The organism is Cloacibacterium normanense (assembly GCF_002943105.1).
In the GTDB taxonomy this organism is placed as follows: Bacteria; Bacteroidota; Bacteroidia; order Flavobacteriales; family Weeksellaceae; genus Cloacibacterium.
Genome location: NZ_PTPZ01000010.1, coordinates 1 through 57671, shown reverse-complemented (window position 1 = coordinate 57671; position 57671 = coordinate 1). Strand labels below are relative to the sequence as shown.

The window sequence follows — 57671 nt, the reverse complement described above, 5'->3', positions numbered from 1 at the left end:
AGATAAAAAAAGAAGTCATCGTTTACAGTACTACAGAATATGTAGGAGATAGACTGTTGGTTTTTGAAAATAAATAAGAGATTCTGGTTTTTTCAATGTTCTGAAAAATAGCTATTGAAAATTACTCATACCGAGGTGAACTCATTTTAAATGGGACTCACAGGGCGAAGCCATAAAAAAGGAGTAAAGAAGGCCTGTTAAAAAATTCTAAATTCAAACAAGATTAACAACAAATAAAATACAAATGAACAAGATTGCCATCATCGGACTAGGCTATGTTGGGCTTCCTTTAGCAAGATTATTTGCAACCAAATTTCCAGTAGTAGGTTTTGATATTAACCAAAAGCGAATAGAAGAATTAAATGAAGGTAGAGATGTAACCCTAGAAGTAGAAGATGTTCTATTAAAACAGGTATTAGTAGATTCTAATCCTTTTAAAGGTCACACAAGCGGTTTATTTTGTACAGCATATCTGGAAGAAATTAGAGAAGCCAACTATTACATTGTAACCGTTCCTACGCCTGTGGATAAGCATAATAAGCCAGATTTAACTCCTTTATATAAAGCTTCAGAAACGGTAGGTAGAGTTCTGAAAAAAGGCGATGTGGTAATTTATGAATCTACAGTATATCCTGGAGCTACAGAGGAAGAGTGTATTCCTGTTTTGGAAAAAGTATCGGGATTGAAATTTAACGTAGATTTTTTTGCAGGTTATTCTCCAGAGCGCATTAATCCAGGTGATAAAGAGCATACTGTGGAGAAAATTTTAAAAGTTACCTCGGGTTCCACGCCAGAAATTGGTCAAAAAGTAGATGCTTTGTATAAAAGTGTGATTACCGCCGGAACACACTTAGCACCTACCATTAAAGTGGCAGAAGCGGCAAAAGTAATTGAAAATTCCCAACGAGATATTAATATTGCTTTTGTAAATGAGTTGGCTAAAATTTTTAATATTTTAGATATAGACACTCACGCTGTTTTGGAAGCGGCGGGTACAAAATGGAACTTTTTACCTTTTAGACCAGGTTTGGTTGGCGGACACTGTATTGGTGTAGATCCTTATTACTTAGCCCAAAAAGCACAAGAGCATGGTTACCATCCAGAAATTATTTTGGCAGGAAGAAGACTGAATGATTCTATGGGAGAATATGTAGCTGCTCAAGTAGTAAAACTAATGATTAAAAAAGGGATTACCGTAAAAGGAGCTCAATTATTATTATTGGGAATTACTTTCAAAGAAAATTGCCCAGATGTAAGAAATACCAAAATAGTAGATGTGGTAAAAGCATTAGAAGATTACGGCATTCAAGTTACAATTTATGACCCATGGGCAAATCCTGACGAAGTGATGCATGAATATAACCTCGTTTGTCATTCCGAACTTGTTTCGGAATCTCTTGTTTCAGCATCTCACCCATCACCCATCACCCATCACGATTCTTATCATCCTGAACTTAATACTGAGCGAAGTCGAAGTACAGCATCTCACCCATCACCCATCACCCATCACCCATCACCCAACAAATACAACGCCATCGTCCTAGGTGTAGCCCACAAAGAATTCTTAAACTTAGATCTAGAACTGCTAAAAAGAGAAAATACAGTGGTGTATGATGTGAAAGGGATATTAAAAGAAAGTAACGCAAGGTTATAAACAAAAAAATTTATGAAAGACAAGATTTTATTAATTACCGGAGGAACCGGTTCTTTCGGCAGCGCTGTTTTACGCAGGTTTCTACATACCGACCATTTTAAAGAAATACGAATCTTTAGTCGTGATGAAAAAAAGCAGGATGATTTGCGTAAGGAGCTCAACAACGATAAAGTGAAATTTTATATTGGCGATGTAAGAGATCCTTTGAGCGTGGAAAATGCGGTAAAAGGCGTCGATTATATTTTTCATGCAGCAGCTTTAAAGCAAGTGCCATCTTGTGAGTTCTTCCCAATGGAAGCAGTTAAAACCAATGTGATTGGAACTGAGAACGTGCTTAACGCAGCTGAAAAATATGAAGTAAAACGTGTAGTAGTGCTGAGTACAGATAAAGCAGCTTATCCTATAAATGCAATGGGGATTTCTAAGGCTATGATGGAAAAAGTAGCAATAGCTAAATCTAGAAATTTAGATGATAACAAAACTATTGTATGTGTAACTCGTTATGGCAATGTTATGGCATCGCGCGGTTCTGTAATACCTTTATTCGTTGAACAAATTAAATCAGGAAAACCAATAACTATTACAGATCCAAACATGACTAGATTCATGATGAGTTTAGATGATGCTGTTGATCTGGTGTGGTATGCATTCGAGCATGGCAAACAAGGTGATTTATTTGTTCAAAAGTCACCAGCTGCTACCATTGAAGTACTAGCTAAGGCAATTTTAGAACTCAAGGGTGCAAAGAATAAGATTAGAATCATTGGAACACGACATGGAGAAAAGTTGTATGAAACTCTAGTGAATAAAGAGGATATGACTAAAGCAGAGGATTTAGGAAGTTATTACAGAATACCAGCTGACAACAGGGATTTAAATTATGAAAAGTATTTTACAGAGGGTGATAATGAAATATTCAATTATGATGAGTATCATTCTCACAACACAAAAAGATTAGATGTTGAAGAGATGAAAAGTCTTTTACTTAGTATTAATGATTTTTCAATTGTATGATATTAATGAGGTTTTCAACAAAAAAATTATTACTTAACAGCTTTGTATTATATACTATTACTGAATTATTATCTAAAGCTCTGCCTTTTCTTGTTTTTCCATTAGTAATCACTTATTTACAGCCTGATGACTTCGGTTTTGTAACTAATTTTAATGTATTAATTCAAATTTTTGGTGCTTTTGTAGGTTTACATCTTGGAACATATATTACGGCAACATATTATAAGTCAAGTGAAGAAGAATTTAAAAATATAATTTCCTCAACTTTAATAATAAATTTTATTATTTCGTGTTTTGTGGTTCTTGTAATTATTTTTTCTTATAATTTAATATTTAAATTAACAGCTATCCCTCTAAAATATCAAATTTATTCAATTATTACTGTTTTGTCAACATCAATTTTTAGTCTTTTCACCACCTTGTTGAGATTAAAAGAAAACCCAAAGTTTTTTTCATTATTTGTATTGTTAAACGTATTTTTTTCAACAGCATTAACTTTTATTTTATTGCATTTTTTTAAATTAGGATTAGAAGGTAGAATTCTCTCTATATTTATGCCAGCTTTATTTTTTGGGTTTATAAGTTTGTATTACTTTATTTCAAACAAAATTCTTGTATTGAATTTTAATAAAGTTGAATTTTATAATCAATTGCGATTCGGAATACCAATGCTTCCCCATTCATTGTCATTTTGGCTAAAAACAGGATTTGATAGACTTATTATTACAAACTGCATTGGTTTGACTGCAAATGGAATTTTCTCAATTGGGGCGACATTTGGATCAATTTTTTTTATTTTAAATACAGCTTTCAATAATGCTTATGTACCATATTTGTATAAAAAATTGTCAGATGAAAACTTGGACTCAAATGATAAAATTAAAATTGTTAAAGAATTATATATTTATGTCTTTGTATATTTAATAATAATTTTATTGGGATATTTTGTTATAAGTTTGATAATAACGAATTACTTTAAAAACTACATGGAATCACTTTTATACTTGCCTTATTTTTTAATATTCAATGTGTTTAATGTTCTTTATCAGATAGCTGTGAATTTTATTTTCTTTAAAAAGAAAACTAAATTTTTGGGATTAATAACATTTTCTATAACCTTACTTCAAGGTGTACTTGCTTTGATTTTAGTAAAGAACTATAGTTTGCATGGTGTTGGATTTTCAATGGTTTTTGCTTCTTTTGTATTATTTTGCATCGTTTTTTTTTACAGTAACAGAATATATAAAATGCCATGGTTACTTAATTAATTATGATAGCATTTTCATTAATAATTTAAAAAAAATCTTATGATAAAAATATTAGACTGCACCTTACGAGATGGTGGCTATTACACAAACTGGGATTTCGATAGAAAACTAGTGGATACTTACATACATGCGTGCAATAATTTACCAGTTGATTACTTAGAAGTGGGCTATCGTTCTGTTCCACTTGAGGGTTATTTGGGTGAATATTTCTATCTGCCTCTATATGTTATGGAAAGATTAAAAGAACAAACCAATAAAAAACTCGTCATTATTCTCAATGAAAAAGATATACGTCCAGAGCATGTTGATTCATTGTTAGGGCCTTGCAAAGGCTTGATCGACATGGTGCGTTTGGCAATTGACCCAAATCAATTTGGTAGAGCAATTGCTTTGGCAGAAGCGGTTAAAAATATGGGATTTGAAGTTGGTTTCAATGTGATGTACATGTCTAAATGGAAGGGACAGAAAGCTTTTTTGGAGTTGTTACCAAAAGTTAAAGGCGTAGCAGATTACTTTTATATGGTCGATTCTTATGGCGGAGTGTATCCTCAAGATGTAAAAGAGACGATACAGTTAGTAAAAAGTTATATCCCAGAGGTGCCACTTGGTTTCCATGGACATAACAATATGGAATTAGCATTAATAAATACATTAACCGCTATCGAAGAAGGTTGTGAAATTGTAGACGCAACGATTACAGGAATGGGAAGAGGCGCAGGAAATGTAAAAACGGAATTACTCCTAACAGCCTTAAATGCACAAGGCAAATTAGAGGTAGATTTTAATCCACTTTCCAAAATAGTGGACGGTTTTGCAGAGCTTCAAAAATCTTATGAATGGGGAACCAACTTACCGTACATGGTTTCAGGTGCACACTCACTCCCGCAAAAAGATGTAATGGATTGGGTAGGTAAAAGGTACTACTCTTTTAATTCAATCATCAGAGCGTTGCAGAATCAAGCAAAGGGAGTGGCTGATAATGAAAATATGCTCATTTGGAATGATGAAAGTATATTTGATGAAGTCATTATTGTTGGTGGTGGCCCAAGTGTTGTTGATTGTAAAGATGCCATTGTAAATTATCTCAATACCAATAAAAAAGTTGCAATCATTCATGCAAGTTCAAAAAATGCTTTGATTTTTAAAAGTGTTCAAAACAAACAGTTTTTTTGCTTAGTTGGTAATGAGGGGCATAGAATGGAGGATGTTTTTAGTGGTGACCTTCCATTAAATTCAATATGTATCTTACCACCCTCACCCAGAAAGATGGGAACATATATACCAAATCCATTAAAGAAGATGAGTTATGAACTTGCAACAAACTCTTTCTCTGATAAATTTCAAGATTCACATACTGCTATAGCATTAGAGATAGCTTTAAAATTAGAGGCAGTTACTATATATACTGTTGGTTTTGATGGATATTCTAAAGGCTTGATGAACGAAAAAGCACAAGAATTATTTGCTGAGAATAGTTACTTATTTGAGAAGTTTTCAGAAAAATCAAACAAAAAAATCATCAGTTTAAATGAAACTTCGTACAATATAGATTCAAAATCTATTTATGCCTTTTTGTAGTAATCCCAATGGTATAAATACTTAACATAATTATAATTTCGAGTTTAAGATGTTTCGTATTGAATTCAATTAATGGTAAAAAAAAGATAGTTCATAATAATTTCCAATATATAATCTTAAAATGAAATCTTACGCTGTTGTAATTCCTGCCCGTTTGGCCTCTACGAGATTACCAAATAAACCATTAGTGGATATTTTAGGCAAATCACTAATTGAAAGAACGTACAATCAAGTGATTCAAGCTATTGATCCCAATAAAGTATATGTTTTGACTGACGATGAAATTATTATAAATCATTGTAAAGAAAGAGGAATACAAGTGGTATTAACATCAAAAAATTGTTTAACAGGTACTGATAGGGTTGCCGAGTTTGCAGAAATGACGAATTTTGATTACTATATCAATGTGCAAGGAGATGAGCCCCTGATGAATCCAAACAATATAGAAATAATAATAGAACAAGTTGAAAATTCTGATGGCGAAATATTAAATGGTTATGCAGAAATTGACTTAGAGGAGGATTTTAGGAGTTTGACTATCCCTAAAGTTGTTTTTAGGCCTGATGGACGATTGCTCTACATGAGTAGATCGGCTATTCCTGGTAATAAAAATGGGGAATTTACAAAAGCTTTTAAACAAGTTTGTGTTTATGCATTTCCAAAAAAAGCTTTGATTGACTTCTATAAATGTAATTCAAAAACCTTTTTAGAAAATATTGAAGATATTGAAATTTTAAGATTTTTAGAATTAGGTTATGAAGTTAGAATGTTGAAATTGTCAAAAGACTCAATAGCAGTGGATGTTCCAGAAGACATTGAGAAAGTTATAATTCATTTATCACAATCTAATGATTAAAGTTATTTTTTGGGATTTTGATGGAGTACTCATGAATTCTAATAGTGTTCGAGATATTGGGTTTCAAAGAGTTTTAGCAGATTTTCCGCAAGATCAAGTAGCAAAGCTGATGATATTTCACCAAACAAATGGCGGTTTATCACGATATGTGAAATTTAGATATTTCTTTGAAGAAATAAGAAAAGAAACAGTTTCGGAGGAAGAAATTTTAATTTGGGCAGAGCGATTTTCAGTAATTATGAAAGAATTATTAGTCAATCCAAAACTATTGATTGAGAAGTCCTTGCGTTTTGTTAAAGAAAATCAAGGGAAGTATATAATGCACATCACTTCTGGTTCTGATCAAGACGAACTACGTTTTTTATGCAAGTCATTGGACATAGACCACTTTTTTGCCTCTATACATGGATCCCCAAAACCTAAAAAGATATGGGTTCAAGAGTTAATCCAAATGCATGATTACAATAGAAAAGAATGCATTTTAATAGGAGATAGCATTAATGACTGGGAAGCTGCACTACATAATAAAATATATTTCACCCCTTTTTCAGACTATGTAATAAATAATTTTTTAATATGATTGAAATTATAAAAAGATATTATTGGCTAAATGTATACCCTTTAGTTTGTAGTTTAAATAAGCAAAATAGAATTGAATTATTAATTAAAAAATATGGTGGAAGTAAACTTAGTTTACAAAAACTGAAAAAAATAAAAAGTTCAGATACTATTTTTATTCTCGGAACGGGACAGTCCATTAATAATTTTACAAAAGTTGAGTGGGATGAAATACGTAAAGCTAATTCAATAGGAATCAATGACTTTTGTTTAAAAGGTTTTGCACCAACTTTTTATTCCTTTGAGCTAGAAAGACAAAATCTTGAAGATCATTTGACAAGATGGGAGCGAAACGCAAGTTACATAATAAAAAATAAAATTTTTGAACATTCAATTTTTTTGCTCAGACCTTATGAACCTTCTACAAAAAAATTGAAAGAGTTTGTAAATTATTTAGACTCTAGAAATTTATTTATGTGGCATAGAATAGACGAGCTTCCAGGTACATCGGTAGAAAGTATTGCCGAATTTCAAAATAGATATGTAGAAAATGGATTATCTACTTCAAATTATTATTTTCCTAGTAGAGGCTCTTCTCTCTCATGGATTCTATATTTAGTATATAAACTAGGTTATAAAAATATTATACTCTGTGGTATTGACCTTCATGGCGATCACTTTTGGATGAATTCTAAAAACATTTCTAATATAAATTTTGATAAAAAACATGAAACTGCAATTGGGTCAAATGGAATTGGAATTAAGGAATTGATTTATTGTTATAAAAATTCAATATTAAAAAACACTAATTTATTTGTTTCAACAAAATATTCTCTTTTGTCGGAGGATTTACCTGTTTATTTTAAAAATTTATGAAAGTATTTACCCTTGTGGGCACACGCCCTGAATTAATCAAACTTAGTTGTACACTTAAAGAATTGGATCGTTCTGTTGAACACATTTTAGTACATACAGGTCAAAATTTTGATTACGAACTCAATGAAGTTTTTTTTGAGCAACTGGGTATTCGTAAGCCAGATTATTTCTTAAATGCTGCTGGAAACAATCCAGCAGAAACTATTGCAAATGTGATTGTAAAAACGGATGCACTTCTGGATCAAATTCAACCAGATGCTTTTTTGGTTTATGGCGACACCAATAGTTGTATTGGAGTAATAGCGGCCAAAAAAAGACGTATCCCCATTTTTCACATGGAAGCGGGCAATCGCTGTTTTGATCAACGTGTACCTGAAGAGGTCAATCGTAAAATTGTTGATCACTTAAGCGATATCAACATGGTGCTTTCAGAACATGCCCGCCGTTATTTAATTATGGAAGGCATTAAGCCTGAGACCATTATCAAAACAGGATCTAGCATGCTAGAAGTGCTCAACGAGCACAAAGAATCCATAGAAAATAGCAGGGTCCTCGAAAATGAAAATTTAGAAAAGAAAAGCTATGTAATAGTAAGTACCCATAGAGAGGAAAACATCGATTCGCCACAAAATTTCAATGCCTTACTCGATACTTTAGAGGCTTTGCAAAAGCATTTTAATAAAACTATCATTGTTTCAACCCATCCCAGAACACGAAAAAAGTTAGAAGCGACTGGTTTTGTAAATCAAAACCCACAGATTCGTTTTATGAAGCCTTTTGGTTTTTTTGAATACATCAAATTACAAAAAGAGGCTTTTTGTGTAGTGTCCGACAGCGGCACTATTTCAGAGGAAGCTTCATTATTGAAAATTCCAGCGGTTACGATACGACAAGCTCACGAACGCCCGGAGGCCATGGACGAAGGAACCGTGATCATGACAGGTTTGGATCCTGAAAACGTTATCAGAGCAATAGAAGTTACACGAAATCATTTTCAAGACAGTTTGCCATTTGAAATCGTTGAAGATTATGCAACAGAAAGTGTTTCAAAAAAGGCCATCAAAATTATCTTGTCATATACAGGCTATATCAATAGAACTGTATGGCGTAAAAACGATTTATAATGGAAAAGAAAAGAATATTAATTATAGGTGCAACAGGAATGTTGGGACACATGGTGCACAAGTATTTTGAGGGTTTAGAAAATTATGAATTGTTTAATTCTGTATATCGTAACCCTCTTAATGATAAAAGTATCGTTTGTAATGTGAAAGATCAGAATGCTGTAAAAAAATTATTTGAACAAACGAAGCCAGATGTTGTCATTAATTGTGTGGGAGCCTTAGTGCAGGAATCTCAAAATAACCCAGCGAGTGCAATATATTTGAATGCGTTATTTCCATATGTTTTGAGGGATTTATCAAATATTTGCGGAGCGAAATTAATTCATATAAGTACTGATTGTGTTTTCTCAGGTATAAAAGGCGCATATGGTGAGGATGATTTCCGTGATTCAGATGATGTGTATGGAAGAAGCAAAGCACTAGGCGAAATTTTAGATGCTTTCCATTGCACTTTACGTACTTCAATTATAGGGCCTGAACTGAAAGACGGAACAGGATTGTTTCATTGGTTCATGAAGCAAGAGGGAGAGGTAAAAGGTTATACACATGCTTTTTGGGGGGGAGTTACCACATTAGAATTAGCAAAAGCCATCGAGAAAGCTATTAAATATGAACTGAACGGGGTTTTTCAAGTAACTAACGGGAGCAAAATAAGCAAGTTTGATTTGTTAAGCCTTTTTAATCAATATAAGGTAAACCCGACAAGGATTGTGCCATTTGAAAATTATACAGTTGATAAGTCGCTTAAGAAATCCAATAAATTTGATTTTGAAGTACCTAACTTTGATATTCAAATGAAAGAATTACAAGATTTTATCAAAAAATCAATTTCATATTCATACCACATTAAATGATTAGTGCAGTTAGTAAAATAAAAAAAACACAGCTTTTCCTTTTCTTAATAAATCCTTTTCTTTTACTATTTACTAGTATCAGGAATTTCAATCGGAAGAACTTTTTTTTCCCGTTTTTTCTAGTTTCAATTTTCTTTTCTTATCAGTTTGCAACTCAGGATATAAGTGATGCGGCTGAAGGTGAAGATGCTCAAAGATATAAAGCATATCTTCATATTCTTCATGACTATCCAGTAGATTTCGTAAGTTCAATTTTAAGTGCTTTTAGTGCTGAAGAAGGGGAAGCAGATATTTATCAATTTGTAGTTACTTATTTCGTTTCAATCTTTACCAACGACACCAAAATTTTGTTTCTTTTTTTTGGAGTTATTTTTTCTTTTTTTTGGCTTAAAAACCTTGAAATGATTTTAAAAAATATTGGTGAAGAATATTTTAATAAGACTTTAATTGTTAGTTTATTAATTTTTTTACTCTTTTTAATAAATCCAATATGGCAAATTAACGGAGCAAGATTCTGGACAGCAGCTCATGTTTTTAGTTTTATCATTTTAAAATATTTCCTAGAACAAAATAAAAGAGCCTTATTTTTCCTTCCTTTTCCAATTTTAATACATTTTTCATTAATATTATTTGTTTTCTTTTTCATATTATATAAGTTTTTGCCAAAAAACAAGCTTTTTTTTCTTATCATTTATATTTTAAGTATTTTCTTTGTAGAATTAGATATTTCAGCCTTGAATGAACTTTTTAAAAGTGCTATTCCGTTAAAATTTGAAGATAGATTTGAGAGCTATACAAACGTAGAATATATTGATAATATTAAGTTGCAAAACAGTATTAGTTCATTCCATATTAAATTTCATGGAATTTTTCAAAAATACATAATGATTTTTTTAACATTATTTTCATTTATTAAATTGTATGAAGAAAAAATTAAATCGTTGGATTATAGAATTGTATTTTTCTATTTTTCAGTAATGTTGTCATCAATTAGTAATATTTTGGCAGCAACTTATAATTTTAATAGATTTCTTTTCGCTTCAGATTTTATTTTACTTGCATCAATTTTAGTTTTGAATCTTGAAGTGATTCCAAAAGCAATTTTTATAAGATTACCATTGAAATTAATGATTCTTTTCGTAATTTTTGTTAAAATCAGATTTTCTTTACTTCATACAAGTATTTGGTTTTATATAGGAAATCCAATTGTGGTATCATTTATTGATAATCCCGTTTCCTTTTTCGAAGATCTAAAGTCCTTTTTTAATTAATTATTGTTTAATCGAATCCTAAAAAAAATAATAATGAAAGAAATGAAAAATTGCATCATTATTTCTGATTCCTTTAATTCAGATGCAACAGGTTTGGTAGTTAAAAACTTAATACAAGGTATCACTGAAAATCAATATTATCCAAATCTAATCACATTTCCTGTTAAAAAACTAGATGACAAAATAAATTTAATTACTATACCAAAAAACAACACATTGAGCCCAAATTTATCACCAAAAGTTGATAAATTAAAAATGATTATTTTTAAGTCGTTACTTGATTATTCAAAAGGTAAAAATGATTTGAAAATGATTAAGGATTGGATAGCTTCTAAAGTAGAAATTGAAAACACAAAATTTGTATTGGTTATAAGTTCAGGAAATGTATCAGTAAGATTATTAAGAATTGGGAAAAAAATATCAGAAACATACAATTTGCCATACATTATTCATTCAACCGATCCAATACCATCACCAAAACCATGGGGTGACAAAGAAATATTTCGATCAGCTTTGTTTTCAGCTATTAAACCATTTTATAAAATGGCTAATTTAGTTGGATCATCAAATACAGTAATGTTGGAGTATCAATTGTCATATATGCCTACAATAAAGGGTAAGAGTTTTGTCTTGTATAACCCAGTAAGTCAATGGCAAGAACTTGAAGAAAATAGGATTGAAAGAGGCACGTTTTTATATTTAGGTTCTATTTACGGAAAAAGAGATCCAAGTTTTCTTATAAGCCAATTTTTAATATTAATCGAAAAATATAACTTTGTGAAGCTTAAATTTGTTGGTAGTGATATCGATATTTTAAAATACAATATACCTAAGCATAGAATTAAAAATTTTGAAGTAATAAGTTGGACAGACAATGTTGAAAAGTACATTGCAAGTTCAGAGGTTTTGTTAGACTTAAACGCAAATATTGAAAAAGATGTTTTTCTTTCGTCTAAACTATCAAAATATTTAAGCTACAATAGAAAAATATTAGTTATGTGCGCAAAAGAAAGTGCACCAGCAATATTGATAAATGATAATCCAAATATAGGTGTTTGGAAATTTCAATACAACTTAGACAATTTTATAGATTTATCATCAGAAATCCTTAACACTAATTTTAGTAATTGGATATATAGAAAAAAATTATGTTTTGATTTTAGCGCAAAAAATCAAACTTCGCACCTAATTGAAAGAATTAAGAAATTATAATGTTTAAAAAATATAGAAATTCAGTTATTAATCTTTTAGGTAAATCAATTTCTCAAAAAATTGTAGTAATAGAATCCGACGATTGGGGCACGATTCGTATGTCATCAAAAGAGGCTTTTAACTCACTATTAAAGAAAGGATATCCAGTTGATCAGTGTCCATATAATAAATATGATGCTTTGGAGAGTAATCAGGATTTAGAAATGCTTTTTGATGTATTGAATAGTGTTAAAGGAAACGATGGTAACCCAGTAATCCTAACGGCAAACAACATAGTCGCCAATCCTGATTTTGAAAAAATTAAGAAATCTAATTTTAATGAGTATCATTTTGAGCCTTTTACAGAAACTCTAAAGCATTATCCAGAGCATGATAGAGTAATGGATTTATACAGAGAAGGAATCAATAATAAATTAATTATGCCACAGTTTCATGGTAGAGAACATTTAAATGTAACACTTTGGATGAAAGCTCTTCAAAGAAAATCAGAAGACGAAATGTTAGCTTTTGATTTAGGTATTTTTAGTTCAAAAGTTGCTCAAAAGTATGGGTACCAAAATGAATATATGGATGCATTTGATTTTAAAAAATTAAAAGAATTAGAGTTTCAAGAGAAAGCCATTATTGAAGGGTTAAAACTATTTAAGCATATATGGAATTTTGATTCAGAAAGTTTTATTGCACCTTGCTACATTTGGCATTCACAACTTGAAAAAGTTTTAAAAGAAAATGGAGTAAAATACATTCAGGGGTTGATAAATCAGTTTGAACCAAGAGAAGGGGATTCTTGGTCTTATTCCAAAAAATATCACTATCAAGGTCAAAAAAATAGTATAGGACAAAGATATTTAATTAGAAATGCATTTTTTGAGCCAACGATTAATCCAAATTTTCGATGGGAACAAGATTGTTTGAACCGAATTGAAATAGCCTTTAGATGGAAAAAGCCTGCTATAATAAGTTCGCATCGTCTAAATTATATGGGGAGTTTATATCCTGAAAACAGAGCCCAAAACCTCAAACGATTACAGATGCTTTTAGAGGCTATTATTAAAAAATGGCCTGAGGTTCGATTTGTTAGTTCAGATGAATTAGGAGATTTAATGAATAAAGAAAATTAATTTATGTGTGGAATAGCTGGATTTATAGATTTTACAAAAAAATCTTCAGAAAGTAATTTAAGAGAAATGATTGATTCTATTCCTCATCGTGGTCCAGATGATCAAGGAATAAAACTTATTTTAGAACAATCTTCAATAATTGGTCTAGCACATGCTAGATTATCAATTATCGATTTGTCAAATGGTGGTCACCAACCAATGCAATACAAGCATTTAACAATTGTCTTTAACGGAGAAATATATAACTATCTAGAAATAAAAAAAGAATTAGAAATTTTAGGACATATATTTATTACAGCTTCAGACACGGAAGTCATATTACACGCTTTTTATGAATGGGGTAAGCAATGTGTTGAAAAATTTATTGGAATGTTTATCTATGTGATTTTTGACTCAAAAAGCAAAAAAATCACTGTTACTCGTGATAGAGCTGGAGTAAAACCTTTCTATTATTTTTGGAATGAAGAAATATTTTTGTTTGGATCTGAATTAAAAGCATTAATTACACATCCAAAATTTGAAAAGAATATAAATGAGAGTATAGTCTCTACTTATTTTGATTTAGGATATATTCCAGCTCCCTATAGTATTTTCAAGAAAACTTCTAAAATTGAACCAGGGCACCATTTAGAATTATCAACTCAGACTAAAAAAATCACTTATGAAAAGTACTGGGATGCTGAAAGATTTTATAAATTACCTAAAAGCATATTAAATTATTCTGAAGCTAAAGAAAAACTTCATAAATTATTAAAATCCGCTTGCGATTATCGTATGGTGTCAGATGTTCCTATTGGAGTTTTTTTAAGTGGAGGTTATGATAGTACTTTAGTAGCAGCAATATTACAAAAATCAACTTCAGATAAAGTTAAAACTTTTACAATTGGCTTTGAAGAAGGCAATAATGAAGCTCCTTATGCTAAAGAAACAGCTAAATATTTAGGAACTGATCACACTGAATATACCTGTACCACAAAAGAAGCACAAGAAATTATTCCTACGTTGCCCTTTTTTTACGATGAACCATTTGCGGATAGTTCTGCAATACCAACAATTTTGGTAAGTAAATTAGCCCAAAAAAAAGTTACTGTTGTATTGTCGGCAGATGCTGGTGATGAAGTTTTTTTTGGATATACAAGTTATATGATAATGAACCAGTATATGAAATATATTAATTTTATACCAAGTTTCTTGAAACCTTCTATATCTAAAATAGGTTTAATTCTTAGTGATTTCATACCATTTTTAAGTTTTGATAAAAAACATAAAATTAAAAGTGCTTTTAAGTCAATGCAAAAAGACAATATAAAACAAGCTTCAAACTTATTTTGTTTTATGAATAGTTTGCCAGAAGATTTTCAAAATAAATTATTTTTAAATAAAAAAAAATGTACCTATTCGCCTTATAAAATAAATTTACAAGATTTCAGTGTTCCATTAGAAGTTGCTCAAGCTATTGATTATAAAAGCTATCTTCAAAATGATATTTTGACTAAAGTAGATCGCGCTACTATGTCAGTTTCTATAGAAGGCAGAGAACCTTTAGTTGACCATAGAATATTAGAATTTGCTGCCCAGTTGCCATTAGAATACAAATGGGATGGCAAAACAAGTAAAAAGATACTTAAAGATATTGTTCATGATTACATACCTAAAGAAATGATGAATCGTCCAAAAACAGGTTTTTCATTACCAATTTATTCATGGTTAAGAGGTGATTTATCTTATCTTATAGACGAGTACCTATCTCCTAAAGCTTTAGAACAATCAGGGTTATTTAATGTACCTTGGGTATCACAACAAGTAAATTTATTTAAACTTAATAAATTACATTATCAGCCTTTTATATGGAAATTATTAATGTTTCAAATGTGGTATAATAAATGGATGAAATAAAAAAAATAGCCCTTGTTATTCCTTCATTACATGCGGGAGGTATGGAACGGGTAATGTCTGAATTAGCAAATTATTTTTCGGAAAAGGATAATATTATAGTTCATTTAATAATTCTTGGAAAAAGCAATAAATTTTATGATATATCAAACAATGTGATTATTCATGAACCTAACTTTCTCTTTAATAATTCTTACAGATTATTATATATTCTAAAAACAATGTATTTTCTACGTTCAACAATAAAAAAAATAAAGCCATATTCCGTACTAAGTTTTGGTGAAATGTATAATTCATTTGTTTTAATTGCGCTTAAATTTTTAAATTGTAATATCTATGTTTCAGATAGAAGTAGACCAGATAAAAAATGGGGAAGGGTTCATGATTTTTTAAGACAAAAACTATATAAAAATGCAACGGGTATTATTTCACAGACTAGTTATTCAAGAACTTTTTTGCAAAAACTTACAAATAATAAAAATATAGTGGTAATACCAAATCCTGTAATTATTCAAAATGAGCAAAAAAATGAGCGTAAAAATATAATTTTAAGTGTAGGAAGGTTAATTTACTCCAAAAGATTAGATTTGTTATTAAAAATGTTTTCTGAAATAGATAATCATGATTATGAATTATGGATTGTAGGAGAGGGAACAGAAAAAGATAATTTAGTAAAATTAGCCCATGAATTGATGATTTCTGAAAAGGTTATTTTTTGGGGAGCAAGAAAAGATATACATTTTTTCTACAAACAAGCAAAAATATTTGCATTTACATCTGTATCTGAAGGATTCCCAAATGCACTTCTTGAAGCACTTTCATTTGGGTTGCCTAGTATTTCTTTTGATTGTATTGCTGGTCCCTCAGACTTAATAATTGATGGCTACAATGGGTTTTTGATAACTGAGTTAGACCAAAAAACTTATAAAGAAAAATTAATAAAATTAATGGATGATAATGTTTTTGTAAAATTAGCAAAAAACACACAAAAGCATGCAAATGAATTTAATATTGAAAAAATAGGTCAGAAATATCTAGATACTTTATTATCATGAAAAGAAAGTTACAAAGATTTAAATTTTATTTTTTAAAGTTTTTTATAGGGATTTTTATATACTTAGATGTAAGAAAATACCAAAAATTATATAATGCTTTATTGCGTAACAATGGTATGAAGATAAATGGTGAGCCAAGATTTATAGCAAAGAGTGTTAAGTTTGATGATTTTGATCGGATCCAAATTAATGATAGATTAGTTGTTTCAATGAATGTTCATTTTCTAACGCATGATTATAGTTATACAACTGCTTTAATAGCTATTGATAAAGAGCCTAAAACAGATATTGGTGTATTGAAAAATATTTATGTTGGTAAAAATGTCTTTATTGGTATGAATTCTATAATATTGCCAGGTACAAAAATTGGTAATAATGTTATTATTGGCGCTGGTTCTGTAGTTAGAGGTTCAATTCCTGATAATTCAATTGTTGCAGGTAATCCAGCTGTTGTAATTGGTGATATAAGAGAATACGCAAGTAAAGTTAATAGAAGAGAAAAGCAAGACTTTGTTGTTGATAAAAAATGAGAGTTTTACAAATTAACGCAACTGTAAATTCAGGGTCAACAGGAAGAATTGCAGAAGACATAGGCCTAGTTTTAATTAATGTTGGGCACGAAAGTTATATTGCTTACGGAAGGGGCAATCAGCCGAGTAAATCTAATAAAATCAAAATAGGAAATCAATGGGATGCCAATTGGCATGGTGTAGTTTCACTTTTATTGGATAGACACGGTTTTGCTTCTAGAAAAGCAACTAAACAGTTGATTAATAAAATTGAAGAATTAAAACCAGATGTTATTAATTTACATAATATCCATGGGTATTATGTAAATATTGAAATACTATTTGATTATCTGAAAAAAATAAATATCCCAGTAGTGTGGACTTTTCACGATTGTTGGCCTTTTACAGGGCATTGTAGTTACTTTGATTCTGTAGCTTGTGAAAAATGGAAAACCCATTGCCAGAATTGTCCAAAGAAAAGTTTCTATCCTAAATCTTTATTAATAGATAATTCCTTTAAAAATTATTCTGATAAAAAGCAGATTTTTAATCAGTTAAATAATCTTCATATTATTACACCATCAAATTGGTTGAAAAATCTAGTAAAACAATCATTTTTATCGAAATTTCCAGTAATTTGTATTCACAATGGGATAGATCTTTCGAAATTTAGTCCTGTAGAAAATGTAGAAAAATTAATTCAAAAATGGAATCTAAAGGATAAAATAATTGTTTTGGGAGTAGCCAGCATTTGGGATCGCCGCAAAGGATTGGATGATTTTATCTCTTTATCAAATAAATTATCAGGTACATATCAGATAATTTTAATAGGTTTAACTAAAAAGCAAATAGCACAATTACCTAAAAATATAATAGGTATTGAAAGAACAGAAAGTATTGAAGAATTAGCAGAATACTACAGTTTGGCAAATGTATTTGTAAATCCTACTTACCAAGACAATTTTCCTACTACAAATATTGAAGCATTAGCATGTGGCACCCCCGTGGTTACTTATAATACAGGAGGAAGCCCCGAAGCAATTGATAAAGAAACGGGCATAGTGGTAGAAAAGGGAAATGTAAATGATTTAAAAACCGCTATTGAACGAGTAACAAGTGCTAAAACTGAATATTATGATAAAGAAAAATGCAGAAAAAGAGCGGAAAAGCACTTCGATAAGAACGAAAGGTATCAAGATTATTTACAATTGTTTAAAACTCTTGCGAAATAGAGCTAATAAATATTAAAATGTATACAGGAACTAAAAAATCAGAACTAAAAATATATGTAAGCAATCTTTTAGGATGGAGAACCAATAGAAAATTAATCGTAATAGAAAGCGACGATTGGGGCTCTGTTTATATGTCAGACAAAAGGGCATTAGAAGAAATGAAAGCCAAAGGAATTCCTTTACATTCACATTATCTGAAAAATGATACTTTGGAGTCTAATGAGGATATGGAGATGTTGATGGATGTTCTTCGTAAACATAAAGATGCTTCTGGTCGTTATGTTGTAATGACTGGAGTGAATGTGGTGGCTAACCCTGATTTTGAAAAAATAAAGGCAAACGGTTTTAAGAAATATGAATATGAATTGTTTCCTGAAACCGCTAAAAGATACCCAAAAAGTGATAGAATACACTCTTTATGGAAACAAGGAATAGAAGAAAGACTTTTAGTTCCCGTGTTTCACGGAAGAGAACATCTTAATGTGCAACGTTGGATGAAACTTCTTCAAGAGGGAAACGAAACCTTAAGAATAGCTTTTGAATATGGTGTGAGTACATTACCAAGAGAAATAAATGGTGAAGAGCTAACAGACTTACGAGCAGCGTTTGATATTGATACCCAAAATGATTTAAAATATCTTGAAAAGGTAATAGATATAGGATTAGATGAATTTGAATCTCTGTTTGGTTTTAAATCTACTTTTTTTATTCCAACGAATGGTCCTTTTAATAATAATTTAGAAGAAATGTTAAGCAAAAAAGGGGTGAAATACATCGGAACAGGAAAAATACAACACGAGCCTTTGGGGGAAGGTAAATATAAAAAGCATTTCCGTTACTTAGGGAAAAAGAATAGATTGGGACAAATGTACTTGACTAGGAATTGTTTTTTTGAACCAATAAGTGAAGAGTTTCCTAAAGAAAGAGATTGGGTAGCCTCTTGTTTGAAGGAGATAGAGATAGCTTTCAACTGTCATAAACCCGCTACTATTAGTTCTCATAGAGTGAATTACATGGGAACCATAAATCCTGAAAATAGAGCAGAGGGATTAAAAAAATTAGATCAATTATTGGGAGCAATCATAAAAAAATGGCCAGATGTTGAATTTATAACTTCTATGGAATTGGGAGATATCATTAATGGAAATTCCTAAGTAAAATAGGTGTATAAAAATTAATGAATTAGAGAACATTATGATCTTTGCAAACGTATTTATCAATAAAGTATTAAAGATTTAAGTTCTTTTCATAAATTATGATGAAAAATAAAAAAATATATATCGCTGGGCATCATGGTATGGTAGGTTCAGCTATTTACCGAGCATTACAAAATAATGGATATAAAAATCTAGTCGGGAGGCCTAGCCAAGAGTTAGATTTAAGAAATCAAGCTCAAGTTAAAGATTTTTTTGCTTTTGAAAAACCAGATGTAGTTATTGATGCAGCTGCAAGAGTGGGAGGTATCTTGGCAAATAATAATTTCCCTTATCAGTTTTTGATGGAAAACATGCAAATTCAGAATAACTTAATTGAAGCATCTCATCAAAATGAAGTGGAAAAATTTATTTTTTTGGGATCTTCTTGTATTTATCCAAAATTGGCTTCTCAACCTCTAAAGGAAGATTGTTTGTTAACTTCATCTCTTGAACCTACTAACGAGTGGTATGCAATAGCTAAGATTACTGGAGTGAAAGCTTGTGAAGCGATAAGGAAACAATACAAAAAAGACTTTGTGAGCTTAATGCCCACAAACTTGTATGGGACAAGAGATAATTTTGATTTGCAAACGTCTCATGTATTGCCTGCCATGATTCGAAAATTTCATGAAGCTAAAAAGAATAAACATGCTCCAGTTAAATTGTGGGGAACAGGAAAACCAATGAGAGAGTTTTTATTCGTAGACGATTTAGCAGATGCTGTTTTATTTGCTTTGGAGAATAAATTAAGTCATCATTTATATAATGTTGGTACAGGTATAGACATTACTATAAAAGAACTGGCACTAAAGATTCAAAAAATAACGGGACATGAAGGTGAAATTATCTGGGATAACTCAAAGCCTGACGGAACACCAAGAAAATTAATGGATGTTTCACGACTTAAAAATGCAGGATGGAAGTATAAAACATCATTAGATGAAGGACTGCAAATAACTTATAATTGGTTTTTAGCGAATCAAGATAATTTTAAAGAAGTTAAAATTTAATACCATTTCAATTTCTCGACACAGATTGTAAAATTTATAAAGATAAACCAAAATAAAAAAGACAAGATGTAATATAGGCAGAGTATTTTTTTTTAGAGGGGAGCTCCAAAAAAAGAGAGAATTAGTGAAACTCAGAAATAAATGATACTCCAATAAGTTTGACATAAAACAAAATCTAGACTATTTTTGAAGTTAAATGGCTCATAACCATTGAAAGAGTCTAAAAATATAAAAGTTGGTGAATAGTAGAAATTCTACTTAAAATAAAACTCTGTTTATGGAATAGTAGAATGTGTATTAGAGTAATGTATTTATTAGAATGCAAGTGAAATCATTTGAGGAAAATGATATATTGAGAATCGAAGCTGAGTTTTATAGAGTGCTAGATAGACATAATAACTCTTATATAAGTGTAAACATAAACATAAAAAGTAAAATATTAAATATGATGATATGATAAATCATATTCAAAAAGTATAAATTCAATAAAACTACTAATATGAATCAAAATAAAAAAGTAGCCTTAATCACAGGAATAACAGGCCAAGACGGGTCTTATCTAGCAGAATTATTACTAGAAAAAGGCTATAGTGTTCACGGCATCAAAAGAAGAGCTTCTTCGTTTAATACTCAACGCGTAGATCATCTCTATAAGGATCAACACGAAAATAACGTGAATTTTAAGATGCATTATGGTGATTTGACAGATTCTACCAACCTAATAAGAATCATTCAAGAAACACAACCAGATGAGATTTATAATTTAGGTGCAATGTCACATGTGAAGGTGAGTTTTGATTCACCTGAATATGTAGCAAATGTAGATGGGATAGGGACATTGAGAATTCTGGAAGCGGTAAGGATTCTAGGTTTAGAAAAAAAAACAAGAATTTATCAGGCATCAACTTCCGAATTGTATGGTGGGATGCAAGAGAATAAAAATGAATATGGATTCTATGACGAAAATTCTCCTTTTTACCCAAGATCTCCATATGGAGTTGCTAAAATTTATGGTTTCTGGATTACAAAAAATTATCGAGAAGCTTATAATCTTTTTGCATGTAACGGAATACTATTCAATCACGAATCACCAAGAAGAGGGGAAACCTTTGTAACAAGAAAAATTACAAGAGCAGCTGCCAAAATTGCTTTGGGATTACAAAATGAATTGTTTATGGGGAATTTAGATGCTCAAAGGGATTGGGGACATGCAAAAGATTATGTAGAAGCGATGTGGCGGATTTTACAGCAGGATACCCCAGAAGATTATGTAATTGCAACAGGATTGACAACAAGAGTAAGAGATTTTATAAAAATGGCTTTTGAACAAGTAGGACTTTATTTACGATTTGAAGGAAGTGGTGTAGAAGAGGTGGGTATATTAGATACAATAAATTTTGAAGTTTATCAAAAAACTACGGGTAATGAAAATATAGTTTCTTCATTGCAATTAAATAAAGTTATGATTAAGGTTGATCCCAATTATTTCAGACCAACAGAAGTAGATTTATTGATTGGTGATCCAACAAAAGCTAAAACAAAATTAGGTTGGGAACCAAAATATAATTTACAGACTTTGGTAGAAGAAATGATGGTTGAAGATGTAAAACTTTTTCAAAAAGACATTCATTTAACTAAAGGAGGTCATACAGTAGTAAGAAATGTAGAGTAAAAATGTATAAAAAAAAACAAATTGTATTCGTCAATCAAAGTGCTGGATATTTAATGATTGATATTATTGATGCTTTTAAGGATGAATATGAAGAAAGAATTCTTTTGACGGGTTTTTTAAATCCCAGAAACAAAATACTTGATGCTACTGTTAAAGTTGAAAAATTAATTCCTTATGATAGGTCATCAACATTTAAAAGAATGTTTACCTGGGTTGGGGCTTTTTTAAAAATACTATTTTTAATTAAGTTTAAATATCCAAAAGCGCATTTGTTTTTAGTGTCAAATCCTCCATTGACAGCTTGGGTTCCTTTATTTTGTAAAAATTCGTATGATATTTTAATATATGATGTTTATCCAGATGCATTAGTTGAATTTGGCTATTTTAAACAGGATTCATGGATTATTAAAAAATGGGAAAACATAAATAGAAGAATGTATGCAAAAGCAAGAAAAATAAGTACAATTACCAGTGGGATGAAAGAACGAATAGCTAAATATGTAAATAAAAATAAAGTAAATGTAGTGCCTATTTGGACGGATAATTCATTCCTAAAACCCATTCCCAAGTCAGAAAATGTTTTTTTAAAAACACATCAAATTGAGGATAAATTTATTGTTATGTATTCAGGTAACATGGGGAAAGCTCATCCAGTAGAAATACTCATCGAATTAGCACTACAATTTCAAAATAACACAGAAATTTTTTTCTTGTTAATTGGAGGAGGTGATAGATATAAAGAGATGGAAGTATTGATTGCTAAAAATAAACTGCAAAATATTAAAATTTTACCTTGGCAAGATACCAAGACACTGCCTTTCACACTTTCAGGAGCTGATTTAGCTCTTGTAACGGTTGGTAATGAAGCTTCTGATTTAAGTATCCCTAGTAAAACATATAATTTAATGTCGGTAGGAACACCAATTTTGTGTGTAGCCCCTCAAAATTCTGCATTAGCAAGATTAGTAGAAAATGAAAAAATGGGTGAAATTTTTCAAAATTCTGATTTGCAAAGTATAGTAGATTTCATTCAAAAAAGTAAGATTAATTTTGAATTTTTAAATTATTATAAAAGTAATGCTTTAAAGGCATCTTTAAATTATACACCCTATAATGCTACTAAATTTATATAATAAATATGCTATTAATATGTATAGTTTATTTTTTAAAAGATTAATAGATGTAACAGCTGCAGTGCTGGTTTTAATATTTTTTTCACCCCTATTTATAGGGGTTTACCTATTATTGATGCTCAGTCAAAATTCAGCATTCTTTACACAGGATAGACCAGGGAAAAACGGGAAAGTTTTTAAATTAATTAAATTTAAAACCATGAGTGACAAGCGAGATGCACAAGGAAATTTATTACCAGACGCAGAACGCTTAACCAAAGTGGGGAAATGGGTAAGAAGTACTTCATTAGATGAACTGCCACAATTGATTAATGTATTAAAAGGAGATATGAGCCTAATAGGACCTCGTCCCTTATTAATTAAATATTTACCTTTGTATTCAGAAACCCAAAAACGCAGACATGAAGTAAAACCTGGAATAACAGGATGGGCACAAGTAAATGGAAGAAACGCCATTTCATGGAACAAAAAATTTGAATATGATGTATGGTATGTAGACCATTTAAGTTTTTTATTGGATTGCAAAATCGTATGGAGAACAATAAAAAAAGTCATCATAAGAGAGGGAATCTCAAGTGATACAAGCGTAACAATGGAACCTTTTAAAGGAAATAACTAAATAAAACATAAAATTATGGAAGCAGAATTTTTAGAAATGATAACAGAAGTATTAGAAATTGAAGACAGAGAGATTCAATTATCAGATGCTTTCAGAGACTATGATGAGTGGGACTCATTAGCTAGATTAACTTTAATCGCCGAAATAGACGATAAGTATAACATGGTAATCGAAGAAGAAGCATTTAAAAATGCAATCACTTTAGGAGATTTACTCAACGAAATTATAAAAAGAACGCAGGCTTAATCCATTTTTATGGCAGATTTATCTTTTAAAAACGTTGGGATTACGGGTTTAGCAGCAGCAGTACCAAAGAATACTATTGATAATTACAATTACACCCAATTTTTTAATAAAGAAGATGTAAAAGATATAGTAGACAAAGTAGGGATTAAAGAACGCAGATTTGCCCCAGAAGGAATGTGCGCATCAGACTTATGCTTCGCAGCTGCAGAGAAATTAATTTCGGATATGAATATAGACAAATCAGAAATTGATTTGCTAATCTTTATATCTCAAACTCCTGATTACAGAATGCCCGCTACATCTATTCTCTTACAGAACCGTTTGGGATTAGGAAAACACACGGCAGCATTTGACATCAGTTTAGGTTGTTCAGCTTTTGTGTATGGACTTTCGGTGGTCTATGGTTTAATGCAATCTGGTGGCTTTAGAAAAGCATTATTGCTAGATGGAGAAACACGTTCTAGAATATACTCACCAAAAGATAGAAAAACAGCTTTTCTTTTTGGAGATGGAGGAGTGGCAGCCCTAATTGAAAGAGATGAAAAATTTGGAGAAAGTTTTTTCTCACTGAATTCTAATGGCGCTCTCTCAGATTTAATTAAAATGGATGCCGGCGGTTATAGAAATCCCAGTTCACCTGAAACATTAACTGAAAAAGTGGTAGATGAGTATGGCAACATAAGAACAGATGAACATGGGTACATGAATGGAGCTGAGGTGTTTAATTTTGTATTGAGCGAAATTCCAAAAAATTTCAAATCGGTACTCGAGAAATCAGGAAATACCAATGATACAATAGACTTTAATTTGTTTCATCAAGCCAATGACTACATGAACGCTTATTTAGCCAAAAAATTAAAGTTAGATAAAGAAAAAGTGCCTTCATGTATTGAAAGTTTCGGAAATACATCTTCTGTTTCTATACCTTTAACTATAGCATCTCAATTGCAGTATAAGCTTCAAGGCAATAAAAAATTAATGTTATGCGGTTTTGGAGTGGGGATGTCTTGGGCTACGGCTCAAATTAATGTGCAAGATTGTTTTATCAGTAACTTAGTAGAATTAGAATGAGTATAAACCCTTTTACCCTATTAAATAAAACCATCGTGGTTACGGGAGCATCTTCTGGGATTGGAAGACAATGCGCTATTACCCTAAACCAAATGGGAGCTTTTGTAATTTTATTGGGGCGATCAGAGGAAAGATTGTTAGAAACAGTAGGGAATTTCGAGAACGAAAATTACCAAATCCTAGTGGCGGATGTTACAGATTATGAGCAAACTGCTGAAAAGTTAGAAGATGCTCTTAAAACGGTAGGGAAAGTAGACGGAATTGTTCATGCAGCGGGAATTTCTACTACATTGCCACTTCGTAACATTACGCCAGAAAAATTACAACCTTTTTTTGAAACCAATGTTTTTGCTCCTATTGCCATCACTAAGCTTCTTACTAAATTAAAATATGCCAATCCAGATGGGATGAGCATTGTGTTTTTAGCCTCAGTAATGGGAATGGTAGGGGAATTAGGGAAAACAACTTATAGTTTAACGAAAGGGGCTCTCGTTTCAGGAACAAAATCTTTAGCTTTAGAATTAGCATCAAAAAAAATAAGAGTAAATTGCGTAGCTCCAGGAGTTGTAGTAACTCCTATGAGTTCTAATGCTGTCTATGCTCAAGATTCTTCAGCTTATGAAAAAATAAAAAGTTATCATCCGTTAGGACTTGGTAAGCCAGAAGATGTAGCCAACGCTTGCGCTTTCTTGTTATCAGACGGGGCATGTTGGATTACAGGGACTACATTAGTGATAGACGGAGGATATACAGCAAGATAATTTAATATGAAAAAAGTAATAATCATTGGAGCAGGCGGACATTCCGCTGAAATCACAGACTATATTACCCATTATAATAATTCGGTAGCACCAGAACTCTGTTTTGATGTAGTAGGATATATTGATGATAACAAAGAAAGTTATAATAATTACAGTCTCCTAGGTCCTTACATAGGAACCATAAAAGACCATGAGGTATCCCAAGATGCAGAATACATTATGGGAATAGCCAATATACAATTTAGAAGAACAATTATTCAAAATTTCCTAGAGAAAGGTGCGAGATTTGCTACCCTCATTCATCCTACAGCAATAATTTCACCCTCTGCTACAGTAGGTGAAGGATGCGTGGTGGCGCATAATGCATCTATAGGACCAAAAGCAATTATTGGAAACTTTAATATGTTAAATTCTCGATGTACAATAGGTCATGATTCTACAATAGGTAATTTTAACTTTATTGGTCCCCAAGTAGTATTGAGTGGTTTTACAAAAGTAGGAAATAACAATATGTTTGGGGTGAATAGTGCTACAATTCCCACCATTGAAATCGGAGATAATAATACCATTGCAGCAGGGATGATTATCACAAAAACAGTGAAAGATAACGAAACTCACTTTTATCGTTTCAAAGAAAAAGTAGTGATAACTTAGAAAAAATTAGCTTAATAAAAAATAGGGAGTTATTGATTGAAAAATCAAAAAATAAAAACAATAAAATGAAAATAACAGTTGTTGGTACAGGATATGTAGGTTTGTCTAATGCGATGCTATTAGCGCAAAATCATCAAGTGGTAGCATTGGATATTGTTCCAGAGAAAGTAGAACTTCTAAACAATAAAAAATCGCCCATTGAAGATAAAGAAATAACGGAATTTCTATCTACAAAAAAATTGAATTTTAAAGCAACTTTGGATAAAGAAGAGGCTTATAAAGATGCAGATTTTGTAATTATTGCTACTCCTACAGATTATGACCCACAAACCAACTATTTCAATACAAAAAGTGTAGAGAGCGTTCTTATAGAAATGAATCAATACAATCCTAATGCAGTTGGGGTAATTAAATCAACGGTACCAGTAGGATTTACGAAAAAAATAAAAGAAGATTTAGGTATTGATAACGTAATGTTTTCACCAGAATTTTTAAGAGAAGGAAGAGCGTTGTATGACAATTTATATCCTTCTCGCATTATTGTGGGAGAGAGAAGTGAGCGTGCAGAAGTTTTTGCAGGTTTATTGAAAGAAGGAGCCATTAAGGAAGATATTCCAGTGCTTTTTGTAGATTCTACAGAAGCAGAAGCCATCAAGTTATTTTCAAATACTTATTTAGCACTACGTGTGGCTTATTTTAATGAATTAGACAGTTATGCTCAAGTTCATCATTTAGATAGCAAACAGATTATAGAAGGAGTAAGTTTAGACCCTCGTATCGGTTCGCATTACAATAATCCATCATTCGGATATGGAGGTTACTGTTTGCCAAAAGACACGAAACAACTATTGGCCAATTATGATGCAGTGCCTAATAACATTATAAAAGCCATTGTAGATGCCAATAGAACGCGTAAAGATTTTATAGCAGATTCTATCATCGAAAGAGCACCAAAAAAAGTGGGGGTTTATCGTTTGATAATGAAGGCAGGTTCAGATAATTTCCGAGCATCTGCCATCCAAGGGGTGATGAAGAGAATAAAAGCTAAAGGAATTGAGGTAGTGGTTTATGAACCAGTTCTTAAAGAAGAAACATTTTTTGGTTCAAAAGTCATGCACGATGTAGAAGCTTTTAAAAAAGAATGTGATGTCATCATCTCTAATAGAATGACTCCAGAATTAGAAGACGTAGCGGCCAAAGTCTACACCCGCGATTTATTTGGGAACGACTAGAAAATGGAAAAAATATTAGTAACTGGAGCAGCTGGCTTTATAGGCTTTCATACCACAAAAAAATTAATCGATTTAGGGTATGAAGTCATAGGTTTAGATAATATAAACGATTATTATGATATCAATCTGAAATATGATCGTTTGAAAGAACTAGGTATCGATCGGAATAAAGCAGAAATTCAGGAGAAGAGGGTTCAATCAATGCTTTATCCTACATTTCAGTTTATTCGTTTAAATATTGAAGATAGAGAAAATATCCCAGCATTATTTGCGAACGAAAAATTTGATCAAGTGATTCATCTAGCAGCACAAGCTGGCGTTCGATACAGTTTAGAGAATCCTATGACTTATATAGATAGTAATATTATGGGATTTACAAATATCCTAGAATCTTGTCGTTATCATAAAATTAAACATTTGGTATACGCTTCAAGTTCTTCAGTTTATGGGAAAAATGAAAAAATTCCTTTTGAAGAAACAGATCAAGTAGATAGTCCTATAAGTTTATATGCCGCAACTAAAAAAGCGAACGAGTTAATGGCGCATGCTTATAGCCATTTATATCAGTTACCAACTTCAGGGCTTCGTTTTTTTACAGTGTATGGACCTTGGGGGCGTCCTGATATGGCTCCAATGCTTTTTGCAGAAGCAATGACGAGTGGCTTGGAAATTAAAGTATTTAATAACGGAGAAATGAGTAGAGATTTCACTTATGTGGATGATATAGTTCAAGGAATTATAGTAACTCTTCAAAATCCAGACAACCAAGGAAATGGTTACCAGTTATTCAATATTGGAAATGGTGCACCAGTACCGTTATTGCATTTTATTGAGTGTATGGAGAATGCTTTAAATATAAAAGCAAAAATAAATTTTGCTGCAATGCAGCCTGGAGATGTGCCAAATACTTGGGCAGATACGACTAAATTAAATAATCTAGGTTATAAAAGCACTACGCCTATTGAAGAAGGAGTAGAAAAATTTGTACAATGGTTTAATGAATATTTTAAAAATAAGAACGGCTTAGACTAAAGAGAAGGAATAATAATGGGAGCCATTTTTTGGACAATTAAAATTTTAATAGAAATTAAATAGGATTTAGAGATTTAAGTAAATGGAATTTAAAATAAAAAAATTTATATTGAAATCTTCTAACTCAAACACCTACTTAATACAAAGTGAGGTGGATGAAAAGAGATGCTATTTAATAGACGCGGGAAACGGTATAGAAGCGATAAATTCTTTACAGCCTAATCAGAATATTGACGCCGTATTTTTAACACATGCACATTATGACCACATTGCGCATATTGGAGATGTAATAGAAAAATTTCCCAGTTGTAAAATATACTGTTCAGAGTATACTAGAATTGCGCTCTCAGATTATAAACTCAATTTATCTTTTTATCATGGTACTCCAGTCATCTTTACGGGTGAACAAATTAATATAGTAAAAGAGAATGATAACATTCCTCTTTTTAATCAGGAGAAAATGGTAATCTTAGAAACACCAGGTCATAATGAAGGTTGCCTCACCTTCCAATTAGCGAACTACTTTTTCACAGGAGATGCTTTAATTCCTAATATCCCAATTGTAACCAAACTAAAATCTGGAAATAAACAACAAGCGAAAGAATCTGCCTTGAAAATTAAAATGGTTACAGACGAAAACTCCTTTATTTGTCCAGGACATCTCAATATGATAAAATCTACCGAAATAGATTGGAAGCTTTACATCAATGAATGAAACTTAATTATTTGATGCTTTCTAATCTTATTTAGATTCAATATTTCATTCATTTAAATAGGTAATTGCAATATAATTACGATGAAAGATTGGCTTTTAACCATATTTACCATTCATAACTTATTTTTATTGTCAGGAGCTTTTTTGATATATAGATACAGCAGAACTCGTAAAATATATTGGGGACTAACCTTAGCTATTGGAGTGCTTTGGCTAGCCACTTCTACCTATTACTTACCAGCAAAATGGATGAAATATGAAGAGAGCCGTCAAAAGAGAATTTTGCCAGCCAATCATAAAGAACAGGTCTATATTCATGTTTTTGGGGCAGGATATATTTTAGATAAACGTTTGAATCCATCTCAGCAGTTATCTCCTACATCTCTTACTCGTTTGGTTGAAGCAGTTAGATTAATGAAATCTTATCCAAATGCCGTTTTAGTAACTTCGGGACACTCGAGATATGGCGTAAAATCTCAAGCAGAAGTGGCTAGAGATGCGGCTATTTCATTAGGAGTTCCGTCCAGTAAAATAAAAGTATTGACTACTCCTGATAATACTTTTACAGAAATTAAGTCTTTTACTCAGAAAATAGGAAATAATGTTTCTGTAATTGCGGTTTCAGATGCTTTACATCTACCAAGGATTCATTTTTTATACCATCAATATCCTCACCTTAAAACGTATTATGCTCCTACTAATTATCAAATAAAAGAGGGTCAAAATGGGAGTGTAGGTGTAGATTTTCCCAGTGTAAATTCTATAGAGATGGTAAATGAAATCATAAAAGAGAGATTGAAATTCGCAAAAGATAAAGCAAAAGTGTATTTTCTTAAGCAGAAATCTCACTAACATAAAAAATAGATTATTCGGTAAGCAAATTTATAATCATCTCTTTCACACATAAATATCCTTACGTCAGAACATCACTACATTACTACCTTATCTTATTTCCAAATTTCCAAAGGCACCCTCATCACTTCTCCCTTCTTCCTTCTTCTTTCTCAATTTTACAACTTTACGATTTCACCCCTACTTTCCTTATCTCTCTTAATTATTCCTCTTCGATTCTTAATGTTATAAATAAAAATTCATGCAAGTAAATATGATAAAAAAATATAGCGAATATGATGTTTTTTTTGTAATTTAGTATGAAAATCATAAGGATAAGCTAAAACAAACACAGACTGAGATGAAAATGAGAGATTGGGGAGTAGCACAAATTAAAGAACTAAGGACGATATATGAAAAATTAATCAGTTCACATTATTCTATTATTTATTCGGGCAAAGAAGAATTTTTTTTAAAAATAGGAGAACATGAAGAAAAGATTACAGAAGAAAATTTCTATTTTATTGCTCCTAATTCTAAAGTGACAATATTAGGAGCCGCAGAAACTGCTATATTAATTTGGTTTAGAGCGGATTTATTTGTAGATAGACTAGAATTTCTGAAACTCATCAAAAAAGGTCTCCTTTTTAAACAATCTAATGGATTACTCATTAAAAATAATTTTATGCCTTATGAATGTATGTTTAAATCTTATTATGAACCTACTCAAAATAAGAGACTCAATAAAATTATTGCTAAAAATTTATTCATAAATTTTTTAGAATTTGTTTTGATTCGTGCACAAATAGAGTATGATGCAGTGCTAGAGGAAATGAGGAATAATACGTATGAAAAAGAACTTATTAATCGCTTTGTAATGATTTTACAAAAGGAAGGAGTGACAAAATTAAAAATAGATTATTATGCAGACCAGTTAGGCGTTACAAAACGAACTTTAGATAATGCAATGCAAGAAATATATGGTTGTTCTACGAAAAAGTTTCTCACAGCGAAAATAGTGGAAAAAGCAAAAAAAATATTGAAAGCTACAGATGTTCCTATAAAGTTGATAAGTTTAGAATCAGGATTTTCTGAAGAGAGTAATTTCAGTAATTTCTTTAAAAAAAACACAGGGTATTCTCCCCGTAAATATAGACAAAAAGCTATTGTAGAAATACCAAGTTTAAAATAAAAAATAAATGTAAATAGTCATGGAAACCCTGAAAGCAATAGTTAGAATATTTGCTGTAATTGGAACAGTAATTTTGGTAAGAGCGCAATTAGGAAATGCGCTAGCGCTAAATATTAATCTTTTTCCTGTACAAACCATTGCGATAAATGGAGAAAATAGGGTAGATATGATTTATAAAAATCAAGCAGATTATTCTAATGGTGTTTCTGTAATGAAGGAAAATCATTTAAAAATAAATAGCACAGGAGGTTTTATTGTTAAAGTAAAGGCAGATCAAGATCATTTGACTTCAGACAATAGCGAGGCTAGTCCAATTCAAGCGTCAGATATAACTTTGATGGCTACTAAAGGAACATCTAATAATTTAGAAGAATTAATAACTCAAGAAGTATCTCTTTCACAGAATAATGTAGATTTATTTTCTAGCAATAGAGGAGGTGTTAATAAGTATTTCAATATTCAATATAATGGAGCCAATGGAAATAAATGGCATAATAAAATAACGGGGGGAAAGGAAACCAATTATGCTATTCAAATAATTTACTCCATAGAACCAAAATAACTATAAATAAATTATAAGTAATATGCTACCACTAACCATAGTAGTGAAACAATGTTGAAATTAAAGGATTTATCATAGGTTTTTTGTTTTTTTTCATAAGTTTTTTTTAAATAGAGGTTGTAATTTTGCACCCGGAAAAAGTCCTAAGAGGATTAAAAAAAAAATCAAACGACAAAAAAAAATTATGAAAAAAACATTTTTCTTATTAATTATGTTAGCAGGTGTTTTTACTGCTCAAGCTCAAGTGAGTGATAATGCAACAGTAAATGTAAAGTTGTATCCTATCCAAACAATTGTAGTAAATCCAGACAACAAAGTGGTAAATTTAGATTACAAAACTACCACAGATTACCAAGATGGTGTAAATGTAGATAAAAAAGATCATTTAAAAATTTACAGTACTGGTGGTTTTGAAGTAAACGTAAGTGCTGCAGGTGATCTTACAAGTAGTGATGCAACAAAAAATATTTCAGCTGCAGATATTAAAATTACTGCAAGTGCTGGTACAGTTAATCCATTAACATCTACTACAAGCAATACTTACAAATCAATTAATTTATCTAATACTAATCAGTTATTAGTAGATAACGCTACTGGTGGAGTAAATAAAACGGTAAGTGTAAACTATGCAGCAGCAGGAGCAGATGCATATGTAGATAAATTTATCAATGGAGAAAATCCTACAGTATATACTACTACTGTAACTTATACCATAAGTCCTAAATAATAGGTATTTATAAAAAAATAAGAAGGCAATTTAGGATTTTTATCTTAAATTGTCTTTTTTTTGTAATAATGAAAAATATACTATTTTTAATTCAGTGCTTTATATGTTTTATTCCATTTTTGGGTAAAGCACAGACGGGTTTAGGGGTTACGCCTCCTAGAAATTACTTTGTAGCGGAATCAGGAGATAAACTTACAAAGAAAGTAGTGGTAACAAATGATAGTAAAACAACACCACTTATTCTTTCTGTATCTTTTGGAGATTGGAAATATGATGAAAATGGGAATAATATTACTGCTGACCCTAATACTCTAGAGAATTCTTGTGCATCATGGATTACGGTTGCTCCCCAATCTTATTTTACTTTGCCTCCAGGTGAGTCCAAAGAATTAGAAATTACAGTGTCACCGCCTTACAATAAAAAGGATACACTTAAAGTCCATACTGCAATGCTCTATATTACCCAAACCAATCCTGTGGATTCTTATAATGAAAAAGGAGCATTAGTAAAGGTGAGCCTAAGATCAGGAATTAAAATATATCATAGATATCCAGAAACACCTAATCCTTCCATAGATTTTATTGATTTTTCTTGGAATAAGAAAACAGAAAAATTAGAGCTAGAAATGATAAATAATGGAAATATGTGGACAGATGGGACATTATCTACCGAGCTAGTGAATCAAAATAATGGAAACAAAGTAAAACTTCAAGATCAAGTTTTATATACACTTCCAGGAGACAAAAGAAAAATTAAAATAGAAATTCCACAAAATGTACCACAAGGGAAATACATTGCATCTTCTATTTTTTCTTATGGTAATGATGATACCGTCAAAATGGCGGAGTTAAATTTTAATATCGAGTAAAATGATAAATAAAGCGTTTTTTTTAATCTTTTTGTGGGGGGTATGCCTTGTAAATGCACAAGAAGTGAAAGTGAGCGCTTGGGATAATGGCTGGGCAGGACTTACTTCTTATAATGGTCTTACCTCCTATAACCATTCCACGGTATTTCTAGAGGTGCAAAACTCGCAAGGGAATCCAATGCAAGACTGGTATCTAAGTTTTAGAGTGGATGGGAATATTTCTAATGGCTATAAAAACTTTCCTCCGTATAAACTAAAATATCAATATAGTTATTTGGTTGCTAACGGTCCAAATGAAGATAATATTTATCCTACAGCAGATAATATAGGTCTTGTGAAAACTCCTATTCCTTTTTTAAATGCTAACTCTTATTGGGTATATAATTCCCCATATAATCTTCAAATAAAGTACTATTTTTCAATAAAATTTTTTTATCATCTTTTTATTGAAGGAGGAGCTTATTTAAAAGATTATGTGTCATACTATAATTATAGAGTTAATTTAATAATAGAAGTAAGAAACAGAAAAGGAGAGATTAAAGCTAGCGCTCCATTTTCTTATTGGATGCAGATTTTACCCACAGATAATCTACCTGTTGAACCTAAATATGGAATGCAATTAAATGCCTCTGCAAAAAATGTATGGTTAGAATTTAAATCGGCTAATGATTACGCAAACGGCGTTTCTAAAAGTTATCCAAATGCATTATCTACTTATTCTTCAACTCCTTATGAGGTAAGAGTAAACGCATTGTCTAACAATCTTACAAGTGCGTCTAATAAAATTTTACCTATTAATACGGTGAAATTAATGATCAAAGAGAATGCAACTCAGAGAACAATGGGTGAGGTATATCTTTCCAGTGCACAGCAAAAATTGTTTAGTAATACAGAGCATGCAGGAAACAAATTTTTTGATGCCATTTATTCTACAAAACCTGGAGATACCAATTTTTTTGATAAAGACTACGAACAGTACTCGGAAACCGTATTTTTTACGATGATTCCGCAATAAAGTAGGATATGAAGACCTTTAAAAAAAATTGGAGTTTTATAATCTTATTAAATACAATTCTTTGTTTTGCTCAAACAAAGAATATTTCTATGGTTACTGATGAAAAAATATCTGCCAAAAATGACGATAGAATAACCTTGTTGTTAAAAATGAAAAATGAAACTTCTAAAGAACAAAAGTTTCAATTAAATGCAAATGTACCCAAAGCTGTAAAGATATTATCTACAAATACAATCATCACATTAGAACCAAATGAAGAATTATATTATCCTTTTAAATTATGGGTTGAAAAATCACAACCAGCAGGAGAATTCAATATAAATATTACGGCAATTGATAGTTTAGGGATAAAAAAAGCAGAAGCTAATACAGAACTGAAAATCCAGCCAATTAGGCTATTAAAGTTAATAGCAACTCAGCCGTATCTGCTTATGGAAAAAATTGGTGATTCTCTTAAAGTATCAGCACAAGTGTTCAATTCTGGAAATCAAACTGAAAAAGTAAATGTATTAGCTAGCTTCCCTCAAGGAAGAGGGAATTCAACCACACTGAAAAAAGAGATAACACTACAGCCTTTTGAAAATAAAATTGTTTCTTTTAATAAAGTTATTGATAAAGAAATAATAAATATTGAACTTTTTACCGTAAATATTGCAGCATTTGATAGTAATAATGAATATTTTGGAAATGCGATGATAATGGTTCAAAACGCTCTAGGAGATAGAAGGTATGTAGACCCACTAAATATAAATCAACGCCTTTTTCAAAAAAATCCTAATTATATAACTTGGATGGCTTCTAATCCTTGGTCAGATTTTGGCTCATCTAACCATTTAGACTTGCATACAGAAGCAAATCTAAATAACACTAAAATTGGACTGAATCTTAATGCCTCTTATTGGCCCAATAATGCAGAAAAAATTATTCTACAGAATTCATACCTTACATTCGGAAAAGGTCCGCTAGAGTTAAAATTAGGTAATGTTAATGCTAATGGATTGGAAGTAAGCGTTCTAGGTAGAGGGCTGGAGTTAAATGTTCTGCCCTTAAATAATAAAAAGTGGTCAGGGAGTATAGGTGTTGCGGAAAAGAGTTTTAACCTGGTAGATCCCTTTAATGCTGAAATGAAAAGAGGGTATACAGCTTTTGCTAAATCGACTTTACAGATTAACGATAAATTTACTTTGAATAATGAATTTATTTTTGATACAGACAAAGAACAAAATAATATAATCTTTAAAAATGGCTTAGAATGGAATAATAAAAATAACACTGTTCATAAGTTTGATATAAGTTATGGGAATTCTGAAATTAATAATCACTTCAATTTAGAGAAATCTTCTTTAGCATTAGCTTGGATGTATTTAAAAAATTGGAAAAACTGGTCATGGAGTTCAAATAATTTTTACAGTAGTAAATATTATCCTGGATTAAAAAGAGGGGCTACAATGATTGAGCAAAGATTAGCAAGGAATTTTGGGAAAATGTCTTTTTATACATCAGGCAGTTATAATGCGTATGACCCACAAGAACTTAATCCGCAATACAGATTTGATAACAAAACTACGAGATTAAAAATAGAAATAGGAAGTAATTTCCCTCTTACAAAAAAAATTTCCGCAAATATTTTTTCTCAAAATTGGAATGAAAATGCGAATATATTCTTGGGGAATGATTTTATAAAAACCAACATCATTTTTAATGCTACTACGTTTTCTGCCGCAATCAATTATAATATAAATCGTTCAGAAAATAGATTGAATATTTCTACTTCTCAGGGCTGGTCTCATTACAAAAATAGAACCAATTCATCTTACATAAATCAATGGCAGGCAAATTGGTTTTATAAAAGTTTAATGATAAGTGCTTTATATCAGAAAGGAAACTTTATGCTATACGAAGGAAATAATGAAGGACAATTAACTAAGAATACCCAAAAAATTTCTGGATTAGCATATTATAAATGGGAATCGCCGAATAAAAAAACAAGTCTCAATTTTACAACTCTTGCAACCTATAATAGTAATACAGGAACTACTTGGTCTTTAAATACAGGAGCAGATTATAGACCTTTTATCTCTACCAAAATATTTGCTAATGTACTATATAGTCGTTTTGATAATAATTTTTATGGCGCTTCTAATGTTTATTATCAAATAGGAATTACTCAAGAGATTCCCACAATAGGTGAGGAAACCGTGCAATACAAGAACGGTACACTAAAGATATTTACATTTTTAGACATCAATCATAACAACAAGTTTGATGAGGGCATTGATCTACCAGCCCCGAATAGTAAAATAAAAGTAAATAATACCATTTTTATTTCTGATAAGGACGGAAATGTGAAATATAGAAGACTGCCTTATGGAGAATATACCATAAAATCTTTAGAAACAAAATGGTATTCGGAAGACCAAAAAATAAAATTAGATAAAAAGGAAATGTTTTTACTTATTCCTTTGCAACATTCTGGCGTTGTAAGAGGAAAGGTTATCTATCAAAAAACAACAAAAACACAATATGAGGTTCTAGAAATTTTTGCAGGAATCCCAATACAATTTATAAACAGTAACGGAAAAATTTATACTACATATCTAAATACTCGAGGAGAGTATATCATGTATCTCCCTTTAGGTGATTATCAAGTGTCTATTGATAAACAATATCTACAAAAGAATGTTTATATAGATGATAATCTTATGACTGTTGAAGTAGAAGAAGGCTCTGATAATAGTTTAAAAGATTTCTTGTTAAAAGTAAAAGAAAAAAAACTAGAAGTAAAAAGATTTGGTACAGGAAACTAAATTCTCAGTTTTCGGTTCTCGATTCTCCCATTTAGCGTTCAATTCACAATTCGTTAATACAAATAACTACAAAACAAATTTGAAAATTATTCAGATTTATGTAAATTTGCATGTATACTTTTCGGTAGACAACCATATAAAGATTAAAAGCACCCATGATGACTCAGAAAAATGAACCAGAAAACAAGATGAATGAGGTAAATGTTTTACTTAATTTAGCCAATATAAGATATTTACCAAGATACATCATCATCGCAATAGATGTTTTTTTAATTGGAGTTTCTACTTTCTTTTCATTCAAAATTTTAGAAAAAGTTCTAAACCATTCCGATTTTATAGCAGAAAGTTTTGCAGGTTATGCTTTAATAATAGCAGTAAGTCTTTTTTATATGTATGTTTTTAAAACATACGCAGGTATTATAAGACACTCTACTTTTTATGATTTATTGAATCTATTATGGTGCATTGTTGCTACTACATTTACACTGTGGGCTCTTTCTGGAGTATACAATATGGTCTATGATCATTCAGTTCCTGAAAATATATCATTCTTTATCGTTTTTTTCTTCTTTTCATTTAGTACGTTATTTATGTTTCGTCTTTTTGTGAAGGAAATGTTTCGCTGGATTAAGGAGTACAAAGACAATTCTCTTAAAAAAAGAATATTAATTTTAGGAATTTCTGATTATTCGGTAGCAATCGCAAATTCTATCATCGAAAGTCATAATCTACAATATAAATTAAAAGGGTTTTTAACCAAGAGAAATGATTCTAGAAATGCCAAAATTTTTGGACTAGATATCATGACTCAGGATACTTTTATTAAAACACCGAAAGAAGAGTTAGAAATAGATGGGATTTTAATTCTTAAAGAAAATTTATCTGCTAATGAATTAACAGAATGGGTGAATTTGTTTTTAGAGAAAGAAATGGAAATTTTTCAAGCTCCTTTGGTGGAAGAATTCAATCCTGAAAAAATTCATACCAATATTCGTAGCTTTCAAATAGAAGATTTACTCAATAGAGAACCTATTTGTATTGAAAATGAAGAAGTAAGATTAATTCATGAAAATAAATCAGTTCTAGTAACTGGAGGTGCAGGTTCTATTGGGAGCGAAATTGTGAGAAAAGTAGCTTCATATAAACCCTCTAAAGTAGTAGTAGTAGACCAAGCGGAAACACCGTTACACGAAATCCAGTTGGAAATGAACGAAAAATTTCCAGATATAGATTTTGAATTCATTTTAGCAGATATTACCAATAAAAAAAGACTCGAAAGCATCTTTACAAAATTCAATTTTGATTTGGTATATCATGCAGCGGCCTATAAACATGTTCCAATGATCGAAAATAACCCTCACGAAGCAGTTTGGGTAAATATATTGGGAACACAAAATCTGGCAAAACTCTCTGTGCTGTATAATATAAAAACATTTGTAATGGTTTCTACAGATAAAGCGGTAAACCCTACCAATGTAATGGGAGCCTCTAAGAGATCTGCAGAATTATTAGTACAATCTTTACAATTTTTACCAGAAAATAAAACCAAATTTATTACCACCAGATTTGGAAATGTTTTAGGTAGCAACGGTTCTGTAATTCCACTTTTCAAAAAACAAATTGAAGCAGGAGGGCCCATTACCATTACCCACCCAGATATTGTTAGATATTTTATGACCATTTCTGAAGCATGCGAATTAGTGCTGCAAGCCTCTACTATGGGAAAAGGAGGCGAAATTTTTGTCTTTGATATGGGAAAACCTGTGAAAATAAAAGATTTAGCAATAAAAATGATTAAACTTTCAGGAAAAGAACCAGAAAAAGATATTCTATTAAAATATACAGGATTAAGACCTGGAGAAAAATTATATGAGGAGTTATTAAGCGATAATACAAAAAATCTTCCAACACCTCACCATAAAATAATGGTTTCTATGGATCCTCATAAGGAATATAATGAAATAAAAGATTTATTAGAACAAATAGAAAACGCTACACTATCTCACGATAATAATCAAATTGTGAGAATCCTTAAAAATATGGTGCCAGAATTCATCAGCAATAATTCAATTTTCGAAAAATTAGATCGTTAAAATAACACTAAGATTTATTTTAAATAAGGTTCTTCTTTTAAAAATTAATAAACACCTTATAAAAAGTCTTCAATTGAATAGATATTACAATGCTGAGGAATATTATTACAAATCATTTTAAAAAGCTAAATTTTTATATCAGCAATAAATTTCATGACAAAATCATGAGATTTTTTTGCATGTTAGAGAAGAAGTAAAATAGTGAAAAAAAGGCTTTAAGTCTTTAAAATTTATAAAATGAAATTCAAGTGACGAAAAATAGAAAGTAGAGATACAAAATTTACTATTTTTACGTTGGTATAAATGAAAAGAATGATAATAAATAAGAATGAATATAATTTTAGTATTATATAATTCTTGGAGAATGAGAATGAAATAAGGTGAGTGATAAATTATGGGACTCACTAAGCGAAGCTGTAAAAAAAAAGAAAAAAACTGTAAAGTAAAAATAGTATGATCAGAGGTTTTTAACGGCATTAAACTTCTGTTATTATAAAAGAAAGTCCTATATTGTACGTCCTTAAAAAGACACTTTTAAAACAAAACTGTATATTTTAATTATAAATTTAATAAATGAAGAAAAATATTTTTATTTTATTAATAAATCTAGTATTTATTTTTCTAAATTCTTGTACCAGTCAAAAAAAATTAGATTACCTGCAAAACATCGAAAATGTGGCACTACAAGCCTCGATGAAAAATGCAAAATCTACAATACAACCAAATGATCAACTCGTTATTTTGGTAACCGCAAAAGATATGGATGTGGTAAGACCCTTTAACCAAAATTTTTCTTCGGGACAAATTTTACAATATTCTACTGCGAGTAATAATATGCCTACCCAAAATCAGACTTCTACCTCAGGACCTACATATATAGTAGATACTCAGGGGAATATAGATTTTCCTGTTGTGGGTAAAATAAATACTGAAAATTTAACAACGGAGGATTTAAAAGAAACCTTAAAGAAAGAAATAACAAAATATGTTATAAATCCTCAGGTTTCGGTTAAAAACACCAATTATAAAATTACAGTCTTAGGAGAAGTAAATCGTCCAGGAACATATAATATTCCCGAAGCACAGACTACTTTGTTAGAAGTAATGGGTTTAGCTGGCGATTTAACGATTTATGGAAATAGAGATGATGTTTTGGTTATTAGAAATGTAGATGGTGTAATAACGAAGCAAAGATTAGATCTTACCAAAGCAGATTTTATAAATTCTCCATATTTCTATTTGAAACAAAATGATGTGATTATTGTATCTCCAAATGAAACAAAACAAAAAACGTCTAGATTAGACCCTAATACAGGTATTTACATTTCAGTAGCCTCAATCGTTGTAACAATTTTAGCTTTGATTTTTAAAAATTAGAAAATGAACAATAATAGTTTCCAAAAAGAAGAAATTCATATAAATGAACTTATCAGACCCTATATTAAACGATGGAAATGGTTTGCATTGAGTGGAATTTTTACATTACTAATTGCTTATTTTTTTCTAAAAACACAAAACCCAATTTATGAAGTTGTTTCTACAGTATTGATTAGAGATTCTAAAAGATCAATGGGTGGTCAAGACTTTGAAATGCTGAGAGATTTGTCTGGATTGGGTAAAATGAGTTCGGATGGAGTTGATAATGAAATTGAAGTTTTAAAGTCTAAAAAACTCATTACAACTGTAATTAAAGATTTAGGTTTAGAGACAGATATTTATAAACCAGGATTATTTAAAGACACTGAAGTATTTGGTAAAACTTCTCCCATTATTGTAAAAATAGTAAATGAAAAAAGTACTGAAAAGAAACCAGAACCATTATTTCTTTCATTAAAAGGAGAAAAAATAACCATAACCAACAAGGAAGGTTTTACTACAGTGACTACCTATAATAAGGTTGTATCATTGCCGAACGCAAATGTTATTATTTTAAAAAACAAAATTTTTAAACCTAGCAAAGAAAAGTTAGATGAACTTATCATTAATGTTTCTAATATTGAAAACAAAACCATAGACTATCAAAAGCTAATTAATGCCTCATTAGTAAATAAAGATGTTACCGTGATTAAATTATCAATGAATTATCCCAATATTGATAAAGCAAAGGATATAATTAATCACTTAGTTGAAGTCTACAATGCAGATGCTATTAATGATAAAAATGAAGAGTCCAAGAAAACAGCTGAATTTATTGAAGAAAGAATAGCAAACGTAGGTAAAGATTTAGGGAATGTAGAAAGTCAAAAAGAACAATTCAAAAGAAACAATCAAATTACTGATTTAGCTGTCGAAGGAGAATTAGGCCTTAAAACCTCTGCAGAAGCTAGAGCCAAAGAACTAGAGCTGGCCTCACAATTAGAGTTAACAAATAGCTTAATCTCTTTTGTTTCCAGACAAGGAAACTATCAAGTAATTCCTAATAATATTGGATTAGATAATCCAGGAGCAGTAGCTAATATTACAGCTTATAATCAATTAATTCTAGAAAGAAATAGGTTACTAGAGAACGCAACACCTCAGAACCCATTAGTAATAGAAGTTACGTCTCAAATTAATAATTTAAGACCAACTATTTTACAAAATCTTCAAAAAAACAAAAACGGATTGCAGCTGGCTGTAAGTACTTACGAACAAGAGCAGAATTTAGTGTCTGGTAAAATTGCAAAAATACCTGCGCAAGAAAAATTGTTTAGAAGCATAGAACGTGAGCAACAAATTAAAGAGTCGCTCTATTTATTGTTATTACAAAAAAGAGAAGAGACTCAGATATCCCTAGCGGTGACAGCTCCCAAAGCAAGAATTGTAGATAAAGCATTTAAAAATGCTCAGGTAGCCCCTAAATCTTCAATTATTCTATTAGCAGGTTTGTTTTTAGGATTATTAATTCCTTACATTATTATTTCATTGTTAGAAAGATTTAATAATAAAGTAAAATCAAAACATGACATTGAAAAAATTTCTAAAGGGAAACCTATCATAGGCGAAATTCCTCGTTTAGAAAAAGGAGACCATGATCTAGTGAAGGTAAATGATAACTCTCCTTTAGCAGAGTCATTTAGAATTCTAATTACCAATATGAATTTTATGACAAAGAAAAAGAAAGGAAAGGTGGTAATGGTTACTTCAAGTGTAAAGGGAGAAGGAAAAACATTTATTTCTGTAAATCTTGCATTAACCATAGCGAGCCCTACCAAAAAGACTATTATTATTGGAGCAGATATTAGAAATCCTCAACTTCAGAGATATAATACCGAAAGAAAAGGTCTAAGCGGGCTTACAGAGTATTTACATAATGAAAGTATGGATATTGAAACGTTAATACATAAAAGTATTTTCAATCCTCATCTTGATGTAATGTATTCTGGAAATATCCCCCCAAATCCTACTGATTTACTTTCTAATGGAAAATTTGAAGCCCTAATCAATATTCTATCTCAAAGTTATGACTACATAATTCTTGATACAGCTCCATTGATGTTGGTTACAGATTCATTCTTAATCTCAGAATGGGCAGATGTAACATTATATGTGGTAAGATCACAATACACAGAAAAACTTTTAGTAGAGTTTGCAAACAAGAATATAGAATCTCATAAAATTAAAAACACAGCTTTTGTCATAAATGATGTAAATAGTGATTATTTCGGGTATGGTAATAAATATGGCTATGGATACGGCGCTAAAGAAAAAACATTTTTTGAGAGAATAAAAGAAAAACTAAATAACTAATCATCTATGAAAAAAAATTTAATCATATTTGGAACTCGTCCAGAAGCAATAAAAATGGCTCCTTTAATTAAAGAGTTTCAAAAACGAGACCAATTTCAAACAAAAGTATGTGTCACCGCTCAGCATAGAGAAATGCTAGATCAAGTACTAGATTTTTTTGAAATTACTCCTGATTATGATTTAAATCTTATGAAGCCTAATCAAAATTTATATTCCCTAACTTCTGATATTATTACAGGACTTCAGCCCATACTTGAAGAATATAAGCCCGATTATGTCTATGTTCACGGAGATACTACTACTACTATGGCAGCAAGTATAGCTTCTTTCTATGCAGGTGCTAAAGTTTGTCATGTAGAGGCAGGATTAAGAACTAATAATAAAAAATCTCCTTTCCCAGAGGAAATGAATAGACAAATAGCAGGTCGCGTAGCTGATTATCATTTCGTGCCTACGGAAAACTCTGAACAAAACTTAAGGAAGGAAAATATTAAAGAGAATAGTATTGTAATTACAGGAAATACAGTTATTGATGCATTACTTTTTAGTTCCAAGAGAGTCCAAAATTTTGAAAATTCCGAAATTTTAGAGCTTAAAAAAATAATAGATACGGAGAAGAAAATTATTTTAATAACTGGTCATAGAAGAGAGAATCATGGTTTAGGCTTTATTAATATTTGTGAAGCACTAAAAGAGGTAGCCTTAAATAATAAGAATGTACAGATTATTTATCCCGTACATTTAAATCCTAATATTAAAGGTCCTGTTTATGAATTACTTTCTGGAATAGAAAATATAAAATTAGTTTCCCCATTATCATATCCCGCATTTGTTTGGTTAATGAAAAATGCATATTTAATTATTACAGATTCGGGAGGAATTCAAGAAGAAGCTCCTAGTTTAGGGAAACCAGTATTAGTAATGAGAGATACTACAGAACGCCCTGAAGCAGTAGATTCTGGAACAGTAATTCTTGTAGGTACAGATAAACAAAAAATTGTAAAAGAAACTAATATTTTATTAGAAAATACTGAGAAATATTCTTTGATGAGTGAATTACATAATCCTTATGGAGACGGAAAAGCAAGTGAAAGAATAGTAGATTTTATTGCAAATCTATAGCGGTTTATGCGAAGAATTATACATGAAAAAATAGTAAAAACACTATCTTCAGATTTAAACAGAAAAATTTTTAGTCAGAGTTTTTGGATTATTTTAGGGAATGTAATCTCTAAGTTTACATTGTTAATTGCTACAATCTTTATGGCTAAATATTTAGACAAAGAAGAGTATGGGCAATTTGGAATCATAAAATCTACAATTTTAATGTTTGCCATGTTTGCTGGTATGGAGCTAGGAATGACCGCAACTAAGTTTATTGCACAATATCGTTTTTCTCAAAAAATAAAATTAGAGAGAATTGTAGGAATGTCTACTTTTTTTGCAATAGTAATTAGCATTCTCATTTCCTTTCTAATTTATCTGTTTGCTATACCTATAGCGCATCAAATAAATGCTCCGAATTTAAATACAGAAATTAAAATAAGTGCTTTTATTTTATTCTTTTCTTCGGTGAATGGTATACAGAATGGAATTTTAGCAGGAATAGAAAAATTTAAAGAATTATCTATCAATAGTGCGATGAGCGGAATTATTTCTTCTGTTCTTTTGATATTAGCGGCAAGATTTTATACTTTAGATGTTGTAATCATCGCATTTGGAGCTAATTACGTTTTATTTTTTATTTTCAATTTTATCACTCTAAGAAAAAAATTCTATTCAGAATTTAAAATTGAATTTTGGAGCAAAGAGAATTTTAAAGAAATTAAAATACTATGGGATTTTAGCTTTCCAGCTTTTTTAGCGGGATTAATGGTTGCACCAGTGGTATGGTATGCTAATTATGTTTTAGTAAATCAACCCAGTGGATATTTACAAATGGCTAATTTTGATATTGCTAGCCAATGGAGAAATACCATTTTATTCATTCCTGCCGCTTTATCGCAAATAGCACTTCCTCTTTTATCTTCAAGAGTAGAAGACAAGGCGCAATACAGAATGGTTTATAATAAAAATCTTAAAATAAATATTGTTCTAGCTTTTTTTTTAGTAATCGTTTTTGTGATACTTTCTCCATTAATTGTAGATTTTTATGGAGCAAAATATAATGATTTATTATGGCCAATAATAATTATGTTCATTACAACAGGATTAATTTCTATAAATAATGTAATTGGTCAGGCTATTGCAAGCCAAGGGAAAATGTGGTTAGGTTTTTATGCTAATCTCATGTGGGCAATTATACTTACTGTAAGTACTCATTTTTTAGTTGAAAAAGAAGCTCTAGGTGCTATAGGATTATCATTAGCTTATCTTATAAGCTATTTTTGTCATGCAATCATTCAGTTTTTGTATATTAGAAGATATTTAAATTAACATGTAATCTTAAGAGTAATGACGTTTCCTGGATTTTTTGCTATCTTTTTTGCAATAATGATAATTATTAAAAAAAAATATAATTTCATTATTGATCCTATGTTTTACATGTTAATGATTTTTATCCTTTTTTTTGGACAGACAAAAGAAATTGTGCTCTCCGAAAAATCTGAACTAATTTTAACATTATCTTTTTTTATTTTCTTTGGAACCACATATTTTATCCGAAATAGAGAACTAAAATTTCTGGTAAATTATTTTCAAAGAAAAAGCACTGTGCTTAAATCCTTGGACATTAAACCATTAACCAGAAGTCAACAATTTTTCCTTTTTTTAATTGTACTCACTTATATAACTTTTGATTTGTCATTGAATACATGGTTGTATGGTTCTTTTGAAAAAGCGGTCACTAGATTTTATTATAGATTGCCCGAAATAGAAGATGCTCCTACTTATTTAAGTATTATTCAGTTTTCACTTTATTCAGTTTCTTCATTAATTTTATTTGTTTTAAGCTATAATAACTCGAAATTTAACACTTCTTATTTTTATACCAATCTTTCTTTTCTTGCTCTAGCACTTGTCGCTTTTCCAAGAGGAACCAGAGGAGCTATAATTGTGCTATTGATTATTATTATTTTAGCCAAAATTATTTCTAATTTTTCAAGTGGATTATCACCATTGAAAGGAATTTTATTTTCTCCTAAAGTTTTGTATCCTGGTTTAATTGTGTTATTAATGTTTTTAGCTCTTTCATCTATTCGAAATAAAGAGATTGATAATTTGGACATGTTACAGAACACGATAACCGAAATGGATTTTTCACAATCTCAAAAAGATTATAGTTCTACAGAAGGAGACCTTTTACTCAAAGATTATGAACTTTCAGTAGATAAATTTGGAAATACAGTTCCTTATTTGCCTCTAAATTATACTTTGAAAGCAGTATTACTTAATCCTATTCCTAGAAGTGTATGGAAAGAAAAGCCAGTAGGATTTGGCGTAGCCTTAACAGAAGTGAAATTGGGTGGGCAGAACTTTGAACCTCAGCATCTCGCTGATTATAAATGGTCTAATGCAGCAGGAGTAGCTGGCGAAGGATGGGCAAATAATGGTATATATGGAGTTATACTATACTCATTTCTTATGGGATTATATGCTGGAATTTTATTAAGATTAGTAGATGCTTTTCTTTTATCTGATAATTACTTCACACTACTTATTAGTCTTCTTTCATTTTTGGCAAGTTTACTCACTGTAAGAGGTGATATTTTATCAGGAATTACTCAAGGTCTTTACCCAATGCTATTTTTCTTACTTATCATTTTTTTTATTGAACCATTTATAAGGTATAAGTGGAGTTTTAATTAAACTTTTTTATTTATGAGGAAAGTAATTATTATTCATAAAAATACAATTGAAAAAGAACCTCCAACTCAGATGGTAATACAGCATCTAAGAGATTTAGGAGTAGAGGTTACCCTAATTACATTAGGACTTAACGAATTTTGGAAAGACCGTTTTAGAAAAATAAATGTTAACTATATTGAATTAAATTTAGGGAGTTTCGTAGATCTAGAAAAAAGATCTCTTTTTGTAAAACTAAAAACTTGGTACAAATATAGAAAAGCAGTTCTGGCTCATTTATGGAATAAAGAAAATACTAATGCTCTAATATGGTTTGTAGATGCAGATAGTCTAGCACCATTATTATTTTCTTCATTACCTAATAAATTATCATATGTAATGCATATTTTAGAAATGTATGATCATTCTAAGCTTTACAGATATGTTATTAATAAATATGTGAAAAAAGCTAAAAGACTTATAGTGTGTGAGGAAATCCGAGCTGCAATTTTTAATGTTTGGTTTCAACCCAAAAAAATTCCATTAGTTTTACCTAATAAACCCTACAGTTTAGAAGAGAATTCTCTGGCTTTGAACTTTTTGAAAAACCACCAGCCAGAACTTTACCACCAAATAGTTAATCTCAAAAGAAAAGTAATCCTTTATCAAGGATTAGTTTCTCCAGAAAGAGACTTGTCTTTTATTTTAAAAGCAGTAAATAAATTAGGAGAAGAATATGTACCAGTAATTATGGGACGAGATTATGGAATGATTGAAAAATATAAAAAACTATGTCCATCACTTATACATATTTCTTTTATTCCTTCTCCTCAGCATCTCTATATTACCTCTTTAGCAAATATTGGGATATTAATGTATGACCCTATATCACTTAATCAGATATTTTGCGCTCCCAATAAGATATTTGAGTATTCAGGGTATGGTATCCCCATGATAGGAAATAATATTCCTGGTCTCAAAATTCCTTTCGAAAAGTATAATTGTGGTAGAATTTTTGATAATGGTAATATTGATGAATTGTGTCAAAATATTTTAGAAATAAATGAAAACCATGAACAATTTTCTAAAAATGCAATCAGATTATATAATTCAGTAGATAATAAAGCATTCTTAAAAAGTGTTTTAGAAGAGCTAGACTATTCCTAAATTAATATATGAAACTAATAATCAATACTACAACTTTAAGTGGGACGGGAGTTACTCAAGTTGCATTTTCTTTTATTCAAGAATGCAAATCACATCTGCATAATACTTATCATATATTTTTTAGTCCTACTCTTTCTAAAGAGATTGATAAAACGAGCTTCCCCTCTAATTTTTATTTTTATGATTTTAAGGGGCATCCTCTTTATGGATTAAAAGGTTTTTTTATTAGAAAAAAACTTAAGAATTTATTCCAAAATGTCCAAATTTCTTTGAAGACGTACATAAGTCAAAAAAGTATAGGGAAATAAATTTTTTGCTGAAATTTTATAATTTTTTTGTTAATTTTAATTTTTTTTTTGAAAAATACTACCGTAATAAAAAAATCACCAAATATTGAATAATAATGAAGATTTTAATTGATAATTCTAATTTATTTGCAGGGGGAGGTTTACAAGTTGCTGCTTCTTTTATAAGGGATTTAAAAAAACTTGGATATAACAATGAATATTATATTGTTCAATCTTTCAATTCTTCTAAAGAATTAGGAAATGAAAGTTTTCCAGAAAATTTTACTTTTATTAATTTTTCCAAAAAAGAAGAAAAATCAATATTTAAAAGGATAAAAGAATTAAAAAAAATAGAAAATACAATTAAACCAGATGTAATATTTACTGTTTTTGGACCGTCATATCATAAAAGTGATTATAAAAAAATAGTTGGATTTGCATGGGGGTTCGTCATTTATCCCAACTCTCCCTATTTTAAGAAAATATCTTTTAAAACTTTTTTTAAATTTAAAATACTTAATTTTATTAAAGTTTTTTGTTTTAATAAAAATTCTGATGCTTTAATTTTTGAAACAGATTATTCAAGAGAATATTATTTAAAGAATTTAAATTACAAAAAAGAAACGTATGTAGTTTCAAACACGTTAAATACAATTTTTAATCAAAAGGAATTACATGAAGATTACTATTTAAAATCTAAAGCCAACTATAATATATTATTTCTTACCGCAAACTATCAGCACAAAAATCTAGATTTATTGCCGGAAATAATAGAGTTTTTAAGAGATAAAGAGAAAAAAGATTTTTTTATAATACATGTAAGTATTAATGAATATGATTTAGAAATACCTATAGAATTAAAGAAATATGTTAATTTTTTAGGAAAAGTTACACTTAATGAATTACCTTCATTATATGAACAGATGGATGCTGTGTTAATGCCGTCCCTCTTAGAAACTTTTTCTACGACATACTTAGAAGCAATGTTTATGAAAAAACCACTTGTAGTTTCTGATTTAGAGTTCGCAAGAGACATATGTAGAGACTCGGCTATATATTGTACACCTACGAGTTCAATGGACTTCGCAAATGCGCTGTATAATATATTTCGAGATAAACAATTAGCAAATACTCTTGTTAATAATGGAGATATTAATTTAAAAAGATTTGGAACAAGTTTAGACAGAACAAAAAAGTATTTAGCTATTTTAGAAAAAACTATAAATACACAAAATAAAAAATGGAAATAAAAAATAAAACACTTTTGATAACAGGTGGCACAGGTTCTTTTGGATCGGCTGTATTAAATCGTTTTTTACATACTGATCATTTCTCAGAAATCAGAATCTTTTCCAGAGACGAAAAGAAACAAGATGATATGAGAAACCTCTACAAAAATGATAAAATAAAATATTATATTGGCGATGTAAGAGACTTCTCTTCGGTAGAACCAGCAACAAGAGGCGTAGATTATATCTTTCATGCAGCAGCACTTAAGCAAGTGCCATCTTGTGAGTTTTTCCCAATGCAAGCTGTAAAAACCAATGTAGAAGGCACTCAAAATGTAATAAGAGCCTCCGCCAATAGCGGAGTGAAAAAGGTAATATGCCTTTCTACAGATAAAGCAGCTTACCCTATTAATGCAATGGGGATTTCAAAAGCTATGATGGAGAAAGTTGCGGTAGCAGAATCAAGAAATCATAAAGATACTGTAGTCTGTCTTACCAGGTATGGAAATGTAATGGCGTCTAGGGGCTCAGTAATTCCACTGTTTATTAAACAAATAAAAAATGGAAATCCAATTACTGTAACAGACCCAGAAATGACACGTTTTCTAATGTCTTTAGATGAAGCTGTAGATTTAGTCTTATTTGCTTTTGAGCATGGTAATCCTGGTGATTTATTTGTGAATAAGGCGCCAGCTGGTAAAATTGGTGATCTGGCTCAAGCGCTGAAAGAAATGTTTAATGCTAATAATGAAATTAAAATTATTGGCACTAGACATGGAGAAAAATTATACGAAACCCTTTGTACTAGAGAAGAAATGCTAAAAGCAGAGGATATGGGTAACTTCTTTAGAATCCCTGCAGATAATAGAGATTTAAATTATGAAAACTATTTTTCTAGAGGAAATGATAAAATTAATTTTGTAGAAGATTACCATTCTCATAATACAGAACAACAAAACGTGGAAGGAATGAAAAGGCTATTGGCAAAACTTCCTTTAATTAGAAAAGAAGTTTTTAATGAAAATGTCTTGCAATATCCAGATTAGATAATTATGGAACCTAGGCTTATCAAAGGTGGAAAATTTACGGATAATATAGGAGTTTTACTATTTAATAATACTTTTGACGCTTCTTTAGTGAAAAGAATGTATAACATTTCAAATCACGATTTAAATTTTGTAAGAGGTTGGCAAGGGCATCATATAGAGAAAAAGATGGTTTTTATCCATGTTTGGTGAATTTACAATATGGGTGAAAAAGATTAATAATTTGCAAGAGCAAGATGATGTTCAAAAATTTGTATTATCTAGTGAAGCTTTAGATATATTGTATGTGCGTGTGGGTATTATACTGCAATTAGATCAATGAAAAATAATTCCAAATTAATGGTGATGTCAGATTATCATCTTCATGAAATCAAAGATGATGTAAGATAGCCATTCAAGAAATAATAAAACATATGAAAAAAATTAAAGTTGCTACGGTAGTAGGAACAAGACCAGAAATTATAAGACTAGCAGAATGTATCAAAAAATGTGATGTATATTTTGAACATACATTAATACATACGGGTCAAAATTATGATTATGAACTGAACGAAATTTTTTTCGAAGATTTAGAACTAAGAAAACCAGATGTATTTCTTAACGTAGCTGGTAATCATTTAGGTGAAACTATAGGCAATGTAATAGCTAAGTCTTTTGAAATATTTTCTCAAATAAAACCAGATGCACTATTAGTTTTAGGTGACACCAATAGTGTTTTATGTACCATTGCTGCGAAAAGATTAAAAATCCCAATTTTCCATATGGAAGCTGGCAATAGATGTTTCGATCAAAATGTACCAGAAGAAATTAACAGAAAAATATCAGACCATATTTCTGATATTAATCTAGCTTATACAGAAAATAGTAGGAGATATTTATTGAGTGAAGGTTTTAGAAAAGATCATGTCTTTGTAACGGGGTCTCCACTGTTTGAAGTTTTAGAAAAATATAAATCTAAAATTGATAATTCTGTCGTTTTAGAGAAACTATCATTAGAAAAACAAAAATATATTGTAGTAAGCGCTCACAGAGAAGAAAATATAGACATAAAAAACCATTTTGAAATTCTAGTAAAATCATTAAACAAAGTAGCAGAAGTCTATAAAGTGCCAATAATTTTCTCTACTCACCCGAGAACAAGAAAGAGAATAGAAGCTAGTAATCTTCAATTTCATCCACTCATTAAAAATATTGCACCATTAGGCTTTTTTGATTATGTGAAACTTCAAAAAAATTCTTTCATTGTTTTATCAGATAGCGGTACAATTTCAGAAGAATCTGCAATGCTTAATTTTCCAGCAGTTAGTATAAGAACTAGTACAGAAAGACCAGAAGCTGTAGATTGGGGTACAATTGTTTTAGGAGGTATCTCAGAAGAAAGCATGCTTAATTCAATTGAGATTGCAAGAGGGTTGTATAATAATCAAGAAATAGATCTCCCTTTTGAATATAAAGTCAAAAATACATCTTCAAGAGTTATTAGAGCAATACAAAGCTACACACCAATTGTAAATAAAGTAATTTGGGATAAATAATGAAAAAAATTTTAGTAATTGGGATTAAAGGAATGGCGGGGCATGTTATCTTCAATAAATTTAAAGATGAATATGGTTTTGCTGCTTATGGTATAGCAAGAAATATAGAACCATCAGAAAATACATTTAATTTAGATGTAAACAATACTGATGTGCTTGGGCAAATAATTACTGAACATAAGTTTGATGTAATTGTAAACTGTATTGGTATTTTGAATAAAGATGCTGAAGACAATCCAGATAAAGCAATTTGGTTCAATAGTTATTTCCCTCATTATTTAGAGAAAGTAACAAAAAATACAGGAACCAAAGTTATTCATATCAGCACAGATTGTGTTTTTAGTGGAAATAAAGGAAATTATACTGAAGAAGATTTTAAAGATGGGGTTGGCTTTTACGCTCAATCTAAGGCTCTAGGAGAGATTGTTAACGACAAAGATCTTACGATTAGAACTTCTATTATTGGGCCAGAACTTAATGAAAACGGTATTGGTTTGTTTCATTGGTTTATGTCTCAACCAGACGATTCTCAATTAAAAGGTTATTCACAAGCATTTTGGTCTGGTATTACTACAATAGAATTGGCTAAAGTTGTTAAATGGGCTATTGAAGAAAATGTGGTTGGTTTGAAACAAATTGCTCCACATCATAAAATTAATAAGTTTGATTTACTTCAATTATTTAATGAAATTTTTAGAGAAAATAAACTTACAATTATTGAAGACGATCATTACAAAGTAGATAAAAGCCTCTTAAGTATTGTAACCAAATATACATATAACGTACCAGAATATAGAGAGATGCTTATCGAAATGAAAGAATGGATAAAGTCCAAAAAAATCTATAAGTATGAAATCTAAATTGTGGATTGCTTCAGAATTATTTTATCCAGATCAAACTTCATCTGCTTTTTACATTACTAAAATAGCCAATGAATTAGCGGATAAATATGAGGTGCATGTCGTTACGGCTACTAAAGAGGCTGAATCTGATGTTTATATTGACCCAAGAGTAAAAGTCAACAGAATATCATCCGATTTTAATAAAAATAGTCTTTTAAGTAGGACAATAGGTTTTGTTTACGTTAGCCTTTCTTTTTTCTTTTTTCTTTTAAAAAGAATGAAAAAAAAAGAAAACCTATTAATAATTACTAACCCTGCTCCTTTCATAATTTTGGCCGCAATTTTAACTAAAATTAAAAAAGCCAATTTAAAAATACTGGTTCATGATGTTTTCCCTGAAAATACAATTTCTGCCGGTATTTTCAAATCAAAAAAATCATTAGGATATAGGTTTCTTCAGATTATTTTCTGTAAAGCATACTCTACAGCACAAAAAATCATTGTTTGTGGTAGAGATATGCAAGATATTTTTCAGAAAAAAATAAAAAATGTAGAAGTTTTGGTTATTACCAATTGGGCTGAAACAGACATTCTTACCCCACAAAAATGTGATTGGAATGATAAAATTGTTTTTCAATTTGCTGGGAACATGGGCAGAGTACAAGGTCTGGATAAGCTAATGAGAATTTTGAATAAAGTGAAAAATCCTTTGTTAGAATTTCATTTTGTGGGAAATGGTGCTTACAAAGAAAAAATTGAAACTTTGAAAGAACAATTTCAATTGGATTTTGTAAAAATATATCCTCCTTTTCAAAGAGAAAATCAAATAAAAGTTCTCAATACTTGTAATATTGGTTTGGTAACGCTTTCTAACGGAATGTATGGTCTTGGTACGCCATCTAAGTCATATAATATTATGGCAGTAGGTAGACCAATATTTTATATTGGTGAGTTAAAAACTGAAATTAGAGAAATGATTCTTGAAAATAAAATTGGGTTTGTTTTTACTTGGGAAGAGAAAAATAAAATAATTAATTTTTTAAATAATTTATCATTAGCCGATTTAGGGATTTTTAATGAAAAAGGACAGAAAGCAAGAGAAATTGCTGAAAATTACTATTCTGAAGATAAAATTTTAAACCAATATAAAAAGCATTTATAATGAAAATCCTCTTTACTGGAGCTAATGGTTTTTTAGGAAAAAATCTAATTTCTGATTTAAATAAAAATCATACTGTTTTTACATTAGGATTAAATGATTCTGATTTTCAGTGTGATCTTTCTAAAGAAATTCCAAACCTTGATCAGTTAAATATTGATGTGGTGTTTCATGCAGCAGGGAAAGCACATAGTATTCCTAAAACTGACTTAGAAATTAAAAAATTTTATGAGGTAAATGTAGATGGAACTAAAAATCTTTGTGAATCATTAGAAAAAATTAATTTGCCAAAGATTTTTATTTTTATTAGTACTGTCGCTGTCTACGGAAGAGAAGAAGGAACACAAATTACAGAAGAGCATCCTATTAATGGAAAAACACCTTATGCAGAAAGTAAATGGATTGCAGAAGATTTTTTGCAAAATTGGTGCAAAAGAAATAATGTTAAATTAATTATTCTCAGACCTTCTCTTATTGCAGGAAAAAATCCGCCAGGTAATTTGGGAGATATGATTAGCGCTATTAATCAAGGAAGGTATCTTAATATCAATCATGGAAAAGCTAGAAAAAGTGTTTTCTTTGTTAAAGATTTTATTTTTATTATAGAAAATGCTTTTAAAATGAATGCAGGAATATATAATGTTTGTGATTCTAAACATCCTAGTTTTAAAGAGTTATCCTTAATTATAGCTAAACAATTAGGAAAGAGTAATGCTTTTTCAATACCTCTTCTACCTGCGAAATTAATTGCTAAATGTGGTGATTTTTTAGGAAATAAAGCCCTTATTAATACGCTTAAATTGAGTAAAATTATCAACTCCCTAACTTTTTCTAATGAGAAAATTAAAAAAGAATTAGGATGGGAGCCTTCGGATGTTATTAATAATTTTAAAATTTGAGTATGGAATTCATCATTGTAACGTTTATATTGTTGGTCTTAGAACTGCTTTATTTTAGAATAGCAGACAAGTTCAATATTATAGATAAGCCCAATCATAGAAGTTCTCACACAAAAGTAACACTTCGAGGAGGTGGAATCATTTTCCCCATTGCTTTTTTACTATATTTTGCGTCGAGCATTTTATACAGAAAAGATACGTTTCTACCAAAAGAATATTGGGCTTTTGGTTTAGGCCTCCTTATTTTATCTGTAATAAGTTTTCTAGATGATATTCTTGACTTGTCTACTAAACTTAGACTTTTTTTTCATTTCATTTCCGTTTCACTACTCATTTATTTTTTAGGAATATTATTTATATTGCCTATTTGGTTATTACCAATAGTCTTTATATTTATTATTGGAGTACTAAATGCCTATAATTTTATGGACGGAATTAATGGAATCACTGGACTTTACAGCTTTGTAATTCTATCTACATTATATTACATTAATCAGTATAAAATTATTTTTACAGATGTTAATTTTATTATTTATCCAGTTTTGGCGAGTTTAGTTTTTCTATTTTTTAATTTCAGAAAAAAAGCAAAATGTTTTGCAGGAGATGTAGGAAGTATGAGCATTGCTTTTTGGGTATTAGCACTTTTAGGACTACTTGTAGTGAAAACCCAGGAGCTTACTTATTTACTCTTCATAGGAGTATATGGGATAGAAGTGATTTTTACAATTATTCAAAGAATTAAACTAAAAGAAAATATTTTTGAAGCGCATCGCCATCATTTGTATCAGCTATTGGTCAATAAAATGAAATGGTCACATCTTTTAGTTTCTACAATGTATGGAGTGATTCAATTGCTAATTAATTTTTCTATCATTTATTGGAAACTAAATTTTGTGGAAGGAATCTTATACCTAATATTTCCTACTCTAACAATGTATGTTTTGGCTAAGTTTTACATCTTTAAAACGACCGAGACATATTAATTTTAAAAGATATATAAGATAAAAAATAGTATTTTAAAAAAAATACAAGGATAAAATTAATAAATAATTAAAAAAATATCTTTTGTTCTAGCTGTTTTTTGCGAAAAAATTCTTTATTTTTGCGTATAAACAAATTATTAAACGTGCTAATTAAATTAAACACAAATGAAAAATGAAATTTGGCTTTCATCTCCACACATGGGTGGTAATGAAATAAATTTCATTCATGAGGCTTTTGAACAAAATTGGATTGCCCCGCTTGGTCCAAATGTTGGAGGATTCGAAAAAGATCTTAAAAATTACTTAAATCAAGATGTAGAAGTAGCTGCGCTTAGTTCTGGTACAGCAGCCCTTCATCTCGCATTAATTATTTTAGGAATTAAGCAAGGTGACGAAGTACTGTGTCAATCACTTACCTTTTCTGCTTCTGCTAATCCTATCGTTTATGTAGGTGCTACACCTGTTTTTATCGATAGTGAACCCGAAACATGGAACATGTGTCCCAATAGTCTAGAAATAGCTATTAAGGATAGATTGGCGAAAGGCAAACTGCCAAAAGCGATAATTGTAGTGCATCTCTATGGAATGCCTGCAAAAATGAATGAAATATTAGAAGTGGCTCAAAGGTACAACATTCCTGTTATAGAAGACGCTGCGGAAGCGCTGGGGTCTGCTTATCAAGGGAGAAAGTGTGGAACTTTTGGGCAAATGTCTATTTTAAGTTTTAATGGGAACAAAATTATTACTACTTCTGGAGGAGGAGCTCTTGTTTGTAATACATTAGAACAGAAAAACAAAGCGGTTTTTCTTTCTACTCAAGCCAGAGAAAATGCACCTCACTATCAGCATTCCCAGATTGGTTACAATTATAGAATGAGTAATATTTCTGCTGGAATTGGAAGGGGTCAAATGGAAGTTTTGGATAAAAGAGTGGAGGCAAGAAGAAATAATCACTTTTTTTATGTAAAACTTTTCCAAGAAATAGAAGGAGTTACTGTTTTTAGCGAACCCAATGAAGATTTTTATTCTAATCATTGGCTCTCCGCACTTACAGTAGATGAAAGAATTACAGGATGGTCTAATCATGATCTTAGGTTACAGTTTGAAAAAGAAAAAATAGAATCTAGACCGTTATGGAAACCTATGCACCTTCAGCCTGTTTTTGAGAATTGCATCTATTATGGAAACTCGGTTGCCGAAGATTTGTTCAATAAAGGATTATGCTTACCTTCTGGGTCTAATCTTACAGAGGAACAAAAAAATAGAATAAAAGAAGTTGTTTTGAAAATGAAGTAAAAAAACAACAGAAATTAAATAATTGAAGAAGTTACAAAAAAAATGGGAAGGATTACCAACTATTAATCCGTAAAAGCACAGATTTTTCTGTGCTTTTTTATTTGTAGAATTGTCTAGTCCTGAAATAGCGATACACAAAAAAAACATCGTTATGAAAGAACATCAAGAACCGCTTTATATTAAGCGAACACAGAAAGATTACAG

General features: G+C 30.3%; 53 protein-coding genes (1 of these 53 running past the window's edge). All 53 read left to right on the top strand.

All coding sequences use genetic code 11. From position 1 onward, the window contains the following. On the top strand, nt 1-77 hold the 3' end of the coding sequence (locus tag C3729_RS12690; RefSeq protein WP_260204526.1) for an ArsR family transcriptional regulator. The gene continues 388 nt to the left of window position 1, outside the view; the window shows 77 of its 465 coding nt (coding positions 389-465); the start codon falls outside the window, past its left edge; its stop codon occupies nt 75-77. Nucleotides 78-244: 167 nt separating this feature from the next. Next, nucleotides 245-1654, top strand: a complete 1410-nt coding sequence (locus tag C3729_RS12685) for a nucleotide sugar dehydrogenase (RefSeq protein WP_104794491.1) — start codon at nt 245-247, stop codon at nt 1652-1654. A gap of 12 nt (nt 1655-1666) precedes the next feature. Further along, a complete protein-coding gene (locus C3729_RS12680) occupies nt 1667-2668 on the top strand; it encodes a polysaccharide biosynthesis protein (RefSeq protein ID WP_104794490.1) in 1002 nt (333 codons plus the stop codon). A gap of 5 nt (nt 2669-2673) precedes the next feature. Then, the gene (locus C3729_RS12675) at nt 2674-3936 is read left to right on the top strand and encodes a lipopolysaccharide biosynthesis protein (protein WP_165785778.1); all 1263 of its coding nucleotides are present in this window, start codon (nt 2674-2676) and stop codon (nt 3934-3936) included. A 39-nt stretch (nt 3937-3975) separates the two neighbouring features. After that, nucleotides 3976-5514 carry an aldolase catalytic domain-containing protein gene (locus C3729_RS12670; protein ID WP_104794488.1) on the top strand — a complete coding sequence of 513 codons (1539 nt, stop codon included), beginning with the start codon at nt 3976-3978 and terminating at the stop codon, nt 5512-5514. 121 nt (nt 5515-5635) lie between these two features. Then, a complete protein-coding gene (locus C3729_RS12665) occupies nt 5636-6370 on the top strand; it encodes a 3-deoxy-manno-octulosonate cytidylyltransferase (RefSeq protein WP_104794487.1) in 735 nt (244 codons plus the stop codon). Continuing rightward, complete coding sequence (locus C3729_RS12660) at nt 6363-6950, top strand: HAD family hydrolase (RefSeq protein ID WP_104794486.1); 588 nt, start codon at nt 6363-6365, stop codon at nt 6948-6950. Before C3729_RS12665 ends, C3729_RS12660 begins: the two co-directional genes overlap by 8 nt. Beyond that, on the top strand, nt 6947-7804 hold the full coding sequence (locus C3729_RS12655; RefSeq protein ID WP_104794485.1) for a hypothetical protein: 858 nt from the start codon (nt 6947-6949) through the stop codon (nt 7802-7804). Before C3729_RS12660 ends, C3729_RS12655 begins: the two co-directional genes overlap by 4 nt. Then, a complete protein-coding gene (gene wecB / locus C3729_RS12650) occupies nt 7801-8928 on the top strand; it encodes a non-hydrolyzing UDP-N-acetylglucosamine 2-epimerase (RefSeq protein ID WP_104794484.1) in 1128 nt (375 codons plus the stop codon). Before C3729_RS12655 ends, wecB (C3729_RS12650) begins: the two co-directional genes overlap by 4 nt. Next, nucleotides 8928-9782, top strand: a complete 855-nt coding sequence (locus tag C3729_RS12645) for a dTDP-4-dehydrorhamnose reductase family protein (RefSeq protein WP_104794483.1) — start codon at nt 8928-8930, stop codon at nt 9780-9782. The genes wecB (C3729_RS12650) and C3729_RS12645 overlap by 1 nt, the downstream gene beginning before the upstream one ends. After that, nucleotides 9779-11053: a hypothetical protein gene (locus tag C3729_RS12640; RefSeq protein WP_104794482.1), complete on the top strand. Its 1275-nt coding sequence runs from the start codon at nt 9779-9781 to the stop codon at nt 11051-11053. Before C3729_RS12645 ends, C3729_RS12640 begins: the two co-directional genes overlap by 4 nt. 33 nt (nt 11054-11086) lie before the next feature. Further along, nucleotides 11087-12265, top strand: coding sequence for a hypothetical protein (locus C3729_RS12635; RefSeq protein ID WP_133159985.1), 1179 nt, complete (start codon nt 11087-11089; stop codon nt 12263-12265). Continuing rightward, nucleotides 12265-13386, top strand: coding sequence for a hypothetical protein (locus C3729_RS12630; protein WP_104794480.1), 1122 nt, complete (start codon nt 12265-12267; stop codon nt 13384-13386). The genes C3729_RS12635 and C3729_RS12630 overlap by 1 nt, the downstream gene beginning before the upstream one ends. Before the next feature lie 3 nt (nt 13387-13389). Then, nucleotides 13390-15282: an asparagine synthase (glutamine-hydrolyzing) gene (asnB, locus tag C3729_RS12625; protein WP_104794479.1), complete on the top strand. Its 1893-nt coding sequence runs from the start codon at nt 13390-13392 to the stop codon at nt 15280-15282. Then, nucleotides 15270-16334, top strand: coding sequence for a glycosyltransferase (locus tag C3729_RS12620; protein ID WP_104794478.1), 1065 nt, complete (start codon nt 15270-15272; stop codon nt 16332-16334). The genes asnB and C3729_RS12620 overlap by 13 nt, the downstream gene beginning before the upstream one ends. Continuing rightward, nucleotides 16331-16864: an acyltransferase gene (locus C3729_RS13445; RefSeq protein ID WP_104794477.1), complete on the top strand. Its 534-nt coding sequence runs from the start codon at nt 16331-16333 to the stop codon at nt 16862-16864. The genes C3729_RS12620 and C3729_RS13445 overlap by 4 nt, the downstream gene beginning before the upstream one ends. Further along, nucleotides 16861-18075, top strand: coding sequence for a glycosyltransferase family 4 protein (locus tag C3729_RS12610; RefSeq protein WP_104794476.1), 1215 nt, complete (start codon nt 16861-16863; stop codon nt 18073-18075). Before C3729_RS13445 ends, C3729_RS12610 begins: the two co-directional genes overlap by 4 nt. A gap of 17 nt (nt 18076-18092) precedes the next feature. Beyond that, nucleotides 18093-19229 (top strand): hypothetical protein, encoded by a 1137-nt coding sequence (locus tag C3729_RS12605; RefSeq protein ID WP_104794475.1) that lies wholly within the window; start codon nt 18093-18095, stop codon nt 19227-19229. A 101-nt stretch (nt 19230-19330) separates the two neighbouring features. After that, complete coding sequence (locus C3729_RS12600) at nt 19331-20281, top strand: GDP-L-fucose synthase (protein ID WP_317615417.1); 951 nt, start codon at nt 19331-19333, stop codon at nt 20279-20281. Nucleotides 20282-20780: 499 nt separating this feature from the next. Beyond that, a complete protein-coding gene (gene gmd / locus C3729_RS12595; RefSeq protein WP_104794473.1) occupies nt 20781-21953 on the top strand; it encodes a GDP-mannose 4,6-dehydratase in 1173 nt (390 codons plus the stop codon). Between the two features lie 2 nt (nt 21954-21955). Continuing rightward, the gene (locus C3729_RS12590; protein ID WP_084656776.1) at nt 21956-23086 is read left to right on the top strand and encodes a glycosyltransferase family 4 protein; all 1131 of its coding nucleotides are present in this window, start codon (nt 21956-21958) and stop codon (nt 23084-23086) included. 16 nt (nt 23087-23102) lie between these two features. Beyond that, complete coding sequence (locus tag C3729_RS12585; RefSeq protein ID WP_104794506.1) at nt 23103-23705, top strand: sugar transferase; 603 nt, start codon at nt 23103-23105, stop codon at nt 23703-23705. Nucleotides 23706-23720: 15 nt separating this feature from the next. Continuing rightward, complete coding sequence (locus C3729_RS12580) at nt 23721-23951, top strand: acyl carrier protein (protein ID WP_072781052.1); 231 nt, start codon at nt 23721-23723, stop codon at nt 23949-23951. A 9-nt stretch (nt 23952-23960) separates the two neighbouring features. Further along, nucleotides 23961-25022, top strand: coding sequence for a 3-oxoacyl-ACP synthase III family protein (locus C3729_RS12575; RefSeq protein WP_104794472.1), 1062 nt, complete (start codon nt 23961-23963; stop codon nt 25020-25022). Continuing rightward, nucleotides 25019-25783, top strand: a complete 765-nt coding sequence (locus tag C3729_RS12570; protein ID WP_185117747.1) for an SDR family NAD(P)-dependent oxidoreductase — start codon at nt 25019-25021, stop codon at nt 25781-25783. Before C3729_RS12575 ends, C3729_RS12570 begins: the two co-directional genes overlap by 4 nt. 6 nt (nt 25784-25789) lie before the next feature. Beyond that, nucleotides 25790-26437: an acetyltransferase gene (locus C3729_RS12565; protein ID WP_104794471.1), complete on the top strand. Its 648-nt coding sequence runs from the start codon at nt 25790-25792 to the stop codon at nt 26435-26437. A 65-nt stretch (nt 26438-26502) separates the two neighbouring features. Then, nucleotides 26503-27669, top strand: coding sequence for a nucleotide sugar dehydrogenase (locus C3729_RS12560; RefSeq protein ID WP_104794504.1), 1167 nt, complete (start codon nt 26503-26505; stop codon nt 27667-27669). 3 nt (nt 27670-27672) lie between these two features. Then, nucleotides 27673-28701, top strand: a complete 1029-nt coding sequence (locus C3729_RS12555) for an NAD-dependent epimerase/dehydratase family protein (protein ID WP_104794470.1) — start codon at nt 27673-27675, stop codon at nt 28699-28701. A gap of 82 nt (nt 28702-28783) precedes the next feature. Further along, complete coding sequence (locus tag C3729_RS12550) at nt 28784-29416, top strand: MBL fold metallo-hydrolase (protein WP_104794469.1); 633 nt, start codon at nt 28784-28786, stop codon at nt 29414-29416. Nucleotides 29417-29497: 81 nt separating this feature from the next. Then, nucleotides 29498-30268, top strand: coding sequence for a YdcF family protein (locus C3729_RS12545; RefSeq protein ID WP_104794468.1), 771 nt, complete (start codon nt 29498-29500; stop codon nt 30266-30268). A gap of 340 nt (nt 30269-30608) precedes the next feature. Further along, the gene (locus C3729_RS12540) at nt 30609-31439 is read left to right on the top strand and encodes a helix-turn-helix domain-containing protein (RefSeq protein WP_104794467.1); all 831 of its coding nucleotides are present in this window, start codon (nt 30609-30611) and stop codon (nt 31437-31439) included. Nucleotides 31440-31458: 19 nt separating this feature from the next. Then, the gene (locus C3729_RS12535; RefSeq protein WP_104794466.1) at nt 31459-32001 is read left to right on the top strand and encodes a hypothetical protein; all 543 of its coding nucleotides are present in this window, start codon (nt 31459-31461) and stop codon (nt 31999-32001) included. 184 nt (nt 32002-32185) lie between these two features. Further along, a complete protein-coding gene (locus tag C3729_RS12530) occupies nt 32186-32728 on the top strand; it encodes a hypothetical protein (RefSeq protein WP_104794465.1) in 543 nt (180 codons plus the stop codon). Between the two features lie 119 nt (nt 32729-32847). After that, entirely contained in the window at nt 32848-33597 is a 750-nt protein-coding gene (locus C3729_RS12525) for a molecular chaperone (RefSeq protein ID WP_260204525.1), read from the top strand. 1 nt (nt 33598) lies between these two features. Next, a complete protein-coding gene (locus C3729_RS12520; RefSeq protein WP_104794463.1) occupies nt 33599-34612 on the top strand; it encodes a hypothetical protein in 1014 nt (337 codons plus the stop codon). An 8-nt stretch (nt 34613-34620) separates the two neighbouring features. Further along, the gene (locus C3729_RS12515; protein WP_104794462.1) at nt 34621-37419 is read left to right on the top strand and encodes a hypothetical protein; all 2799 of its coding nucleotides are present in this window, start codon (nt 34621-34623) and stop codon (nt 37417-37419) included. 158 nt (nt 37420-37577) lie between these two features. Further along, complete coding sequence (locus C3729_RS12510; RefSeq protein WP_104794461.1) at nt 37578-39512, top strand: polysaccharide biosynthesis protein; 1935 nt, start codon at nt 37578-37580, stop codon at nt 39510-39512. 573 nt (nt 39513-40085) lie between these two features. After that, nucleotides 40086-40889: a polysaccharide biosynthesis/export family protein gene (locus tag C3729_RS12505; protein ID WP_104794460.1), complete on the top strand. Its 804-nt coding sequence runs from the start codon at nt 40086-40088 to the stop codon at nt 40887-40889. Nucleotides 40890-40892: 3 nt separating this feature from the next. Further along, nucleotides 40893-43241 (top strand): GumC family protein, encoded by a 2349-nt coding sequence (locus tag C3729_RS12500; RefSeq protein ID WP_104794459.1) that lies wholly within the window; start codon nt 40893-40895, stop codon nt 43239-43241. 6 nt (nt 43242-43247) lie between these two features. Then, the gene (gene wecB, locus C3729_RS12495) at nt 43248-44363 is read left to right on the top strand and encodes a non-hydrolyzing UDP-N-acetylglucosamine 2-epimerase (protein WP_104794458.1); all 1116 of its coding nucleotides are present in this window, start codon (nt 43248-43250) and stop codon (nt 44361-44363) included. Nucleotides 44364-44369: 6 nt separating this feature from the next. Then, complete coding sequence (locus C3729_RS12490; protein ID WP_104794457.1) at nt 44370-45677, top strand: oligosaccharide flippase family protein; 1308 nt, start codon at nt 44370-44372, stop codon at nt 45675-45677. A gap of 288 nt (nt 45678-45965) precedes the next feature. Beyond that, nucleotides 45966-47048: a hypothetical protein gene (locus C3729_RS12485; protein WP_133159984.1), complete on the top strand. Its 1083-nt coding sequence runs from the start codon at nt 45966-45968 to the stop codon at nt 47046-47048. 12 nt (nt 47049-47060) lie between these two features. Further along, nucleotides 47061-48191: a hypothetical protein gene (locus C3729_RS12480; RefSeq protein ID WP_104794455.1), complete on the top strand. Its 1131-nt coding sequence runs from the start codon at nt 47061-47063 to the stop codon at nt 48189-48191. A gap of 8 nt (nt 48192-48199) precedes the next feature. Beyond that, nucleotides 48200-48499 (top strand): hypothetical protein, encoded by a 300-nt coding sequence (locus C3729_RS12475; protein ID WP_104794454.1) that lies wholly within the window; start codon nt 48200-48202, stop codon nt 48497-48499. 95 nt (nt 48500-48594) lie between these two features. After that, complete coding sequence (locus C3729_RS12470) at nt 48595-49728, top strand: glycosyltransferase family 4 protein (protein ID WP_104794453.1); 1134 nt, start codon at nt 48595-48597, stop codon at nt 49726-49728. Continuing rightward, nucleotides 49719-50753, top strand: a complete 1035-nt coding sequence (locus C3729_RS12465; RefSeq protein WP_104794452.1) for a polysaccharide biosynthesis protein — start codon at nt 49719-49721, stop codon at nt 50751-50753. The genes C3729_RS12470 and C3729_RS12465 overlap by 10 nt, the downstream gene beginning before the upstream one ends. 6 nt (nt 50754-50759) lie before the next feature. Beyond that, entirely contained in the window at nt 50760-50945 is a 186-nt protein-coding gene (locus tag C3729_RS12460) for a hypothetical protein (RefSeq protein WP_104794451.1), read from the top strand. A 221-nt stretch (nt 50946-51166) separates the two neighbouring features. Further along, nucleotides 51167-52288 (top strand): non-hydrolyzing UDP-N-acetylglucosamine 2-epimerase, encoded by a 1122-nt coding sequence (gene wecB / locus C3729_RS12455; protein ID WP_104794450.1) that lies wholly within the window; start codon nt 51167-51169, stop codon nt 52286-52288. Next, entirely contained in the window at nt 52288-53148 is an 861-nt protein-coding gene (locus C3729_RS12450; protein WP_104794449.1) for a dTDP-4-dehydrorhamnose reductase family protein, read from the top strand. The genes wecB (C3729_RS12455) and C3729_RS12450 overlap by 1 nt, the downstream gene beginning before the upstream one ends. After that, complete coding sequence (locus C3729_RS12445) at nt 53138-54292, top strand: glycosyltransferase family 4 protein (RefSeq protein WP_104794448.1); 1155 nt, start codon at nt 53138-53140, stop codon at nt 54290-54292. Before C3729_RS12450 ends, C3729_RS12445 begins: the two co-directional genes overlap by 11 nt. Beyond that, a complete protein-coding gene (locus tag C3729_RS12440; protein WP_104794447.1) occupies nt 54292-55188 on the top strand; it encodes an NAD-dependent epimerase/dehydratase family protein in 897 nt (298 codons plus the stop codon). Before C3729_RS12445 ends, C3729_RS12440 begins: the two co-directional genes overlap by 1 nt. Before the next feature lie 2 nt (nt 55189-55190). Then, nucleotides 55191-56171, top strand: coding sequence for an MraY family glycosyltransferase (locus C3729_RS12435; RefSeq protein WP_104794446.1), 981 nt, complete (start codon nt 55191-55193; stop codon nt 56169-56171). Between the two features lie 165 nt (nt 56172-56336). Beyond that, nucleotides 56337-57467, top strand: coding sequence for a DegT/DnrJ/EryC1/StrS family aminotransferase (locus C3729_RS12430; protein WP_104794445.1), 1131 nt, complete (start codon nt 56337-56339; stop codon nt 57465-57467). Nucleotides 57468-57671 lie beyond the last annotated feature (204 nt).

Coding starts and splice junctions, on each gene's coding strand:
- C3729_RS12685 (WP_104794491.1), top strand. CDS start 245: ATGAACAAGATTGCCATCATCGGACTAGGCTATGTTGGGCTTCCTTTA.
- C3729_RS12680 (WP_104794490.1), top strand. CDS start 1,667: ATGAAAGACAAGATTTTATTAATTACCGGAGGAACCGGTTCTTTCGGC.
- C3729_RS12675 (WP_165785778.1), top strand. CDS start 2,674: ATGAGGTTTTCAACAAAAAAATTATTACTTAACAGCTTTGTATTATAT.
- C3729_RS12670 (WP_104794488.1), top strand. CDS start 3,976: ATGATAAAAATATTAGACTGCACCTTACGAGATGGTGGCTATTACACA.
- C3729_RS12665 (WP_104794487.1), top strand. CDS start 5,636: ATGAAATCTTACGCTGTTGTAATTCCTGCCCGTTTGGCCTCTACGAGA.
- C3729_RS12660 (WP_104794486.1), top strand. CDS start 6,363: ATGATTAAAGTTATTTTTTGGGATTTTGATGGAGTACTCATGAATTCT.
- C3729_RS12655 (WP_104794485.1), top strand. CDS start 6,947: ATGATTGAAATTATAAAAAGATATTATTGGCTAAATGTATACCCTTTA.
- wecB (WP_104794484.1), top strand. CDS start 7,801: ATGAAAGTATTTACCCTTGTGGGCACACGCCCTGAATTAATCAAACTT.
- C3729_RS12645 (WP_104794483.1), top strand. CDS start 8,928: ATGGAAAAGAAAAGAATATTAATTATAGGTGCAACAGGAATGTTGGGA.
- C3729_RS12640 (WP_104794482.1), top strand. CDS start 9,779: ATGATTAGTGCAGTTAGTAAAATAAAAAAAACACAGCTTTTCCTTTTC.
- C3729_RS12635 (WP_133159985.1), top strand. CDS start 11,087: ATGAAAGAAATGAAAAATTGCATCATTATTTCTGATTCCTTTAATTCA.
- C3729_RS12630 (WP_104794480.1), top strand. CDS start 12,265: ATGTTTAAAAAATATAGAAATTCAGTTATTAATCTTTTAGGTAAATCA.
- asnB (WP_104794479.1), top strand. CDS start 13,390: ATGTGTGGAATAGCTGGATTTATAGATTTTACAAAAAAATCTTCAGAA.
- C3729_RS12620 (WP_104794478.1), top strand. CDS start 15,270: ATGGATGAAATAAAAAAAATAGCCCTTGTTATTCCTTCATTACATGCG.
- C3729_RS13445 (WP_104794477.1), top strand. CDS start 16,331: ATGAAAAGAAAGTTACAAAGATTTAAATTTTATTTTTTAAAGTTTTTT.
- C3729_RS12610 (WP_104794476.1), top strand. CDS start 16,861: ATGAGAGTTTTACAAATTAACGCAACTGTAAATTCAGGGTCAACAGGA.
- C3729_RS12605 (WP_104794475.1), top strand. CDS start 18,093: ATGTATACAGGAACTAAAAAATCAGAACTAAAAATATATGTAAGCAAT.
- C3729_RS12600 (WP_317615417.1), top strand. CDS start 19,331: ATGATGAAAAATAAAAAAATATATATCGCTGGGCATCATGGTATGGTA.
- gmd (WP_104794473.1), top strand. CDS start 20,781: ATGAATCAAAATAAAAAAGTAGCCTTAATCACAGGAATAACAGGCCAA.
- C3729_RS12590 (WP_084656776.1), top strand. CDS start 21,956: ATGTATAAAAAAAAACAAATTGTATTCGTCAATCAAAGTGCTGGATAT.
- C3729_RS12585 (WP_104794506.1), top strand. CDS start 23,103: ATGTATAGTTTATTTTTTAAAAGATTAATAGATGTAACAGCTGCAGTG.
- C3729_RS12580 (WP_072781052.1), top strand. CDS start 23,721: ATGGAAGCAGAATTTTTAGAAATGATAACAGAAGTATTAGAAATTGAA.
- C3729_RS12575 (WP_104794472.1), top strand. CDS start 23,961: ATGGCAGATTTATCTTTTAAAAACGTTGGGATTACGGGTTTAGCAGCA.
- C3729_RS12570 (WP_185117747.1), top strand. CDS start 25,019: ATGAGTATAAACCCTTTTACCCTATTAAATAAAACCATCGTGGTTACG.
- C3729_RS12565 (WP_104794471.1), top strand. CDS start 25,790: ATGAAAAAAGTAATAATCATTGGAGCAGGCGGACATTCCGCTGAAATC.
- C3729_RS12560 (WP_104794504.1), top strand. CDS start 26,503: ATGAAAATAACAGTTGTTGGTACAGGATATGTAGGTTTGTCTAATGCG.
- C3729_RS12555 (WP_104794470.1), top strand. CDS start 27,673: ATGGAAAAAATATTAGTAACTGGAGCAGCTGGCTTTATAGGCTTTCAT.
- C3729_RS12550 (WP_104794469.1), top strand. CDS start 28,784: ATGGAATTTAAAATAAAAAAATTTATATTGAAATCTTCTAACTCAAAC.
- C3729_RS12545 (WP_104794468.1), top strand. CDS start 29,498: ATGAAAGATTGGCTTTTAACCATATTTACCATTCATAACTTATTTTTA.
- C3729_RS12540 (WP_104794467.1), top strand. CDS start 30,609: ATGAAAATGAGAGATTGGGGAGTAGCACAAATTAAAGAACTAAGGACG.
- C3729_RS12535 (WP_104794466.1), top strand. CDS start 31,459: ATGGAAACCCTGAAAGCAATAGTTAGAATATTTGCTGTAATTGGAACA.
- C3729_RS12530 (WP_104794465.1), top strand. CDS start 32,186: ATGAAAAAAACATTTTTCTTATTAATTATGTTAGCAGGTGTTTTTACT.
- C3729_RS12520 (WP_104794463.1), top strand. CDS start 33,599: ATGATAAATAAAGCGTTTTTTTTAATCTTTTTGTGGGGGGTATGCCTT.
- C3729_RS12515 (WP_104794462.1), top strand. CDS start 34,621: ATGAAGACCTTTAAAAAAAATTGGAGTTTTATAATCTTATTAAATACA.
- C3729_RS12510 (WP_104794461.1), top strand. CDS start 37,578: ATGACTCAGAAAAATGAACCAGAAAACAAGATGAATGAGGTAAATGTT.
- C3729_RS12505 (WP_104794460.1), top strand. CDS start 40,086: ATGAAGAAAAATATTTTTATTTTATTAATAAATCTAGTATTTATTTTT.
- C3729_RS12500 (WP_104794459.1), top strand. CDS start 40,893: ATGAACAATAATAGTTTCCAAAAAGAAGAAATTCATATAAATGAACTT.
- wecB (WP_104794458.1), top strand. CDS start 43,248: ATGAAAAAAAATTTAATCATATTTGGAACTCGTCCAGAAGCAATAAAA.
- C3729_RS12490 (WP_104794457.1), top strand. CDS start 44,370: ATGCGAAGAATTATACATGAAAAAATAGTAAAAACACTATCTTCAGAT.
- C3729_RS12480 (WP_104794455.1), top strand. CDS start 47,061: ATGAGGAAAGTAATTATTATTCATAAAAATACAATTGAAAAAGAACCT.
- C3729_RS12475 (WP_104794454.1), top strand. CDS start 48,200: ATGAAACTAATAATCAATACTACAACTTTAAGTGGGACGGGAGTTACT.
- C3729_RS12470 (WP_104794453.1), top strand. CDS start 48,595: ATGAAGATTTTAATTGATAATTCTAATTTATTTGCAGGGGGAGGTTTA.
- C3729_RS12465 (WP_104794452.1), top strand. CDS start 49,719: ATGGAAATAAAAAATAAAACACTTTTGATAACAGGTGGCACAGGTTCT.
- C3729_RS12460 (WP_104794451.1), top strand. CDS start 50,760: ATGGAACCTAGGCTTATCAAAGGTGGAAAATTTACGGATAATATAGGA.
- wecB (WP_104794450.1), top strand. CDS start 51,167: ATGAAAAAAATTAAAGTTGCTACGGTAGTAGGAACAAGACCAGAAATT.
- C3729_RS12450 (WP_104794449.1), top strand. CDS start 52,288: ATGAAAAAAATTTTAGTAATTGGGATTAAAGGAATGGCGGGGCATGTT.
- C3729_RS12445 (WP_104794448.1), top strand. CDS start 53,138: ATGAAATCTAAATTGTGGATTGCTTCAGAATTATTTTATCCAGATCAA.
- C3729_RS12440 (WP_104794447.1), top strand. CDS start 54,292: ATGAAAATCCTCTTTACTGGAGCTAATGGTTTTTTAGGAAAAAATCTA.
- C3729_RS12435 (WP_104794446.1), top strand. CDS start 55,191: ATGGAATTCATCATTGTAACGTTTATATTGTTGGTCTTAGAACTGCTT.
- C3729_RS12430 (WP_104794445.1), top strand. CDS start 56,337: ATGAAAAATGAAATTTGGCTTTCATCTCCACACATGGGTGGTAATGAA.